This window comes from Asticcacaulis solisilvae, assembly GCF_017875235.1.
Classification (GTDB): Bacteria; Pseudomonadota; Alphaproteobacteria; order Caulobacterales; family Caulobacteraceae; genus Asticcacaulis; species Asticcacaulis solisilvae_A.
In genome coordinates this window covers 111,750-166,631 of sequence record NZ_JAGGMI010000001.1, presented here as the reverse complement: position 1 = coordinate 166,631, position 54,882 = coordinate 111,750, and the positions used below count along the sequence as shown (strand labels likewise).

Below are 54,882 nucleotides of genomic sequence, written 5' to 3'. Positions count from 1 at the left end.
CGAGGCCAAGGAGGGCGACCTCGTCGTCTGCCTCGGCGCCGGCGATATCACGCAATGGGCCTATGCCCTGCCGGGGCAGCTGGAAGCGATGAAATGAGTGTAACCGGCGGCTGTCAGTGCGGAGCTGTGCGCTATGAACTGGCGGTCCCGCCATCGGGCACGCACTTCTGCCATTGCCGCATGTGCCAGCGCGCCGTCGGCAATGTCTTTGCCGGGCTGACGGGCGTCTACAAAAACCAGCTGACATGGACGAAGGGCCAGCCGGTCTTTTACCAAAGCTCTTCGGTCGCCAAGCGCGCCTTCTGCCGCGATTGCGGGACGCCGCTGTACTTCGGCTACGACAAAGGCGAATGGAACTGCGTGACGATCGGCTCGCTCGATCATCCTGAGGACCTAAAGCTGGAGCAGCATTACGGTGTTGAATCGAAGCTGCCGTGGTTGCAGCTTTGCGACGGAATGCCCGAAGAGACGAGCGATCCCGAGTCGGACGAACGCGCGAAGGGCCTTGTCAGTTACCAAGCGGAGACGAAATGAGTTTGATCAAGACCTGGGTTGATGAGCTGCCGCCGGTGCGTGGCCGCATCATGCGCGACGCGGCGCTGGCTCCCTTTACCTGGTTTCGCGTGGGTGGTCCGGCCGATGTCGTCTTCATTCCGGAAGACATTTCCGATTTATGTGAATTCTTGAAGGCGCTCGATCCGGGCATTCCCGTTATTGCCATTGGGGTTGGCTCGAATCTGCTGGTGCGCGATCGCGGCATCGAAGGCGTGGTCATCCGCCTGGGCAAAGCCTTCGCCGATATCGAGGCGCGCGACAATGCCCAGGTCTATGCCGGGGCGGCGGCGCTCGACGCCCAAGTCGCCAAGGTGGCCGCTCAAGCCGGGATCGCGGGACTGGAATTCTATCGCGGTGTGCCGGGCACGATCGGCGGCGCCATCGTCATGAATGCCGGTTGCTATGGTGCCGAGACCAAGGACGTGCTGGTCGAAGCCTATGCCGTCACGCGCTTCGGCGAACGCGTCATCCTGTCGAATGCCGACATGGGCTATTCCTACCGCCACTCCGACCCCGACAACCTGATCTATGTCGGTGCGCTTTATCAGGGCAAGCCGGACGATGTCGCGGCGGTTACCGAGCGCATGGAAGCGATCACCGCCCGCCGCGAACAGACCCAGCCGATCCGCGAAAAGACCGGCGGCTCGACCTTCAAGAACCCTGAAGGCAAGTCGGCCTGGCAGTGTGTCGACGAAGCAGGTTGGCGCGGGCGTATGTTCGGCGGCGCCAAGTTCTCAGAGCTGCATTCCAACTTCATGATCAATGCCAATGACGCTTCGGCGGCCGATCTGGAAGGGCTTGGTGAGGCGGTGCGCGCCGATGTGAAAACCAAGCTCGGCATCGACCTGCACTGGGAAATCAAGCGGATCGGCAAGACCGCGCACTAACACGAGGCGGCCATGAAGATTGGATTCCTGGGACTTGGAAATATGGGCGCGGCGATTGCGCCGAACCTTATCAAAGCCGGACACGATGTTTCCGTCTGGAACCGTTCGCCGGACAAGGCCGCAGCCTTGGTGGCCAAGGGCGCGACACATGCCTTGACGCCCGGTGAAGCCAGCAAGGCAGAGGTGGTCTTCACCATGCTGGCCGACGATGCGGCGGTCGAAGGGGTAGCGGACGACATTCTCGCCAATCTAACCGATGGCGGCATCCATATCTCGTTGAGCACCATCAGCGTCGCTCTCGCCGAAAAGCTGACGCAGGCACACGCCGACAAAGGCCAGCACTTTGTTTCGGCGCCGGTCTTTGGCCGGCCGGCCGCTGCGGCCGACGCCAAGCTATTTATCGCAGCCGCCGGCGAAACTGAGGCCATGGACCGCGTCATGCCCTTGCTTAACGCGATCGGCCAGAAGGTCGAGGTCTTCGGCGACACGCCGTCGGCCGCCAACCTGGTCAAGCTGGCCGGCAACTTCCTGATCATTTCGGTGACCGAGTCGCTTGGCGAAGCCATGGCGCTGGTGGCCAAGGGCGGCGCGAACAACACGAAGTTCCTCGATTTCCTGACATCAACCCTGTTCGGCTCGCTGATCTACAAGAACTATGGCGCGCTGATCGCCTCGCAGACGTTTGAGCCGGCTGGGTTTGCGGCGGTGCTCGGCGCCAAGGACATGCGCCTGGTCGGTGCGGCGGCCGATGGTCTGACCGTGCCGATGCCGCTGGCCGACCTGCTGCGCGACCGGCTGGCGCGGCTGGTGGCGGAGGGCAATGGTCACCTCGACCTGACGGCCTTGTCGGCGCTGGCATTCAAGGACGCTGGTCTGAAATGAGCTTGCGCGACCTTGCCGCCGAAAGAGGGCCGTTGATCATGGGCGTGGTCAATGTCACGCCCGACAGCTTCTTCGACGGCGGCAGGTGGTTCGGTTTTCAGGCCGCGCTCGACCATGCCCGGCAACTGATTGCCGACGGGGCGGATGTGCTCGATATCGGCGGGGAATCGACCCGTCCCGGCGCCCAGCCCGTGACCCTCGGCGAAGAGATCGACCGCGTCGTGCCGCTGATCCAGGCCATCGCCGAAGAATGGGATGGACCAATCAGCATCGATTCCCTGAAACCCGAAGTGGCGGAAGAGGCTTTCAAAGCAGGGGCTTGCGTGTGGAACGACGTCACCGCCCTGACGCACAGTTCCGAATCGCTGGAAACGGCGGCGCGCCTGGGCGGGGACGTCGTCCTGATGCACATGCGCGGCGAGCCACGCACCATGCAGTCCAATCCGTGGTACGAGGATGTGGTCGCCGAGATCGAATCCTATCTGCTGGAGCGCGCCGACGTCGCGATCCGCGCCGGTGTTGCGCGCGAGCGTATCTGGATCGATCCGGGTATCGGTTTCGGCAAGACGCTCGATCACAACCTGGCGCTGATCGCCGCGACGAAGCGGCTGGCCAGCCACGGCTTCCCACTGCTGATGGCGGCGTCGCGCAAGCGCTTTATCGCGGCACTGGAGGAGCGGGAAGGGGCCGTGGCCTCGGATGCCGATCATCGCCTGGGCGCGACGATTGCCGTGCACCTCCACGCCATTGCCAACGGTGCGCAAATGGTTCGCGTCCACGATGTCGCGGAGATGAAACAGGCGCTGAGGGTTTGGCGGGCATTGTCCTGACTTCGCCCTCCCCATTTATGGGGAGGGGGGACCGCCGTTAGGCGGTGGGCGGGGCTTTCCTGCTGGACGAACAGGCGCTGGAGTTTGTTATTTCTTTCGCCACCCCGCCCACCATCGCAAGCGATGGTCCCCCCTCCCCGCAGAGCAGGGAGGGCGAAGTTTCCGACGTCAGCTTCTTAATTCTGCCGGTAGATATCAAACGCGCCAAGAAAATCCGGGTTGTGCACCACCGTGCCGCAAGACAGCTGATAGCGGCCGCGTTCGATCAGGTTGAAAGCAGCGGGCACCAGTGGCAGGAACAGCTCTTCGCCTGACTTCTTGCCGACCAGAGACAGGACGAAGCCTTCGGAGCGATTGGCGCGCACAAGGCGCCCTGCAAGGATTTCAAACGACAGCATCTGGTCATTGGCGTCGATCTGGTTCAGCCGCACCAGGATCAGCGTGCCGCGCATGGCCCGGAGAATCGGATGGTTTTTATCCGCAAAGGCTTCGGGAACCAGCTCGTTCCAGCGGGCATGGGGGTCGGATTTCTTGCTCATGCGGCAGCGTCTCCGCCGACATAGGCAAAGCGCGGCACTTCGCCGTCTTCGGTCGCAACCGTCTCTGCAAACATACCGAGCGGCCTGACCCACAGCCGCGCCGCGCCTTCGGCCTGCCCGACCGGCGCGTACAGAACCAGCACCTCTTCGCTTTCGGAATGGGTCACCGTGCCAAAGACCTCGTACAGCTTGTCCTTATAGTGCCGGTACAGGCCGCGCGGTATGGCGCTTTGGTAAAATGAGGTTGCCAGCGCCATGGCTGCCTCCTAAATGGACGGGAGGGGAGTTTGCGCCACTATGCGCCGATTTGGGCAGCCGTGACAACGTCCCCTTGAGGATCTTCATGCACAGAGTTCTGATTATCGCCGGCTCGGATTCGGGCGGCGGCGCGGGCATCCAGGCCGACATCAAGACCGTCACCATGCTGGGCGGCTATGCCATGACGGCCATCACCGCGCTGACGGTGCAGAACACGCTGGGGGTCACGGACGTCATGGGCGTGCCTGCATCCTTTATCACCGCCCAGGCGCAGGCGTGCCTCAGCGATATCGGCGCTGACGCCATAAAGACCGGCATGCTGGCCGACGTCGGAACCATGGAGGCGGTGTCGGAAATCCTGCTGGCCAGCAGTGCCTTCAAGGTCGTGGACCCGGTCATGGTGGCTAAGGGCGGTCATGCCCTGATGCGGGAAGGTGCCATCGATGCGCTGAAGGCGCTCATGCTGCCACACGCCGACCTGCTGACGCCCAATGCTCCGGAAGCCGCGGCGCTGACGGGCACGGACGTTGCTGATGAGGACGGCATGCGCCGCGCCGGCGAGATGATCCTGCGCATGGGTGCCAAGGCCGTGCTGATCAAGGGCGGGCACCTGCGCGGGCCGGAGGTCGTCGATATTCTGTTCACGCGCGAAGAAGAGCACCGCTTCGTATCGCAGCGCATCGATACCGTCCATACGCACGGTACAGGTTGTACCCTGGCCAGCGCCTGCGCGACGCTGAACCAGCAGGGCCGGACGCTCAGGGAAACGATCGAGATGGCGCGGGACTATCTCTATGGCGCCATCGCCATGGCCCCGCACCTTGGCGAAGGACACGGGCCGCTGCGGCACAACTGGCTGCTGTAGGGCGCATCTGTCCGAAGCTTTAGATCGGTATGATTTAAGTGGAAACATCATGCCGATCTAAGTTATTGTTTTGTCGCGATATTTAAGGCGAAAACCGCTTACACTTTTCGCCATATCGCTCTAGCTTCGGCAAGGCGCCTGTGCACACCCCATAAAGCAAAAGCGCGGAACCGGAGTTCCGCGCCTTGTTAAGGATTGATGGTGAAGCGATTAGCCCCGGCGATTGTCGCGGTCGGCACGCTCGTAGCGAACTTCAGCGGACAGTTGGTCGAGGCGGGCGTTCAGGGTCGCCTTTTCGCGGCTGTCGATGCCACGGCCGGTCCGCATGTAGCCACGCGCCAGGTCGATAACGCCTTCAAGGCGCGTGTTGAGACGCTTGGCTTCGCGGTAGCTGATGCGATTGGCGCGGCGGCCGTTCTCAATGCGGTCCTGAATATTGTCGATACGGGCTTCGATCTGGCGGTCGGTACGATGATCATAGGTGTGGCGCGTCTGCGCGGTGGCCGACATGCCTGTCAGGGTGGCGCCAACGGCGGCGACGGCGATCAGCGACTTGAGTGTGGTCTTCGTGAACATGGTCTTTCTCCTTAGGTTCAGGTCTCGCTGTCATCAGCGATGATGACAGTTAAACACAGGTCCCCTGAGCCGATCCTGAGGCCGTGGTTCATGCTCGGGTCATGGTCACGGCGAGATTGCGGCAGAATGATTTCATCACGGAAAGCCATAAGAAAACAATTGTTTGGCCCTATTTGGCCATAAGAAAAGGGCGCGGCCCGTTTCCGGATCGCGCCCTTTGAAGGGGTATTTAGATATTACCAGCGACGGTTGTCGCGGTCATTGCGCTCATAGCGGACTTCACGCGACAGGCGGTCGAGACGATCGCTCAGCGAAGCCACTTCGCGGGGCGTCAGGCCACGGCCGGTGCGCTCAGCGCGGCGGCGTTCCGACGCAATACTGTCCAGGCGGCTCAGCAGGCGATCGGCTTCACGGCGGCTCAGGTCGCCGCTGCGGCGGCCCATGCGGATGCGGTCATAAAGGTTGTCGATCCGGCTATCCAGGCGGTATTCGGCGCGGTCGTCGCGGCGGTTGTGGTCCCAGCGGTCGTTGCTAACGTGGACGACAACGGCGCCGCGGGTGTCGGCGGCGGCGATGGAGGGAACCGCAACGCCAGTCGCGGCGGCGGTCAGGGCGGCAAGCGCAATCAGGGTCTTTTTCATGGTCGGTCTCCTTAGGTCAAGTTCCCGGTCATCGGGGAGATGGGTTTCGCTGGTCTCTCAGCGATGAGGTCATTTAACCACCCCGCACCTGAGCCCAAGCTGAACGGTGCGGTTCATTTTCGGTTCATTTCAGTGGCGAAATTTTTGGCCGATTGTTAAGGAGCGGCCACCATTTGCCGCATGAAAAATGCCTTGCCGCCTGGGCTCCTGTGGCGCATAGGGCAGGGGATTTTGTTCCCGACCGGAGGCTTTCCATGCCGCATCCCGCCAGCCCGTCCAGTTCCAAGCCGCCGCGCGCGCCGGAGCGTCCGTGGTTCTCGTCGGGTCCGACGTCGAAGCGCCCGGGCTGGAGCCCGCAAGCGTTATCAAACGCGCCGGTCGGTCGCTCGAACCGCTCGAAGGCGACGGTGGGCCGTCTGAACCAGGCGATCGAACTGACGCGCTCGATCCTTCAGATCCCGGACGATTACCAGGTCTTCATGACGCCGGGCTCGGATACCGGGGCGTTCGAGGCCGCCATGTGGAATCTTCTGGGGCCGCGCAAGGTCCAGTTGCTCAGCTTCGAGAGCTTCGGCCAGCTGTGGGCCGATGACGCCGTCCAGCACCTGAAACTGGACGCCGAGGTGCTGTCGGCGCCGTACGGCCAGCTGCCGGACCTGACGCGGATCAGCGCGGAAGCCGACATCGTCTTTCCGTGGAACGGCACGACCTCGGGCGTGCGCGTGCCGGATGCGACCTTTATCCCGGATGATCACCAGGGCCTGGTGCTGTGCGACGCCACCTCGGCGGCCTTCTGCATGGAACTGCCATGGCAAAAGCTCGACGTCGCCACCTTCTCGTTCCAGAAGGCGCTGGGCGGTGAGGCCGGAATCGGCGTACTGGTCATGTCGCCCAAGGCGGTCGATCGGCTGAACACTTTCGACAGCGGCCGGCCGATCCCCAAGGTGCTGCGCCTGAAGGCCAAGGGCGCAGCCGACATGAAGATCCTGGGTGGCGACGCCATCAACACCTTCTCCTTCCTGGTCATCGAGGACTATCTCGACGCCCTGCGCTGGGCGGTCAACGAGGGCGGTCTCGAGGCGCTCATCCACCGCTGCGACCGCAGTGCCGCCGCGCTTACGCGCTGGGTCGAGGCGACGCCGTGGATCGACTTCGTCGCCGAAAAGTCCGAGACGCGTTCGACGACCTCGGTGTGCCTGAAGTTTGTAGCGCCCGAGATCGTCGCGCGCCCGGTCGAGGACCAGGCGAAACTGGCGGCCAGGATCGGGGCGCTGCTCGAAGCCGAGGGCGTGGCCTATGACGTGGTCGGCTATCGCAACGCCCCGCCGGGCCTGCGCGTGTGGTGCGGCTGCACGGTCGAGGTCGATGACATCGAGGCCCTGACGCCGTGGCTGGAATGGGCCTATGCCGAGGCGCTGGCGGCGCTTAACCCTGAGAACGCCGCGGCCGCGACCTGAGCCCAAGGCCGTCACGGGTATTAAGGCTCAACAGGACGATATTGGCGGCGCCGGACAGCAGTTCGGCCGCCTGGACGATTGCGAATTGCGCGTCGAATGCGCCTGCCTGCGCCTTCCACCACAAAAAGATCGCCGAAGGCACGAGGATCAGCAGACCGTTGCCGGCCGCCACCGCCATGCGTCGTTTCTTCACGCCAATCAGGCTGTGCCGCCATTGGCCGCCCAGCGCCATGCCTGAGCCACCCGTCACCACCAGGCAGACAATAAGTGCCGGCAGGGCATAAAGGATGGCGGTTTTCACCGCGCGGATCAGATCATGGTCGCCGGACACTTCCGACGCCGCCGAAGACAGCCAGAAAACCAGCAACAGGGTCAGGGCCAGGCCACCGGCCATGGCGTGGATAAACCGTTTCATGCGACTCTCCATTTTGAATAGCATGCTATTCAATTGCTATTGACGCTCATGAGTTTCGACAAATCGCAATCGGCGGGCTTCCTCGCCAACCAGATGGCGCGGCTGTTCGCGCGGTCGCTGCAGACGCGTATCGCGCCCCTGGGGCTGGCGCCGGCGCAGTTCATGACGCTGCTGGCGCTGTGGGAGGCGGACGGACTTACGCAGAAGCAATTGGTCGAGCGGCTGGACGTCGAGCAGGCGACCATGGCCAACACCCTGGCGCGCATGGAACGCGATGGGCTGATCGTGCGCCGGACCCATGCCGCGGACGCACGCGCCCAGTGTATCTACCTAACGCCCAGGGCGATCGGCATGCGCGGCGACGCGACGCAAGCCGCATCGATGGTCAATGCAATCGCCATGAAAGGCTTGTCGCCTCAGGAAGCCCAGCAATTTCTAAAGCTTATGACCCGTGTTATCGGCGCGCTGAAGGCCGGAGACGACGAAGACTAATTTGTTTCAGCTTGATGACACTTAAGGGGTTACAAGCCGCGATTCCTGCTCTATAGGGTGCCACCGTTTGTGGTCCGCGCCGTTTGCGCCAGTGACCGAGTACGGAGAATTCTCTTGGCAAATGTGACCGTGATCGGCGCCCAATGGGGCGACGAAGGCAAGGGCAAGCTTGTTGACTGGCTGTCCAATCGCGCCGATGTCGTCGTGCGTTTTCAGGGCGGTCATAATGCCGGTCATACCCTGGTCGTCGATGGCAAGGTCTATAAGCTGAGCCTGCTGCCGTCGGGCGTCGTCCAGGGCAAGCTGTCGATCGTCGGCAACGGCGTCGTCATCGATCCGTGGGCGCTGTTCGACGAAATCGCCCGCGTCGAGGCGCAAGGCCTGAAGATCACGCCTGATCTGTTGGTCATCGCCGACAATGCCTGCCTGATCCTGCCGATCCATTCCGAACTGGACATCGCGCGTGAAAACGCCGCGGGCGCCAGCAAGATCGGCACGACCGGCCGCGGCATCGGGCCGGCCTATGAAGACAAGGTCGGCCGCCGCGCCATCCGCGTCGCCGACCTGGAAGATCTCGATGCGCTGGAAGCCAAGATCGACCGCCTGCTGACGCACCACAACGCCCTGCGTAAGGGCCTGGGCCTGCCGGACGTCGATGTGGCCGCCCTGGTCGCCAAGCTGAAAGAGATGGCGCCGCGTCTGCTGCCCTTCATCAAGCCGGTCTGGTATGTTCTCGACAAGGCCAGATCGGAAGGCAAGCGCATCCTGTTCGAAGGCGCGCAAGGCGCGCTGCTCGACATCGACCACGGCACCTATCCGTTCGTCACCTCGTCCAACACGGTCGCCGGACAAGCCGCCGCCGGTTCGGGCATGGGGCCAAAGAGCGTCGGCTACGTGCTGGGCATCCTCAAGGCCTATACGACGCGCGTCGGTTCCGGGCCGTTCCCGACCGAGCTGTTCGACGAGGTCGGCCAGGGCATCGCCACGCGCGGCCACGAGTTCGGCACCGTCACCGGCCGCGCCCGCCGCGTCGGCTGGCTGGACGCTGTTCTGGCGCGCCAGTCGATCGCCATCAACGGCATCGACGGTATCGCCCTGACCAAGCTCGACATCCTGGATGGCATCGAGACGATCAAGGTCTGCGTCGGTTACAAGGTCGGCGACAAGGTGCTGGACTATCTGCCCGCGGGCTTCAAGGCGCAGCAGGGCATCGAGCCGGTCTACGAGGAAATGGAAGGCTGGAGCGAGAGCACGCAGGGCGCGCGCTCGTGGAAGGACCTGCCAGGCAACGCTGTGAAATACGTCCGCCGCATCGAAGAACTAATCGGCGCGCCCGTGGCCTTGTTGTCGACGTCACCTGAGCGAGACGACACCATTCTCATGCGAGACCCATTCCAGGACTAACGGTTGAGTGGTGGCGTCCGGAAAGCAAAGACTTGCGAGACGACACCATTCTCATGCGAGACCCATTTCAGGACTAATGGTTGAGTGGTGGCGTCCGGAAAGCAAAGACTTGCGAGACGACACCATTCTCATGCGAGACCCATTCCAGGACTGAGGTAGCGGCTAACCTGGCGTGCGTTGCGATGGGAAACCTTTGCGGCGCACGGGTTTGGCGAAGGGGGAAGCCGCCATTAACCACGCCTGATCACGCTATTTTTATCAAACCCTGCCATGCTGGACGAAATTTAACGAGCCCGGCTTTCAGAGTTGCCATGATTAATCTTGATCCCCGCTTACAAGCCAAGCTGCGCAACAGCCTGAGGCGTGTCCTGATTATTGAGGGAAATCCGGCCTATGCCCGCATGCTGGCGGACATGTTGCGGGTGCTTGGCGCCGACAATATCGTCGTGGAAACCGATGATCGCCGTGCGCTCGGCCTGTGCCACAACCTGGACCCGCAACTGATCCTGACCGAATACCGCGCCCAGAACATCGACGGCATCGACTTCTGCAAATCCCTGCGCCGCAGCGACCTGGCCTGCAAGACCGTGCCGGTGATCATGCTCAAGGCCAACCTGACGCCGGCCGAACTGGGTGAGGCCAAGAATGCCGGGATCCACGAAATGCTGGCCAAGCCGTTCGCCTGGCAGGATCTGACCAAGCGTCTGCAGAACGTCCTGTTCAAGCCGCGCGAATGGATCGCGGTGGAAACCTATACCGGCCCCGACCGCCGCAGCTTCAATGCCGGCGAGTACAAGGGCAAGAAGAAGCGCAAGAACGAAGGCGACCAGCGCATCGCCGTCGAGGAGGCCGTGCGCCTGCTCAAGGCCTCGCTCGAAGGCTTCGAGAGCGACGCACAGGGAACCATGCAGACCATCATGACCCAAATGTCGGTCATTGTTCCGGCGTGCAAGGTGATCAAGGACCCGCGTTTCCTCAATGCCGTCTCAGCCGTCATCCAGGATATACGCGCCAAGGCAGTATCAAAGGACTCGCTGAGCCCACGTGTCGCGGAAATGATGGCCTGCCTGGGGTTAGCGGGCGCAATGTCTGAACCGGAAGCTGTGAGCAGCGGCCAGGCGGCGTAGGCGACGTGGCGGTATGAAAAAAGCCGGCCTCGTTTTCAAGGCCGACTTTATTATCTTGAGTGAAAGCGCCGTCAGGCCGGGGTCATGGCCGCGTTGGCATTGACCATTGCCTTTTGCAGCTTCTCAAAGGCGCGGACCTCGATCTGGCGGACGCGTTCGCGCGACACGCCGAAACGTTCGGCCAGATCTTCCAGGGTCGTCGGATTGTCCTTCAGGCGGCGCTCGGTCAGGATTTCGCGTTCACGGGCGTTCAGTTCACCCATGGCCGCCTGCAGCAATTCCATGCGGATATCGTGCTCTTCGGCGTCGGCCAGCACGGTTTCCTGCGACAGCTGCTTGTCATCGACCAGCCAGTCCTGCCATTCCGATTCGCCTTCCGAGGCGCGCAGGGGCGCGTTCAGCGACGAGTCGGGGGACGACATGCGACGGTTCATGTTGACGACGTCCTGTTCGGACACGCCCAGCTTGGTGGCGATCTGCTCGACCTGGTCGTGGCGCAGGTCGCCTTCTTCCAGGGCCGAGATTTCGGACTTCACCTTGCGCAGGTTGAAGAACAGCTTCTTCTGCGCGGCGGTCGTGCCCATCTTGACCAGCGACCACGAGCGCAGGACATATTCCTGGATCGAAGCCTTGATCCACCACATGGCGTAGGTGGCCAGGCGGAAGCCGCGGTCCGGATCGAACTTCTTGACCGCCTGCATCAGGCCGACATTGCCTTCGGAGATGACTTCGCCGACCGGCAGGCCATAGCCACGATAACCCATGGCGATCTTGGCGACCAGGCGCAGGTGCGACGTCACCAGCCTGTGCGCCGCCTTGGGGTCCTGGTGTTCCTGCCAGCGCTTGGCCAGCATGAACTCCTCGTCCTTGGCCAGCATCGGGAACTTGCGGATTTCCGACAGGTAGCGGTTCAGGCCGCCGTCCGGCGACAGGGCCGGCATGGTGGCGGACGAAAGGTTGCTTACAGCCAAAGACGTGCTCATCTGCGTTTCGCTTTCTTGTCGGGATTCCGTTTCACCCTGCCCGGGGTGATCGGAAAAAGGAGACGTGTCGGTCATGAGCAGGTGCCTTCGACTGCGAGGGGGAGCACAGGAGGCGACCATGCTCATGGCCGGCAACAGCACTCGATGTGGGTACGCAATTTAAAAATAAAAGAGGGGTAAACGACGATTTCACGCGATTTCGCAATTTTTTTTGCGAAGTCGCATGAAAATGCGGTCCCTCCGTAAGGGCGCTTATTGTGCCTGTTACGCATCAAGCCTTGCAACAGATGCAGGATCACAGTTGAGTGAGTGCGGCGCACAATAATGTCGACGGGCGCGTCGGGCTTAGGCATTGCCCGTTTATACTTTTTGTTCGCCGCGATATCTTACCAAAAACCGCCGCACACTTTGGCATATCGCCCTAGAAATCCGTCCGCAGTATGTCGACCAGGGTCTGCATGTCTTCGGGCAATACAGCCTTGAATTTCAGCTTTTCGCCGGTAATGGGGTGAACGAAGCCCAGCACGGCGGCATGCAGGGCCTGGCGGTCGAAGCCGATGTCGGTGAGCAGGGCCTGGATGTCGCGGGCGGGCGCGCCCGACCCGTAGACAGGGTCGCCCAGGCACGGGCAACCGATATGCGCCATGTGGACGCGAATCTGGTGGGTGCGGCCGGTTTCCAGCCGGCACTTGATGAGCGACGCCACCGGCTTCCCGTGGCCGTAGATTTCCTGGACTTCGTAATGCGTGATCGCTTCGCGGCCGCCGCCGCCACGCAGGACGGCCATCTTCTTGCGGTCGCTGTTCGACCGGCCGATGCGCGTCGTGACCGTGTCCTCGACCTTGCGCGGCGTGCCACGGACAACGGTGCGGTATTCGCGGTCGATATCGTGCTTGGCGAACAGGACCGACAGCCCGCGGTGGGCCGCGTCTGACTTGGCGGCGACCAGAACGCCCGACGTGTCCTTGTCGAGGCGGTGGACAATGCCGGGCCGCAGGACGCCGCCTATGCCGGACAGGGTGTCGCCGCAGTGATGGAGCAGGGCATTGACCAGCGTGCCGTCGGGAATGCCTGCGCCGGGATGGACCGCCATGCCGGCGGCCTTGTTTACGACGACGAGGTGCTCGTCCTCGTACATGATGTCGAGCGGGATATCCTGCGCCTGGGGCACGGCGTCGATGGGGGCAGGGACGAACAGGCTATAGAGACCCGCCTTGGCCTTGTGCTTGCCATCGGCGACGACCGCGTCGCCAAAGGTCAGCCGGCCTTCGGCGATCAGGGCCTGGAGCCGCGCGCGCGACAGTTCAGGAAAATGTGTGGTCAGGACGCGGTCAAGCCGATCGCCGGCCTCATCGGCCGGAATTTCCGCTGTCAGCCAGTCGCCGCTGTCTTCGACGTCGATGTCGTCTTCGGGTTCGTTCATCGCGGTCTGATAAGCATAAAAGCGATGAAAGCCAAGCTATTGCTCAGAAATTAGGCCAGCGGTAACTAACCCAACGCGCGTAAATCCTGCGTCCTGCAAAATTTTGAGGACAGTTTGAAACCTGTCGTAGGGAACGTCTGAGCTGGATTGGATCAGGATACGCATGTCTTCGGGCTTTCGCTCGCCCATTGCCGACCTAAGGTCCGCAACAAGTGCTTCGGGTGTTGTGAGCCTGTCGCCTATCCTCATTCGACCATCAGGCAGCATTTCAACGAGCCGCGTATCGCCTTGAGTGCCTTCCAACTGTTTGTCGGCGGGTATAGCGAGGGAATTGCAGCCTGACAGGAGCAGAGCGGCGGCAATGACCGTCAGGCTGCGCAGGAGCATTACTCGATGTCCTCATTAATCAGGGCGACACGGGTATAGCCCGAAGCTTTAAGCGAATTAAGGACGCTGAGGAAGTCCTGATACTCGATATCGGCCCCGCCGCGCACAAGTACGCGTTCACTGTGCGGGTCCTGTGAGCGCAGGGCGGCGCGCAGATCGGCGTCCATCCGGGCGAGGGATGTCTTCTGACCGGCGATATAGAGATCGTCCGGTCCCATGACGGAGATGAAGACCGGATCCTTGCCGGCCTGGCCGCCTTCCGCGCGCGGCATGTCGATCTTGATCGCGGTCGTGGCTGTCGGGATCGACACCATGAAAATGATCAACAGCACCAGCATGATGTCGACGAACGGCGTGACGTTGATGTCCGAGTTTTGAGTGACGGTGTAGCGGCCGGGGCCGCCTCCGCCCGTGAGCCTTGCGCCCATGAGATGTTTCCTTTCCTGACAAAGGCACAGACGGAAAAGTTTCGGCGCTTTTTCATCTGTGTGACTGCCGCGTCGGGTGCGGCAAGGGACAGCATGACACCGTTATGCGCCTTGTGCAACTCAGCACATCAGATCTATTGACATATGTGTCAAAAGTGATATCACTTTGATATATTTGGAGGGCAAAATGACCGAGGAAGGCAAGCCGTTGAGCGCTTTGGTGGCGCAGGGCTGGGAGATCGTCAACTATTCCAGCTCAAGCGATACGAGCGGATACATCACGCAGAACATCCTGCTCCGCCGGCAGAAACAGCACCGCATATTGAGCATCCGCCCCAAGATGATGGGGCAGGGCCATGTGGTGAAGGAAATGGACGTTTAAAATGGGAGAGGCGACTGTGAACGAGCAAACCATCAACCGGACCCAGGAGGTCGGAAATGTGGGGAGCGGCGGCGGAATATGGCTGCTGATGCCGCTGATTACGATCGCCGCGGCCATTGCCGGCCCTCTGCTGCTGGGCAAGCCAGGTGTCCTGGTCATCATCCTCATGGCGATTCTGACCGTACTGATCCTGTGCGGCTTCTACACCATCCAGCCGAACCAGGCGGTCGCCATCATCCTGTTCGGCAACTACAAAGGGACCGACCGGACGACGGGTTTGCGCTGGGTGCCGTTCTGGTACGGGCGCAAAAAGGTATCCCTGCGCGTCCGGAATGTCACCAGCGAGGCCCTGAAGGTCAACGACCAGCGCGGCAACCCGATCGAAATCGCCGCCAATGTCGTCTGGCGCGTCCAGGATACGGCGCGCGCCCTGTTCGACGTCGATGACTATACGGCCTTCGTCAATATCCAGATTGAGACGGCCTTGCGCGAAACGGCACGGCAGTATGCCTATGATCACGGCGAGGAGGGCGAACCCACCCTGCGTGATGACGCCGAGATCGTCGGCGAGCGCCTTAAACGCGATTTGCAGGCCCGCATCGACGTCGCGGGCATAGCCATCGACGAAACGCACCTGATGCACCTGGCCTATGCACCGGAAATCGCCGGCTCGATGCTGAAGCGCCAGCAGGCCGAAGCCGTCATCGCCGCGCGCCAGAAGATCGTCGCCGGCGCCGTCGGTATGGTCGAACAGGCGCTGGAGCAGTTGTCGACGCGCGGTGTCGTCGACCTCGACGAAGAGCGCAAGGCCGCCATGGTGTCGAACCTGCTGGTCGTCCTGTGCGCCGACCGCGAGGCCCAGCCGGTCGTCAATACCGGCACGCTGTACGGCTGATGGCGTCGCCCGGCAAGAAGTCCTTCCTGCTCCGGGTGCCGCCCGAACTGATGGAGGCGGTCGAACGTCTGGCCGCCTCCGAACTGCGCTCAACCAATTCGCAGCTTGAGGTGCTGATCCGCGAGGCCATGGCGAAACGCGGCATCAAGGTCGATATCGCCAGGCGGAGGCGCGCAGATGCGGAGGACTGAACCGTTAACGCGGTGATCACGAAATTATCACGTATTTGTGATAATGCCGTGAAAATGCCGTGATCTCGGCGCGACATGGCGCGGCAGGCCGATTGGGTCTGCCTCGTTAAATGGGAGAGAGACCATGTCGCGTCGTTATTCCGCTTTCATTGCCCTGGCTGCACTTTGCGTATCCATAAACCTGGCCGCCTGTTCGCCAAAAGCGGCCGAGGACGTCACCTCACACGAAGAGGCCGCACCGGCGGTCGAGGCTGTCACCGACACGGCCGGGCGCCAAACCCGCGTCGATCCGGCCAGCCTGCCGCAACTGGCCTATGATTACAGTTTCGACCTGAGTGCGCCCGACAAGCAACTGAACGGCATGGTCGAGGGCCATCAGGAAGCCTGCACGGTCGCCGGTCCGGGGACCTGTCAGATACTGTCGCTCGATACCGAAAGCGGCCGATCTGGCGAAGCCGAGCGCCACACCTTGGTGCTGCGGGCGACGCCGCAATGGATCGGCCTGTTTCGCAAAACCCTGGCCAACGAGTTGAAGGCCATCGGCGGCAAGATCGAGCACCAGTCGATCGCGACCGAGGACCTCAGCCTGTCGATCATCGACCGGGAGGCGCATATCAACAACCAGGTGGCGCTGCGCGATAATCTCCAGGCGACGCTGCGCACGCACAAGGGCAAGATGTCGGAGGTCGTCGATCTGAAGCAGGAGCTGGCCTCGATCCAGTCCGATATCGACGCCGCCCGCACTGCGGTCGCCACCATGAAGAAGCGCGTGGCCATGTCCAGACTGACCTTGACCTATACGACCGCAACGGCCGCGTCGTCGCGCGGCACCTGGGCGCCTTTCACGGCGGCGGTCAGCGGCATCGGCCCAAACTTCGTCTCCGTGCTGACCATCATGGTGACCGTATTCAGCTATCTGGCGCCGCTTGGACTGGTGATCGTGCCGCTCGTCTGGTGGCTCCGCCGCCAGCGCAAGCAGGCCAGGGCGCAGGCCGTCGAGCGATCCGCAGGATAGATCATTCGTGATCGATTTCGATTGAAATTGACCTTTTGGGAATGGCGGCTATTGAATAGGCCGCCATTGTCATGAAGGTCCACCCATGTTTCTTCCTCCGCGCCGTACCATTCTGTTGGGCGGCCTGGCCTTGCCGGTCCTGGCCGGCTGCGCCCATCCTGCGTCGTCCGGCCTAAGGCTGAAAACGGTGCGGGCAGCGGCGCCTTTCGACATGCCGTCAATCGCCGTGCCGGACTTTTCCAGTAGCCGCCGCTTCCTGATTACTGATTACGGCGCGGTCCTGGGCGACCAGGCAAGAATCAGCGCAGCGATCGCCGCCGCCATCGATGCCGCCCACGCCGCCGGATCGGGCATGGTCGTGGTGCCTGAAGGCGTCTGGCCGACCGGCAAGATTCACTTGAAGAGCAACGTCAACCTGCACCTGGCCAAGGGCGCGACCCTGCTGTTTTCCGACAATCCCGCCGACTACCTGCCGGCGGTGCGGACCAGCTGGGAAGGCATCGAGTGCCTCAACTATTCGCCGCTCGTCTACGCTTTTGACTGCGAGAACATCGCGATTACCGGGCCGGGAAAGCTCAAGGCGAAGCTCGACGTCTGGCGGGTGTGGTATCAGCGGCCCAAGCCGCACATGGACGCGCTGGTGGCGCTTTATCACATGGCTTATCGCGACGTGCCGGTGTCTGAGCGCAACATGGCGGTCGGCGAAAACCATCTGCGCCCGCATTTCGTTCAGTTCAACCGCTGCCGCAATGTGCTGGTCGAGGACATCAGCATCGAGGACAGCCCGTTCTGGGTGCTGCATCCGTTTCTCTGCCACGATGTCGTCATCCGCCGCGTGAAGATTCGCGCGCACGGTCACAATAATGACGGCGTCGATCCGGAGATGAGCCAGAACGTGCTGATCGAAGACTGCCATTTCGATCAGGGCGATGACGCCGTCTCGGTCAAGTCGGGCCGGGACATGGACGCCTGGCGTCTGAATACGCCGGCCAGGAATATCATTGTGCGCGACTGCCGGATCAGGAACGGTCATCAGCTGATGGCGATCGGCAGCGAGCTGTCGGGTGGCGTCGAAAACGTCCTGGTCAACAACTGCCATTTCATCGGGACCGGCAAGGGCGAGGATGGCTGGGCGGTGCCCATCAACAACCTGCTCTACATCAAGACCAACGAAAGGCGCGGCGGCTTTGTCCGCAATATTCATATGTCGAATGTCAGTGCGACGAAGATCGCCGGCAGCGTGGTCAGCGTCGAGACCGACGTGCTGTATCAGTGGCGGACCCTGACGCCAACCTATGTGCGCAAGCTGACGCCGATTCGCGGGTTGAACCTATCCAACATAGAGGTCCGGGAGGCGAGGCATATCGCCTATATCAAGGCCGAGGCGGAGATGCCGGTGCAGGACGTCCTGCTCAACACAGTCAAGGTCCACGCCTTGGCAGAGGCGCCCGTGGTAACCGAAAACGTCACGGGTTTCGTCCTCAACGCATAACGAAAAACCCCGGTGGCGCACCACCGGGGTTTTGAATTCCGTATTCCGGAAAACCTTAGTCGAGGTCTTCGTTGATCAGACCGACCTTGGTGAAGCCGTTTTGCTGAAGCGTGTTCAGGACCGAAACGAAGTCGCCGTATTCGATGTCCTTGTCGCCACGGATCAGGACGCGCTCTTCGTAGGGGGTCGGCGACTGCAGGGCGGCCAGGACGGCGTCCGGCAGCTGGTCGAGCGTCACCTTGGTCGGGCCGACATAGATGTCTTCCTTGCCCATAACCGAGATAAAGATCGGATCCTTCTTCTTTTCAGCCGTGGGCGGCGCCTTCGCCGGCGGCAGGTCGAGCTTGATCGACACGGTCGCGGTCGGGATGGACACCATGAAGATGATGAGAAGCACGAGCATGACGTCGACGAACGGCGTCACGTTGATGTCCGAATTCTGCGTAACGGTATAACGACCGCCACCACCACCGCCGAGCTTTGCGCCCATATGTCAACTCCCTCTGAGACGCCCAAGGCCTGCGTCGGGTGCAGGCGGCGTTAAGAAATTATGCCATCGGCCATGAGGACACGCAACAAATCGCATCCTTACAAAACCGTTAGGAACGATTTAGGCCAAATCCCCGCTGCTTGTAAAGGCTAAAGCCGTTGAAAAGCAGCCATAAGGGAGAGAGATTAAGATATTTCAAAAAGCCGTCATGAAACGACACCGCGCGGCAGGCGAATTGCCGGCCGCGCGGTCGCGTCTAACGGGTGCGGGCCCGGTAAACCTTAAGGCCTACTTCTGCGCCAGTTTGAGGAATCGGTCCTGAAGCGCCGCATCGGTCTTGAAGACGCCGGTGAAGCGGGTGGTGATCGTCGTCACGTGCTTGTGGTGGACGCCGCGCGTGGTCATGCACTGGTGTTCGGCGTCGATCAGGACGGCGACGCCCAGTGGCGCCAGCGAGGTTTCGATGGCGTCGGCGATCTGCTTGGTCATCGTTTCCTGAGTCTGCAGGCGCTTGGCGAAGATTTCGACGACGCGGGCGATCTTGGAGATGCCGACCACCTTGTCGGTCGGCATGTAGGCGACATAGGCCTTGCCGAGGAAGGGCGCCATATGATGTTCGCAGTGTGATTCCACGTCGATCTCACGCAGCAGGACCATGTCGTCATAGCCCTGGACGTCCTCGAAGGTGCGCGACAGTTCCTTGGCCGGATCGGCCGTATAGCCCTGGAACCATTCGTCATAGGCTTCGACGACCCGCTTGGGCGTATCCTTGAGGCCTTCGCGCTCCGGATTGTCGCCGGCCCAGGCCAGGAGCGTGCGCACGGCGGCCATCGCTTCTTCCTTGCTGGGACGGTTGGTGAAGGTGGTGATGCTCTTCGGACGCGAGCTGTTGAGCAGATTTTCCGCCGAGACCGGATCGAGGCTGTCCATATTCAATATCTAATCCCCAGAGGGCCGAGTGGCGCCGGAACGACGGTTCCGGAAATGACGCGTGGCATCCCTCATGTACTCACAATCATGCCCCAGGCCTGCGCCGGAAGCTGACAGCATCTGCATACGCATAAGCCGCGAATTGGATTATCGCGCGCAAACATAAACGTGGTGCAAAGACCTGACGGCGTCTATATGGGACGATACCCGGTCATTACAACCAAATTTCCAGATGAAACTGCATATTCACGACACACTGACGCGCGAAAAGGTCGAATTCACTCCGCGGGACCCGTCACGGATTACCCTGTACGTCTGTGGTCCGACCGTCTATTCCTACGCCCATATCGGCAATGCCCGTCCGGTCGTCGTGTTCGACGTGCTGTTCCGCCTGCTGCGCCAGCTCTATGGCCAGGACCATGTCGTCTATGCGCGCAACATCACTGACGTCGACGACAAGATCAACAAGGCGGCGATGGAGCAGGGCGTGGAGATCGACGTCATAACCAACCGCTTCGCCGACATATATAATGAGGACATGGCGACGCTGGGCGCGCTCAGACCGACGCTGGAACCGCGCGTCACGCACAATATGGACGCCATCGTCAAACAGATCGCCGATATCGTCGCCAACGGCCACGCTTATGCCGAGCAGGGCCACGTCCTGTTCGACGTCGACTCGTTCAAGGGCTATGGCGCCCTGTCCAAGCGCTCGGTCGACGACATGATCGCCGGCGCGCGCGTCGAGGTCGCGCCCTACAAGCGCAATGCCCATGACTTCGTGCTCTGGAAGCCTTCGAAGCCGGGTGAACCGGTGTGGGAGAGCCCGTGGGGGCCAGGCCGTCCTGGCTGGCATATCGAATGCTCGGCTATGATCGAGGCCAATCTGGGCCTGCCGATCGATATTCATGGCGGCGGCCACGACCTGATCTTCCCGCACCACGAAAACGAGATCGCGCAAGGCCTGTGCGCCCAGCATAGCCATGGCCATGAGGCGCAGTACGCCCGTTACTGGATGCACAACGGCTTCCTGACCATGGATGCCGAGAAGATGTCCAAGAGCCTGGGCAATGTGAAGCTGGTCCATGAACTGATCAAGGAAGTGCCCGGCGAGGTCATCCGCCTGGCCCTGCTGTCGGCGCATTATCGTGGCCCGCTCGACTGGACCGGCGAACTGATTGCCCAGACGCGCGCACGGCTCGATGGACTCTATGGCACCCTGCGCAAGGTCAAGGACCTGCCGATAGTGGATGCCAATGTATCGCCGGCCGTGCTCGAAGCCTTGTGCGACGACCTGAACACGCCGCGCGCCCTGGCCGAGCTGTCGAGCCTGGCGCGCGATATCGAAACTGCCGGCGACGACGCTACCCGCACGGCAGCCAAGGCAGCCCTGCTGGCGGCTGGCCGGGTGCTGGGCCTGCTGCAAGGCGACGCCGATGCCTGGTTCAAGGCCGGCGCTGACGACGACCTGACGGCCCAGGTCGAAGGCCTGCTCAATGAGCGCACCGCGGCGCGCGCCGCCAAGAACTGGCCCGAGGCCGACCGCATCCGAAAGGCGCTGGACGAACTGGGCGTCGAGGTGATGGACAGTCCGTCCGGTCCGACATGGAAACTGAAGGTGGGGGCTTAAAGCATGAGCTACAAAGTCGAATTCCGTATCGGCGTCGCAGCACCTGTCGACGACGTCTACGACGTCATCGCCGAGATCGAAAAGTGGCCGGAATGGAGCCCAATCCATAAGAAGGCCTCGGGACGTTTAAGCTTCGGCGCGCCGATTGCCTTTGAAGAGTATTACGAAGGACTGGGCACCTGGGAGATCACCGGCGCCCTGGCCGACTGGCAGCCCTTGTCGCACATCCACATTGCTGTCCCGAAGAAGTTCTATGAAGGCCGGCTGATCCGCTACTTTGAGATGGACGCCCTGTCCGACAGCGGTTCGTCCTTCTCGGTCGGCGCCCTGTTCGACGGCTTTCTGTCGGAACGCGAAGGCCGCCGCTACAGCAAGTTCCTGAAAGTCGGCTTCGAGCGTTTCGCCGAGGCGGTGAAGGCGCGCGCCGAGCAGGCCTATGCCGATGCGCCGGTCAAGCGCCGCGCCCACCTGCCGCCGCCCGAGCCCAAGAAGCCCAACCTCGGACCCCCGCCGCGCGCCGTCGAAATGCCGCACATGTGGGGCCGCAAAAAGCAGAAGTAACCAGGCTGCGCTTTGGGTTTCGTGCCCCTATGTATATGTGATGATCGACGAACTCTATTCCCGCGAAATCCTGCGCCGGACGACGCAGCTCCAGCACCTCGGCCGCCTGCGGGCACCGCAGGGTGCCGCCGACCGCGTCGCCAAGCTGTGCGGATCGACGGTCCATGTCGAGGTCCGCTTGGACGGCGACACGGTCGGCGATTTCGCCATGGAGGTCGAGGCCTGCGCGCTGGGCCAGGCGGCGGCGGCCATCCTGTCCCAGCATGTCATTGGCGCGCCGGTCGCGGACGTATTCGCGGCGCGCGACGCCCTTCGCGCCCTGCTGAAAGGCGAGGCGGCGGCCTTCCCGGAGCGCTTCGCCGACCTGCATATCCTCAGCGGCGTAAAGGACTATCCGGCGCGCCACGCCTCGACCCTGCTGGCGCTGGAAGCCACCTGCGAGGCGATTTGCCGCGCCGCGCCGCGATTTGCCGCCTGACCCCGGCGCGCGAATACGGGCGTCGGAATCAGGTGCGGCGATTTGGTCACGCCCGGGACAGAAATGACTCCGAAACCGCAAGTGACTTGCCAAACAGTTGAATCTGCGATTTATGCTGCATGTGCGAAATAGAGCCATGCTTGACGTCTGCCGGCGTTTCATGATTTGAGACGCGATGGCCGCTTTGTACGAAATGTGTGTGCGCGGGGCTTTACGGGCCTACAAGCTGACCCTTTCGCCCTATATCGGCCAGGCATGCCGTTTTCGGCCTACCTGTTCGGAATACATGGCTGAGGCGCTTATCGAACACGGCCCGCTGTCGGGGTCATGGATGGGCGTAAAGCGAATCTGCCGGTGCCGCCCTGGAGGCGGTTTCGGCTACGACCCAGTCCCGCCGAAAGACGCGGGACATACGGGCTGAAAACGCCGCCGCGTCGTCAGCCATCACTGCCTGAGCGATGAAGCCTGCGGTAAGGGCTACAGGTCGCCAATGAAAGAATAGACTATGTCGGCTGCTGGTATGATCGACCTGACCTTTCCCGATGGCGCGGTGCGTGCCTTTGAAATGGGAACAACCGGTCGGGCAGTGGCCGAAAGTCTGTCGAAGTCATTGGCGAAGAAGGCTGTCCTGATCAAGCTCGACGGCGAACTGCTCGATCTCGACCGGCCGCTGGAAACGGGTGGAAAACTCGAAATCCTGACGCGCGAGGCGCCCGAGGCGCTGGAGATCATCCGTCACGACGCCGCGCACATCCTGGCCGAGGCCGTACAGGAACTGTTCCCCGGCACCCAGGTCACCATCGGTCCGGCGATAGAGGACGGCTTTTATTACGACTTCGCGCGCGAAGAGCCGTTCAGCCTCGACGACCTGCCGAAAATCGAAGCCAAGATGCGCGAGATCGTCGATCGCGACGAAAAGATCGTGCGCGAGGTCTGGGACCGCGACGCGGCCATCAGGCACTTCGAAGAGATCGGCGAGGCCTACAAGGCCGAGATCATCCGTGACCTGCCGGGCACCGAAACCATCACCATCTATCGTCACGGCGACAAATGGAAGGACCTGTGCCGCGGGCCGCACCTGCCGTCGTCGAAGTTCACCGGCAAGGCCTTCAAGCTGACCAAGCTGGCCGGCGCATATTGGCGCGGCGACCATCGCAACGCCCAGCTTCAGCGCATCTACGGCACCGCCTGGACGACCGACGCCGAACTGGAAGCCTATGTCACGCGCCTGGAAGAGGCGGAAAAGCGCGACCACCGCAAGCTGGGCCGCCTGATGGACCTGTTCCACATGCAGGAAGAGGGCCGGGGCATGGTCTTCTGGCATCCCAAAGGCTGGCAGCTGTGGCGCACGCTCGAAGCCTATATGCGCCGCCGCCTCGATGCCGCAGGTTATGTCGAGGTCAAGACGCCGCAGGTGCTCGACCGCTCCTTCTGGGAAAAATCTGGTCACTGGGACAAGTACCGCCCCAACATGTTCGTCTGCGAGACGGTCGAGGGCGAAACCCTGTCGCTGAAGCCGATGAACTGCCCGGGGCATGTGCAGATCTTCAATGTCGGCCTGCGCTCCTATCGCGAACTGCCGATCCGCATGGCCGAGTTCGGCGCCTGCCACCGCTATGAGCCGTCGGGTTCGCTGCACGGCCTGATGCGCGTGCGCGGCTTCACCCAGGACGACGCCCACATCTTCTGCCGCGAGGACCAGATCGTCGACGAGACGGCCCGGTTCGTCCGCCTGACCAAGACCATCCATGGCGATCTCGGCATGGAGACGGCGCGCATCAACCTGGCGACGCGCCCCGAGACGCGCGCCGGAAGCGATGACTTCTGGGACAAGGCCGAGGGCATGCTGGCCGAGGCTGCCAAGCAGGCCGGCGTCGAGCCTGTCATTGCAGAGGGGGATGGGGCCTTCTACGCGCCGAAGCTGGACTTCATCGTCAAGGACGCCATCGGCCGCGAATGGACCTGCGGCACGCTGCAGCTCGACTACGTCCTGCCGGAACGGCTCGACGCGGAATATGTCGCCGAGGACGGTTCGCGGCAGCGTCCTGTCATGCTTCACCGCGCCATCCTGGGATCGTTCGAACGCTTCATCGGCATTATGATCGAAAACTATGGCGGAAAATTCCCGCTATGGCTGTCGCCTGTGCAGGTCGTCGTCGCGCCAATCACGTCGGACGCCAACGATTATGCCGAAAAGGTCGCAGCGGAATTCCGCGCGCGCGGCTTAAGAGTCGAAACCGATTTGCGTAATGAAAAAATCAACTATAAGGTGCGAGAGCATTCGGTTAAGAAGGTTCCGGTGATCGCGGTCGTCGGCCGAAAGGAAGCCGAGACCGGTGAAGTGGCGCTGCGATTCCTGGGGGGGGAGGGGCAAACCACATTGAATCTTTATGAGGCAGCGGAGCGTTTACACAACGACGCCCTGCCGCCGGATCTGCGTACCGACACGGATGTGTCACAGTATTCGCGTACCGAGGAGTTTGTTACCTTAGAACCGATGGCATAGGGGGGAGCCTTGTCATGAATCACAATCTGCCGTCTTCGATTACCGAACTGCTTGCCTCGCGTAAGTTGGCCTCGGGAGAAGCGCGCGCATTCATGTCGCATCTCGACATGACGCTTTATGACAATCCCGCCGGCGGGGTGACGGTCATCATGATCGTCTATCACACGGGCCAGATCCTGTTCGAAAGCATCGAGGCGGTCCTGAAGGACCCGCGCGTCGAGCAATTCATCATCATTGACAACGGTTCACCCGTCGCGATGGCGGAGCGCCTAAAGGCCTTAAGCGAGACCTACGACCATATCCTGCTCGTCCAGGGGCAGGGCAATATCGGGTTCGCCAAGGCCGCCAATCTGGGCGCGCATCTGGCCAACCAGCCCTGGCTGGTCTTCCTTAACCCGGACGCACAGCTCCGGCCGGGCTGCATCGACAAGCTGATCGAGGCCGCTACAGGGCAGGCTTCCCCGTGCATCGTCGGCGCGCGGCTTCTCAACCCGGATCTGACGGAACAGCGTGGTGCGCGGCGCGGCGAAGTGACGCCGGTCACGACGCTGATCAGCCTGCTGCATCTCAGCAGGGTCTTCAAGAGCCTGCGTAAGTACGAGATACATCTGGAGGATGAGGTTCTTCCAGACGCACCGATTTCGGTTCCGACCATATCGGGTGCCTGTTTCATCACGTCGCGCAATGATTTTGCCCGTTTGAAGGGCTTCGACGCCCGCTTCTTCCTGCACGTCGAAGACGTCGATCTATGCTGGCGGGCGCGCCAGATGGGCGGGGCTGTGCTTTTCCATCCCAAGGCTGAGGTCGTACACGAAGGGCAGACCTCGCGCGCCGAGCCGGTCTTCGTCGAATGGAACAAAGGCGTCGGCCTCGTTTATTATTTCCGCAAGCGTGCGGACACGCTGTGGCGCAAGCTCTACGTTCTGGCGCTCAGCCCCTTCATTCTCGGCGTCTCGGTTGCGCGTGCCTCGATGCGGCCGCGTCTGCGTGACGACGACGAAGTCCCGGCCGAATAGCCCAGCCATATTTATCTTTATCGACTTTGAACCGCTTCAGGGCGTCTCGGGGGCGTTTCTGTAGAGGGTTAGAACTTCGTCATCGCCATTATAGTTATGGCCGCTGACCTGGCTCACCTTCAGCGGCGTAACGCCGGCGGCCTGGGCGGCGGCCTGAAAGGCCTGTTCCTGGCGCGACTCCACAAACACGGGCCGCCCGTCGATCAGGGCCTGGACGGCGCAGGGGGCGTCTTCGTTGCACAGCTTCGTTCTTGTACCCATGGCGAAAACGAAGCTCGGCTCGGCGAACCCGAGCGTGGCCACGGGGCCGGGGGCCTTGCCCTGGCGAGGATCAAGCTGCGCCGTACGCAGGGCGGTTTCCAACTGACGCGACATCCAGAGCGGCGTCAGGGCCGAAGCCAGGCTGAACAGGCCCAGGTGCGTGATGACCCCGGCGGCCAGCAGGAAGCCGAAGCCGTAGCGCTGGTGCCCGCGCCACAAGAGCCAGCCCGCGAAGGGGGCCAGGACCAGCGCGCCGGTCGCGGTCAGCAGGGCCAGCAGGAAGGTGGGGCCGCCGCCCCATTCGCTATGAGCGTAAAAGACGATGGCGGTAAAGATGACGCCGCCCAATATGCCGCATGCGCCATTGACGATCCGCGCCCAGCGCTTCAGGGGCACGTCCAGAGAGACGGCGCACAGCCAGGCCAGGGCCGCGAACACGGGCAAGGGATAGTGCGGCAGCTTGGTCGGCATCAGTTCGAAAATCAGGAAGCTGGGTACGAACCAGGCGATGGCGAAACGAACGGCCGGTTCCTTCCAGCGCTGGATCGCCGTCTGGATGGCGCCGCCGAACAGCCAGCTGGCCGGGAACATGGTCGCGCTCAGCAGGAAGAGGTGGTAGCCGGGCAGGCCGAAATGGCCTTCGGAGCCGCTATCGAGCTTGTCCTTGAGGTCGCCGCCGATCGAGGACGTCCAGAAGGCGCCGTCGGTGGTGACGGTAATGGCGATGGCCCATGGCCCGCAGATCAGCGCGACCATGATCAGGCCCGACAGCCAGCCGAGGTGTTTCGCCCAGCCGATGCGGCGGTCCATCGCCCACAGGGCCAGGATGGCGGTGCCGAACACCATGGCGGGCACGGGGCCCTTGACCAGGATGGCGGCCGCCAGGGACAGCCACATGATGAATTTCAGCTTAAGGACCTTAGGCTTGGGCGCGCCCGCCGGCAGGTCGCGGGTCCTGAGGTAGATCTGGCTAAGGGCAGCCATCATCAGCACGATCAGCCCGCACATCATCGCGTCGGTTTTGGCGAAGAAGGCTTCGGTCGCCAGCATGAAGGTCACGCCGAACAGGAGCCCGGCCTTGGTGCCGATGCGCGTGCCGAACGCCCGCGAAGCGCCCCAGGCGCAGGCAAAGGCGGCCAGGGCCGCGCCCAGCAGGGACGGGAACCGGTAGGGTGCGATGTCGCGTGCGGCGACCGAAGAGGTCAGCTTGACGCTTAAGGCCTGCAGCCAGTGGATACCGACCGGCTTTTTGTGCCGGGGTGTCTCCTGGTAGTTGATGTTGATATAGTCGCCGGTCTCAAGCATCTGCGACGTCGCCTGGGCGAAGCGCGACTCATCGCGGTCGAGCGGCGGCATCAGGAAGACCAGCGGCATGGCGCAGACCAGGGTTAGCAAGGCGGCCAGAAGCGGCCCGCGCATGCCGCCCGAGACGAGATTCACGATCTGGGGCGGAAGGAGCCGTGTCATGCCATCAACCTGGAACCAAGGGTAAAGCCGTGCCTAGTGTCCTGATTCTGAAATTCGCACGTTTTTGATATCAGCCTCCGGCGAATTTCAGAATCGAACGGACACTAGCTACTTATTGGATTTCTAGTGTCGTTTTGATTTCGAAGTTCGCTCTGAGCTTCATATCAAAATCAAACGAACTTCGAAATCACGACACTAGCCGTAAAACTTCAACGGACCCGGGCACTTATCCGCGCCTCAGATAGACGGCCGACAGTTTACGGGCGCGGCCGAAACGGCTATGAGGTCGGGCTTGCCTTCCTCATCCGAGACCCGAACCATGTCCCCCACCGTCTCCGTCGTCGTGCCCGTCTATAACGAAGAAGGGGCCGCCGTACAAGTCGCGAGCGAGATTGAATCGGTTTTTTCAAAGACTTACGGAGAGGGTGGCTTTGAGATCATCATGGTCGATGACCGTTCGACCGACGCGTCTTACGCGCGATTGAGCGAGGCCAAACAGCGTATCCCGGCCTTGCGCGTGCTGCGCCACGAACACAATTCCGGCAAGAGCGCCGCCATCCGCAGCGGCGTCATGGCCGCGCGCGCAGGGATCATCGTCACGGTGGATGGCGACGGGCAGAACCCGCCGGCCGATGCCGCGCGCCTGGCGATGATCCTGCGCGATGCCCCGCCGCACGTCGGCCTGGTCGCCGGCCAGCGCCGCGCCCGCCAGGATACAGCCTCGAAAAAGTGGGCGTCGCGCTGGGCCAACGGTATCCGCAAGAGCCTGCTCAACGACAATTGCGACGACACAGCGTGCGGTTTGAAAGCCATCCGGCGCGATGTCTTTTTGCGGTTGCCCTTCTTCGATCAGTTGCACCGCTACCTGCCGGCCCTGGTCAATCGCGAAGGCTTCACGACCCTTTTGGAACCCGTCGATGATCGCGCGCGTACAACAGGTCAATCGAAATATACCAATATCGGACGATTGGCCGTAGCGCTAACCGACCTTCCGGGTGTAATGTGGTTAAACCGCCGTTTACGCAAGCCTGGCAAGGTCAGCGAAGCGGAGTGATTTTTTCCGGCCCAATCGGGGGCGGCCGGACAGGATGGGGAGGATTTCGTTTGCCAGTATTCCACGACCCCAAGACTTCGATCGGCGTCGAAACCGCTATCGGACTTATGGACGACCAGCCCCGCAAGCCCGTACAAAGGAATGTCAGCTTGGTTACTGCCTTCCCGCTCTTAGCCCTGCCGTGGTTCGTCTATAATATCCTCGCCATCATCTCATGGGTGGGCGGGTCGGACGCCAATGCGGCCTATAACGCCATGACCCAGGTCATCGTCACCCTGCCCATGCCGTCGCCCGGCACGCAATGGGTGATCCAGGTGGGTGATGTCATCCTCCTGGGCGCCCTGATCTGCCTGTTCTTCGAACTCCTGAAATCGACCAAGTCGGACAAGGTCGCCATCATCAACCACTCGCTGTCGATGATGCTGTTCATCGTGGCCCTGGTGGAGTTCCTGCTGCTGCGGCCGTTCTCGACCTCGACCTTCTTCCTGCTGACGGCCATGATCCTGATGGATGTTCTGGCCGGCTTCATCGTCACCGCCATCTCGGCGCGCAAGGACATCGATTTCGGCGCCTGAGTTACTTCGATACACGTCAAAGCCCGGTGCAGTCCCTGCGCCGGGCTTTTTCTTTGTTGAAACTGATAGAGCGATACGGTGAAAAGTGTAAGCGGTTTTCGCCTTAAACATCGCGACAAAACAAGAACTTAGATCGGTATGATGTTTCCACTTAAAGTCATACCGATCTAGCCGAAGACGGCGAAGATCAGTGTGACAACCAGGGTGTCGAAGGCGCGCATGGCGAAACGCGATGCGGTGAAACGGTTGTAATTGGTTTTCGACACGACGGCACTCCGGGCAACAGGTGCGCGAAGCTGTGCAAGAGGCATGCCGTGGTTAAGAACGTCCCGATGGCTAATTTATAACCATCTGGTTTTCCAATGGAAAAGGCAAGGTCAGGGTTAACGCGCGGCTCAGATTTCCGTCTTTGTCACCCGGCCGGGGCGGGGGCGGCGATCATTGGGGCCGGAATATTCCGACTTCAGGTAGGTCGATTTTGCCCGCTCTAGCGTTTCCGGCCCGCCGCGTAAGCCCCGCTTTTCCCCGCCGCCCAGCATTTGAGCTTCGAAGGTCGGGTCGGAGGATGCCGCGGCTGTGCGGACTTTGCGGGTACGCACCCGGTCGCCGGTCTGGTCGATGACCGGACCGGCGGGAACGGGAAGGGAAGAGTCGGAATCGCTCATGCCTTAAGGATACACTCACAAAGCTAAAAGATCGGTTTGTTTTAGCTCTTTTTTGCCAGGGCGTCGATCTGGGCCTTCATGGCTTCCATCTGTTCGCGCAGTTCGCGCACCGTGTCGGTCTCACGCGGCGCCGCGGCCTGGGGCGCCACAGGTTCGCCCTCCGGCGGGGCGCCCGCGCCGCCGGCATTGGCGAACGAGAATGGCGAGAACATGCGCATGGCGCGGTCGAACATGGCCAGGTTCTGTGATACCTGCTCGTCGAAATAGCCGATGCCCGGCGCGCCGCCGAAGGCTTGCTGGAATTGCGAACGGAAGCGCTCCTGCTGCTTGGCGAAACCGTCGAGCGACATTTCAAGATAGGTCGGCAGGAGGTTCTGCATCGAGTCGCCGTAGAAGCTGATCAACTGGCGCAGGAACTGGATCGGCAGCAGGTTCTGGCCGCGGCTTTCCTCTTCGAAGATGATCTGGGCCAGGACGGAACGCGTGATATCGTCGCCGGTCTTGGCGTCGAACACGACGAAATCGACGTTCTGACGCACCATGTCCGACAGGTTGTCGAGCGTGACGTATGAACTGGTGGCGGTATTGTACAGACGCCGGTTCGCGTACTTCTTGATGATGACCCGGTCGCCTTCGCCGCGTTTGCTGCGCGTTTTCGTTTCGCTCACTGTCGCACTCCTGTTTTTATGGCCGCAAATCGTTGTCAGGCCTTATGTTGGCGGAGGTTAAACCCTTTTTTGCTCATGCGTAAAGAGGTTAGTTGCGGTGCAAAATAGCTTTTGGAATTCAAAGGTTTGTGAATTGACGCCCACGCCCTTGGCCCATAAGGGATGCTGCACGGCTTTTTGCGCAGCAATTCGTGGTGCGGTTCCGTGCATGCGGTAAGCCTCAAGAATCCCGTTATCACGCAACCGCACACAATGTGTAATCAGTGTTCAGGAACGGGTGGCGGCCCAGCCTTGATTTCGCCCGTCAGTTGCAGTAACTGCCTGTGAAATCAGCGTTAATTCTCCCCACAAGCGCACCCCAAGGAGAGCTTATGTCCCTCAATGAAGTCGTCATCGTTTCCGCCGCCCGCACCCCCGTGGGGTCTTTCCTCGGTGCTTTGGGCACCCTCCCGGGCCATGAGCTGGGCGCCATCGCCATCAAGGCGGCGGTCGAACGGGCAGGTTTGCAGCCCGCCGACGTCAATGAAGTGATTCTCGGCCAGGTGCTTCAGGCGGGCCAAGGCCAGGGGCCGGCGCGCCAGGCCTCGATCAAGGCCGGCATTCCTTCGGACAGCCCCGCCTGGTCGATCAACCAGATCTGCGGTTCGGGCCTGCGCGCCGTCGCACTTGGCGCTCAGCAAGTCGCTCTCGGTGAATCGGCGATCGTCGTTGCCGGCGGCCAGGAAAGCATGTCGATGGCCATGCACGCGACCTATATCCGCACCGGCCAGAAGATGGGCGATATGAGCCTGGTCGACACCATGATCCGCGACGGTCTGTGGGACGCCTTCAACAACTATCACATGGGCCAGACGGCCGAGAACATCGCCGCCAAGTGGAACATCAGCCGCCAGGAGCAGGACGAGTTCGCCGTCGCGTCGCAGAACAAGGCCGAGGCGGCCCAGAAGGCTGGCAAGTTCGACGGTGAAATCGCCGCCGTCACCATCAAGGGCCGCAAGGGCGACACCGTCGTCGACAAGGACGAATATATCCGCCACGGCGCGACCTACGAAGCCCTGGCCGGCCTCAAGCCCGCCTTCATCAAGGAAGGCACCGTCACCGCCGGCAACGCCTCGGGCCTCAATGACGGCGCGGCTGCGGTAGTGCTGATGTCGCGCGCCGAAGCCGACCGCCGCGGCCTGAAACCGCTGGCGAAGATTGTCGCCTCGGGCATTTCGGGCGTCGATCCGGCCATCATGGGCACCGGCCCGATCCGCGCGACGCAGAACGCCTTGAAGAAGGCCGGCTGGAGCGTTGGTGATCTTGACCTGATCGAAGCCAACGAAGCTTTTGCCGCCCAGGCTATCAGTGTCAACCGCGAACTCGGCTGGGATACGAATAAGGTCAATGTCAACGGCGGCGCCATCGCCATTGGCCACCCGATCGGCGCGTCGGGCGCGCGCGTCCTGACGACCCTGCTGCACGAAATGCAGCGTTCGGGCGCCAAGAAGGGCCTCGCAACGCTTTGCATTGGCGGCGGTATGGGCGTGGCATTGGCCGTGGAAGCGATTTAATAAACATCTCAAAGAGGGAAGACAAACATGGGTCGAGTAGCACTGGTCACTGGCGGCACGCGCGGTATCGGTAAGGCCATCGTAAAGCGTCTGCGTGATGCGGGCCTGACGGTCGCCGCCGGTTACGCCGGCAACGAAGAAAATGCCCGCAAGGTCGCGGACGAGCTGGGCGTCATGATCGTCAAGGGCAGCGTCGACAAGTTCGAGGACTGCGCCCGTGCCGTCCAGGAAGTCGAAGCGGCGCTTGGCCCCATCGAAGTCCTGGTCAACAATGCCGGCATCACCCGTGACGGCTTCTTCCACAAGATGTCGAAGGAGCAGTGGCAGGAAGTCATCCACACCAATATGGACAGCGTCTTCAACATGACGCGCCAGGTGATCGAAGGCATGCGTGAGCGCAACTACGGCCGCATCATCAACATCTCGTCGATCAATGGTCAGAAGGGCCAGGCCGGCCAGACCAACTATTCCGCCGCCAAGGCCGGCATGATCGGCTTCACCAAGGCGCTGGCCATGGAATCGGCCGCCAAGGGCATCACGGTCAACTGCGTGGCGCCGGGCTACACCTCGACCGAAATGGTCTCGGCTATCAACCCGGCAGTGCTGGAAAAGATCGTCGCCGGCATTCCCGTCGGCCGCCTGGGCACGCCCGAGGAAGTCGCCGAAATCTGCGCCTTCCTGGCGTCGGACATGGCGTCGTTCATTACCGGAGCAACCATAGCCGTCAATGGCGGCCAACACATGCTCTAGGCCACACTGCCGGTCTGCAAATAGCCGTCGTTTTGCGCGCCCTTGCTCATGTACTTAAGTACACTTCGCTTCGGGTGCTCAAACGCCAGCCATTTTCGACTCGGCATTGCGGCCTAGCCGTGCCGTACGCTGCTGGTCTGCAAACCGCAGTCGCCTTCCGCCGCCTTGCTCGTGTACTCAAGGACACGTCGCTGCGGGTGCTCATGTGATCACGGTTTCGACTTAGCATCGCGGGCTAGAGGGCCGGTGGATGTAGGAAGTAAGTGGAAAATCACTATCCAATATAGAGGGTGTGGCGGTTTCGCCACGCCCTTTTTATTACCGCTGAATCGCCGCAATTGTTGCGGCCAGGCGCGGATTGCCGTCTTAAATCTGCCCAAGTCGGCCCATAACTATCGGCGTTAATGAAAAGCAAGGTTGCACATTCCCTGACGCGTGTTGTCGGCGCCGTTTTCATCGTTCTTTCCCTTGGCGCAGGCGTGGCCGAGGCGCAGGGCATGAAATCGCTTCGTGACAAGATGTTCGGCAGCCCGTCATCGAACGGCAGGACCGGAAGTGCGCCCAAGGTCACCCACTATATCTCCGAAGAAGGCGCCAGCTTCGTCCTTGACAGCAGCCGGCCAACGCCGCTGCTGCGCTTCGACGGCGACGCCGAGGTCTGGGCGCTGACACCCACGCCTGGCACCAAGGGCGACATCATCTATAAGAATGATCTCGGCGAGCCGATGCTGAAGGCTACGCGCTGGGGCGGCATGGTGCTCTATTCAGACGACCGGCCGATGGGCGACCCCGCCGCCGCCTCGGGCAAGGCCGAAGCCTTCCGCCCTGCCATGATGACACCGGTCCTGCTGTGGCAGAGCCTGGCCAAGGCCAGTCGCCGTGCCTCCCAGGCCGTGGAACGCCTGATTCCCTTCGACGCCCAGGGCGCCACACCCGAATCGGCGGCCCTCTATGCCGACGCTTTCGACGTTACCTCCAACGCCATCGTCCGCGTCGCCCAGAACAGCCGCAGCGGCCGCAAGCTGGCCAATATCCGCGAAGTCCACTTCGTCGAAGGCCGTCCCCCCAGCGTTCGTGTCGAAAAGGGCATTCTGGTCATGAAGCTCGATTCCAGCCGCGGCGCCTGGGGCGGTCGCGTCTCGTCCAAGCGTATCTCCAATGTGCTGACGGCGTCCTATTCGATCGCCGACGACCGGCGCTAACGGAAATTATCTTTAAGCGCTCTAAGCTCGGCAAACTTCGCCGCCTGCGCTTCGAAACCATTTTCCTGCAACGGATAGTACAGAAACGGGTTGGTCGCCTTTTCCTCGGCAAGGGTCGTCGGCACGGTGTATTCGCCACGTTCCCTTTGCCTCCGAACCTTCTCGGCACGTGCGGTCAGCGCCCCAGCGCTGCCCAGGCTTTCGGCGAACTTCAGATTGGCCAGGGTGTATTCATGTGCGCTCCACAGGACGGTGTCGTCCGGCAGTTCGCATAGTCGCAACAGGCTGGCCCAGAAGGCCTGCGGCGTGCCTTCGAACATGCGGCCGCAACCCAGCGGAAACAGGGCGTCGCTGACAAAGGCATTGCCGCCGGCGCGGTCGATATAGGCGATGATCCCCAGGGTGTGGCCGGACAGGTCGATGACATCGAGCCGCGTCTCGCCCAACTGATAGACATCGCCGGGCTTCAGCACATGGTCGAGCGGCCAGCGTTTGCGCACCTCCTCCGGTCCGAAGATCGGACAGCCGAAGCGCGCCTGGACCTCGGCGTTGCCGCCGCCGTGATCGGGGTGCCAGTGCGTGTTGAGAATGACGTCGATGTTGACACCCATGGATTCGGCCTGGGCGACAATCCTGCCGGCCTCAGGTGTATCTATACAGGCGACCACGCCGGAAGCCTCATCCTTGACCAGAAACCCATAATTGTCGGTCAGGCACGGAAAGATTGTAATTTTTAAGCCCATTTTGCAAATTGTCCTGATAAACTGCCGGCAACTGACTATATCCTATCCGACCCGTCCGGCACCGTCTCCGGATAATGTCGGCAAAAAGGACAACCGTTGCGCCGTACTGTCGAGGACCTGAACAGCTTCTACGCCACGCCCGAAGGCCAGATGGTGCGCGAACTGGTCGGCCTGCGCCTGCGCGACCAGTGGAGCGACGTGCGCGGCCTCGACGTCCTCAGCATCGGTTATGGCACGCCCTATCTCGTCCATTTTAATGAGGCGCGCCGCGTCATCCAGGCCATGCCGGCGCAGCAGGGCGCCGAGATCTGGCCGTCAGGCCTCAAGGTTCGCTCGGCCCTGGTCGATGAGGAGGCGCTGCCTTTCCCCAGCGCGCTGTTCGACCGAATTCTGATGGTCCATGCGCTCGAAGAATCGCAGTCGCCGCAGAACCTGCTGCTGGAGGCGTCGCGGTTGTTGTCGCCGAACGGCAAGCTGATCCTGGTCGTGGCGGCGCGGGGCGGCCTGTGGGCGCACGTCGAAAAGACGCCCTTCGGCTATGGCCTGCCCTACAGCCGCGGCCAGCTTGAAAACGCCGTACGCCAGGCCGAGCTCGAGCCCATGGCGTGGTCACACGCGCTTTATGTGCCGCCAGTGCGTTCGCTGCTCCGCTGGGCCAAGACCATCGAAAAAATCGTGCCGCACATCTGGCCGCTGACCGGCGGACTGATCCTGATGGAGGCCGGCCGGCGGCCGTTCGTCGCCACGACGGTCAAGGCGCCCAAGCCGCTAATACCGGAATTGCGCGATGTTCTGGCACCGGTGGGTGCGCCCGCGCCGGCGGGGCGTGAGCTGGAAGAAGTTTAAGCTTTACCCTCCGGCAGACTCTCCGCCATATGGCGGCATGATGAAACAACTCATTCTCATGCGCCACGCCAAGGCAGAAAACAAAGCCCCGTCCGGAGAGGATTACGACCGTTCGCTGGAAATGCGCGGTCGCGAGGAAGCCCTGACGGTCGCCCGTGCTTTTCAGGGCGACGGTATAAAGCCGGACCTGGCCCTCGTATCGTCGGCGGCGCGCACCACCCAGACCTTTCGCCAGGTCGAAAGCATCCTCGGCGATATCAAGGTCCAGTTCCTGGACGAACTCTATAATGCCGAGGTCGGTGTCATCCGCCGCATTATCGAGGCGCACGAGGACGCAGCAGAGTGCCTGCTGGTCATCGGCCATAATCCCGGCATCCAGTACCTGTCCGTCGACTATATGATCGGCAGCGGCGCGTCGATGAGCGCGCTCGATAAGGTCAAGAACGGCTTCTCGACGGCGACGGCGGTGATCTTCGAAGTCGATGTCGCCGGGCGGCCGGTCTATGACGGCATCCATCAGCCGGGCAAGTAATTCGGTGAAGAGCCGTGCGCAGAACGACCGCGCGGCGAGTGAAGGTAGAAGACTATGTATTATGGTTTGGCGACGCGGGCACTGCATGTGCTGTCCCCGGAAGACGCGCACACGGCGACAATTGAACTGCTGAAGCTGGGCCTTGGGCCGGTCTCAAGCCTCGACACGCCGGAACTGGCGGTATCCGTGCCATACGACGGTGGCGTCCTGAAATTCCGCAATTGCGTGGGCCTGGCGGCCGGGTTCGACAAGAATGCCGAGGTGCCGCTGGCCATGCTGCGTTCCGGCTTCGGCTTTGCCGAATGCGGCACCGTCACGCCGCTTCCGCAGGACGGTAACCCGAAGCCGCGCCTGTTCCGCCTCAGCGAAGACCAGGCGGTGATCAACCGCATGGGCTTCAACAACAAGGGGCTGGACGTTTTTGCCGACAATCTGGCGCACGCCTTGCCGCGCCGGCGCGATGGCGTCATCGGGCTGAACATCGGCGCCAACAAGGACGCTGCCGATCGCATGGCGGACTATCTGACGGGCCTGAAACAACTGTGGGGGCAGGGCGACTATTTCACGATCAATATCTCGTCGCCTAATACGCCGGGCCTGCGCGCTCTGCAGGGCAAGTCCTATCTCGATGACCTGCTGGGCCAGATCGCTGCGACGCGCGCGGCGCTTAAGGCTGCGACCGGCACCAATATGCCGGTGTTCCTGAAGATCGCGCCGGACCTGACCGAGGCCGAAATCACCGACACGGTCGAGGAAACGCTGAAGCACGGCCTGGACGGCCTGATCGTGTCGAACACGACCCTGTCGCGCGACGGGCTGACATCGCGCTTTCGCGAGGAGGCCGGCGGTATGTCCGGCGCGCCCCTGTTCGATTTATCGACCCAGGCGCTGCGCTTTGCGCGCGCGGCCAGCGGCGGCAGACTGGTGCTGATCGGCGCTGGTGGTATCGATTCCGGCGCCAAGGCCTATGCCAAGATCCGCGCCGGCGCTTCGCTGGTCCAGTTCTATTCGGCGATGGTCTACAAAGGGCCTGGGCTGGCCGACGCAGTGCGCCGCGATCTGGTGGCGCGGCTGCGCGCCGACGGTTTCCGCTCGATTTCCGAAGCGGTCGGTGTCGGCTGATCCGGTCGATTTTTACTACGAAAGACACGAACAAAAGCGCCCCTTTTCGAAGCGCGCTTTTTTTCACGAACATTTTTGAATGCGGTATTTTAACACCTCTGGCCATTTTCTGATGTGAGGTATTATTTCACCTCTTTGTGCGTGGCGCCACGGACCTGCCCGCGGGGTTCGTCGTCGAATTCTTTTTGCACGGCGTATCCGGCTACGTCTGCTTCCAGATCGCGATGAATCGGCTCATAAATTCTATAATTATTACAAATATTTATATGGTTAATTGAATCTTGCCAAAATCGTTCTGAAAACGTTTGGCTTAAAGCAAAACGGCGCGCTCATCCCGTCGGTGAGGCGCGCCGCAAATTGTTGAGAAAGCAGCGAATCTTGTGACTCGCGATTCATCCCGCTTAAAGCTGCAAATTAAAAGGGGCTGTAACGGTCCATCAGGGTCTGGGCGACAGGCGCCTTGACCATGTTCGACTGGTCGCCGCGGCCACCGTAGGAGATGCGCGCTTCGGCCAGTTGCGTGTGCTTCAAAGTGTTCTCCGAACTGACGTCTTCGGGACGGGCGATACCCGAAACCGTCAGGACGCGAACCTCACGATTGGTGCGGACTTCCTGGGTGCCCTGGACGATCAGGTTGCCGTTCGGCAGCACGCCGGTGACGACGGCGGCGATGGTGACGAAGATCTTTTCGGCGCGCTTGACCGAGCCCGAGCCGGACGAGGTCGAAGAGCCCGAGGCACCCAGTGCATTAGCCGGGTCGTACTGCGACGGGAAAATCTTGCCGAGCGACGATTCGAAGCCGAACACGTTGGGCGTGGCAGCCTGGTACGAATTGGTGCGCGAGCCATTGGTCGCGTTGCTGGTCTGGGCGCTGTCGTCGATTTCGACATTGATGGTCAGAATATCGCCGACGCCGCGGGCGCGCTGGTCGTTGAAGAAGGTGCGGGCGCCAACGCGCCACAGCGAATTGGCCGAGGCGGGCGTGGTGTTCGGTGTGGCGGTGACCATCTGCTGCTGCGGGACGATGGCGGCCGGATAGCCCATCGGCGTCAGGGACGGCCCGTTGACGGTTTCGCGGATCGAGCCGCAGGCCGACAATGAGGCGGCGGCGAGGGCGAGGCAGGCCAGGGAACGGAAGGGGGCTTTGATACGCATGATGGTTTACCTGAGCGAGAGCAATTGACGGGAGCGGAACTGATCGGCGGCCGGTCCGGCCAGCGCTTCGCCGGGGCCGGTGATGACCGCGTCGATCATCTTCTTGGAAGTCGGGTTCTGAAGCTGGACGGCGTCACCGATGGCGGCGTCCTTCGTGGCAATGCCCGTGACGGTCAGCGCCATGCCCCTCGACCCCCAGGTCACCTTGACCGGTTCCGAGCGCTTGACGACGGCGACCTTGCGGACTTGCGCGACGGGCGTGGCCTGGGCCATGGGCTGCACCGGGACGGCAACCTGCTGGGCCGGGGCGGCGGGGGCTGAGCCACTGAACGGATCGGTGCCGTCGACGCCTTCGGTGACGATGATGCGGCGCTGGCCGCGCGGATTGTCCCAGTACATGCCATTGCGGCTGGCCAGCATCTGCACGGTGGCCGCATCCAGGACAGCATTGCCGCCGTTGCGGTAGCCGATGACGACGCGCGCGCCGGCGCCGGCATTGTCGAAGACGTCGCCGATGGTGACACGGCCATCGCTGTCGGTGGGCGAAGCCTTGAGCACCAGCGTATTGGCGAACGCCATCGACGGTAGCAGTAAGGCCGCAAGCGCAAACATTCCGAAGGCCCTGGCCTTCGGCAAGCGCGACTGCGCGCCGCGCACGTTTGCGCGAAAAGCCTGTGTGGCGACTGAACGCAAAGATGTAGCGCGTTTCATCTACTTAGCCTCGCGCCAGTTGGCTGGTCGTCTGCAGCATGGTGTCGGCCGTGGTGATGACCTTGGAGTTCATCTCATAGGCGCGCTGGGCGACGATCAGGGCGGTGATTTCCGACACGGCGTCGACGTTCGAGGCTTCGATGTAGTTCTGGAGCAGGGTGCCGTAGCCGACCTCGCCCGGATTGGCGATGTTGGCCGGACCGGACGAGCCGCTTTCCAGGAAGTAGTTGTCGCCGATGGCGTCGAGGCCGGCTTCGTTGACGAAGGTCGCCAGCTGCAGTTGGCCGACGACGGTCGGGGCCGCGGCGCCGTCCTGGGTGATCTGGACCTGGCCGGACTTGGAAATCGAAATGCCCGTGGCGTCGGCCGGGATAGTGATCGACGGCTGGACCTCGTAGCCATCGACGGTCACCAGGCGGCCCTGGTCATCGCGGGCGAAGTTGCCGGCTCGAGTATAGGCTGTTTCGCCCGACGGCATCAGGATCTGGAAGTAGCCCTTGCCTTCGATGGCGATATCGTACGGGTTGCTGGTCAGGGTGGGGGTGCCCTGGCCCATGATGCGGTAGACACTGCCGGTCTTGACGCCGGCGCCGATCTGGATGCCAGTCGGCACGACGGTGCCGGCGTCCGACGACTGCGCGCCCATGCGTTCGATGTTTTCGTAAAGCAGGTCCTGGAATTCGGCGCGCTGCTTCTTGAAGCCGATCGTGTTCATGTTGGCGATGTTGTTCGAGATGACCTCGACGTTCATCTGCTGGGCGGCCATGCCGGTGGTGGCGGTACGTAACGCTCTCATGGCTTACTCCTTAGGCGACCTTGCCGAGACGCTCGACGGCGGTCCGGTTCAGTTCGTTTTGCTTCTCGATGATCGACGCGACGCTCGAATAGGCGCGGTTGATCTCGACGAGTTTGGTGATTTCGGTCATCGGATTGACATTGGACGATTCCAGCATGCCCTGCTGGACGCGGGCGTCGGTGGCCGGAACCACGGCGCCGGTGCGAAGGGTATAGGTGCCGTCGCCTTCCTTGCGCAGATTCGACAGGCTGTCCGGTCGGACGACCTGGAGTTTGCCGACACGAAGCGGTTGGCCCTGGACCATCTGGGTCAGGATGCCGTCAGCCGAGATGGTGACTTCGCCATTCTTGGGATCGATGGTGATCGGGCCGCCGTCGCCCTGGACCTGATAGCCCGACTGGGTTTGCAGCGTGCCGTCAGGACCGGGCATGAAGGACCCGTCGCGCGTATAGGCCGTGCCGCGCGGGGTCTGGATGGTGAAGAAGGCGCCATCGCCGGCGATCGCCACGTCGAAGCTGCCGCCCGTCTGGGTCAGGGTGCCCTGGCGGAAGTCGCGGCCAAGCCCGTTGTCATAGGCAAAATTGGCCGGGGTCTTGATCGGGTCGTTCTTGGCCGGCTCACCGTATTCGTTGGTGATCAGCAGCTGTTCGAACTTGAAGCCGGTCGTGTTCATATTGGCTAGGTTGTTGGCCGATACGTCCAGTTCCCGGCGAAGGGTGATCTGGCGCGACAAGGCGATGTAGCTGGCATTGTCCATGTGGGCGGCCTGACGAAAGGGCAAAGGGGTGGTCGTTAACCATACGGGTGCAATCGCCGTGCCAGTTCGCCTGCTTTTTCCACTCCCTTGTAAAATAAGGGAAACTGGCAAAGCCGTGCCAGGAGTGAGAGCGTCACGCACGGCAAAAAATGCCGCCTTAACAAGTAATCATTAACCATGTTTGCGGAATATGGCCTTCGAAGGCGGCAGGCAGGGTCTCTCCCGCGTTAAGGTTTGTTCAATTTTTGCGCTTAAGGTTTTGGCCTTCAAGATGCGCAGCAGTCGTCGGGTGATCGGTTTTGGCCAAGACCAAGGACAAGAAGAAGGAGGCTGAAGCGCCTCCGGTGGATGGTGGCGGCGAGGGCGGCGACGGTGACGCGCCCAAGAAAAAAGGCCTGCCCATCATGCTCATCGCCATTGCCGGCGGCGCGGTCGTGCTGCTGGGCGGGGGCGGCGCCGCGGCCTACTTCCTGTTCCTGAAGCCCAAGCCCGCCGCCGAGGCGCACGGCGCCGCCGATGCGCACGGCAAGGCGGATGCCCACGGCGAGGGCAAGAAGGACGCGCACGGCAAGGAAAAGAAAAAGGACGGCCATGGCGGAGGCGGCGGTCACGGCGGCGGCGGCGAAAAGGTCGATCCCAAGACCCAGCCGGTCGTGGCAGAAGGTCCCGATGGCGTGACCTACTTCACCCTGCCGGACGTGGTCGCCAATATCGAAAGCCCCGATGGCCGGGCGTCCTACCTCAAGATGAAGCTGACCTTCGAAGTGGGCGACGAGGAAACCGTCGAACTGCTGAAGGAAAGCATGCCGCGCATCAATGACATCCTGCAGGGCTTCATGGGCGAACTGCGTCCCGAAGACCTGTCGTCGTCGGCCGGTGACTATCAGTTGCGCCTGGAAATCCTGCGCCGCATCAACCTGATCCTCTCGCCGCACAAGATCAATGCGGTCCTGATCGAAGAAAAACTGATCACTTAAGACTGGTGTTTGTAAAATGAGTGGAGAAGTCGATCAGGAAGCCATGATGGCTCAGTGGGAAGCGGAACTTGCCGCTGAAGCTGAAGCCGCGACGGGTGGGGGAGGACAGGACGGCGGCGATCTGGCGGCCGAATGGGAGGCCATGGTCGGCGGCGGGACCATGGGCGAGCGCTTCAACATGCCCCACGGGGCCGAGCGCATCCTCAACCAGGACGAAATCGACAGCCTCTTGGGCTTCGACCTGTCGGAAGACGATTACAATGAGCGCTCGGGCATCCGTGCGATCATCAACTCGGCCATGGTGTCCTATGAACGCCTGCCGATGCTGGAAATCGTCTTCGACCGCCTGGTGCGCCTGATGACGACTAGCTTGCGTAACTTCACCTCGGACAACGTCGAAGTCTCGCTCGACAACATTTCGTCGATCCGTTTCGGCGACTATCTGAACTCGATCCCGCTGCCGGCCATCCTGGCGGTGTTCCGCGCCGAAGAGCTGGACAACTACGGCCTGCTGACGGTCGACTCCAACCTGATCTATTCGATCGTCGACGTGCTTTTGGGCGGCCGTCGCGGCACGGCCGCGCTGCGCATCGAAGGCCGTCCCTATACGACCATCGAACGCGTGCTGGTCCAGCGGATGGTCGAGGTCGTGCTCAATGACGCCAAGGCGGCGTTCGAGCCGCTGACCCCGGTCAATTTCAACCTCGACCGCCTGGAAACCAATCCGCGCTTCGCCGCCATTGCCCGTCCCGCCAATGCGGCTATCCTGGTCAAGCTGCGCATCGACATGGAAGACCGTGGCGGCCGCGTCGAACTGCTGCTGCCCTACGCGACGCTGGAACCGATCCGCAAGATGCTGCTGCAGCAGTTCATGGGCGAGAAGTTCGGCCGCGACAACATCTGGGAAAGCCACCTGGCGACCGAACTGTGGACGACGCAGATGGAAGTGCGCGCCGTACTCGACGAACAGCAGATGCCTTTGTCTCAGGTCTTGAATTTCAAGGTCGGAGAGACGATCGTGTTGAATGCAAACGCTGATTCTCCCGTACAGTTGCGCTGCGGCTCGATTCCGCTGACAACGGGCCGCATGGGACGAAAGGGCCATTCGATCGCCGTGCGCGTCGAACAGCCCCTGGCGTCGACAACCAAACGCCGCCTGGCCCAGATGCGCAAGAAGTAGCGCCAAAAGACAAACAAGGGGACGATGAACCTTACAGGCCTGATCATGGACGCGGTCCTCGTCGCGCTGCTGCTGGCAGCGCTGGCGTTCGGTATGCGCCTGAACACGCGCCTGAAGACCCTGCGTGCCGGTCAGGAAGAGTTCGCCCGCGCCGTTGCCGAACTGGATAGTGCAGCCATTCGCGCCTATCAGTCATTGAAAGAACTGCGTTCGGACGCCGACGACAGCCAGGAGCTGCTGCACGGCCGCATCGTGGCGGCGCGCGATATCCTGCAAAAACTGGAAGCCCAGGTCGGCCGCGCCGAACGGGCCGCCCGCGAGATCGACGGCCAGATGGGATCGCTGACCGCCCTGCAAGGCCGCGCCGAGCAGACCGCCAAGCGGCTGGAAAGCGCGCCTAGACAAGTGGCGCCGGCCCCGCCAGCACGGCCGGTCTTGCGCGAAGTCTCTGCCGAACCCGTGCGCGAACCGGCCAGAGAAGCTCCGCGCCGCCAGCCGAAACTGGAAGAAGACGCCGATTACAATCCCGCCTGGTCGGCCTCGCCAAAGACGCCGAATGTGGCGCGTGGCCAAAAGACTCCTGAAGGCAAGCCGGACAAGCGCGATCCGTTCGAACGCGATGTCATCAGTTTCCGTTCGCCAGCCGCTTCGACGTTCCCGGACCGGGCCGGCCAGCGCAAGAGCCTTCTGCCGGACCTGCCCGACGAGGACGAAGCCGAGATGCTCGACAAGGTCCAGATGTCCGAACTGGTCGTCGCCAATCTGAACGAAATGATCCGCACCCTGACCCTGCCGCCCCGGCGGGTTTTGTCGGTTGAGGACGATCTGTTCGGCGATGACAAATAGGTAATAGGCATTAACCTCCGTTAACGCGATATTTAGCAAAAGGCCGCAAACAGGGTGTGCGTTTCGCTCCAGACACCCGAGTAGAGTATGGCCAATCTTCCCCGCATTCTCCCGATCGTGTGCGTCGCCGTGGGCGGCGTGCTGGCCATGAAGGCCATCACCAGCCTGGAACTGGTGCCGAACGCCTTCCAGGCCGCAGAAGCTTTCGCCGCCGAACAGAAAAAGCCGGCGGAAAAACCCAAGGCCGAGGCCAAGGCAAAGCCCAAGGCCGCGGCGGGTGAGGCGGAGAATATCGATGATCCGACCGAAAGCTATGCCACGGATTCGATCCTGAAGGCCGCCGATGCCGGTTCGGTCGCCAAGGATGCGGCGGCCGCTGCTCCGGCCGCGCCGATCTGCGCCACCTCTGTGAAAGACCTGGCGGCCCAGGCGGGCATCTCGCCGAACGAACTCAATATCCTGCAAAGCCTTGGTACGCGCCGGGCAGAACTGGACCAGCGCGAGGCGCAGCTCAATTCGCGCGGCCAGTTGATCGACGCCGCCGACAGCAAGCTCGATGCTCGCATTACCCAGCTGCAAAGCCTCAAGAGCCAGATCCAGGGCCTGATCGACCAGGCCAACAAGACCTCGAGCGAAGACACCGTCCGCATGGTCAAGGTCTATGAGTCGATGAAGCCCAAGGACGCCGCCGCGGTTCTCACCGCCATGAGCGATCCGGTGCGCCTGCCGATCGTCGCCGGCATGAAGGACCGCTCACTGGCCGCCATCCTCGGCGCCATGTCGCCGGACGCCGCGCGCGACCTGACGGAAAAGCTCTCGCAGCGCATGAAGGCCGCCGACAGCCTTCAGGACAAGCTGAACAAGGCGACCGCCAGCGGTGGTGTCACCAAGGGCGCGGAAGCTGCGCCGGCGGCCACGACGCCTGTCAAAAAAGGGTAATAAGAAACCTCCAACTTGCCGGACTTGTGAATTGAGCGCCCAGGTCGCACGTGGTCTATGTGCGTTGCGATTGTCTATGGGCGTATCTCAACCAACAGGGAGGTAGTCATGGCGTATCAGTTCACGGCGCGTGAAGAGTTTCTCGTCAATTCGCAGACCGAAAGCTCTCAGAGCTATGGCGATGTCACAGCGTTGAATACCGGCGGCTTTGTTTCGGTCTGGGTGGACTGGAGCAATAATCCGGACGGCACATATGCCAATATCCGGGCGCAGGTTTTCGATGCATCGGGCGCGAAGACGGGTAGTGAATTCCTCGTCAACACCACGACCGCAAACAGCCAGACCGAACCGCGCGTAACCGGTCTCAGCAATGGCAACTTCGTCGTTACCTGGCAAGACGCCTTAGACCCGTACGGACAAGACCTGGATATCAGGGCGCAGATATTCACGCCTTCCGGGGCGAAGGTCGGGGGCGAGTTCCTGGTCAATTCCATTACCTACGAAGCGCAGGCAGACCCAAGTATCACGGCGCTGGCCGGTGGTGGTTTCGTCGTCACCTGGCAGGACCTGAGCGAAACGCAGTTTGAAGAGTTCAATTGGGTCATAAAGGCGCAGGTGTTCTCAGCTGACGGCGCGAAGGTCGGTGATGAGTTCAAGGTCAATACCTGGCAAACAACTTTTGAGATCGATCCTGACGTCACCGCCCTGGAAAACGGTGGCTTCGTCATAACGTGGAGCGACGACAGCGGGCCTGCGGAAGAGTATGGCGACATCCAGGCGCGGATATTTTCTGCAACCGGCGTACCGGCCGGCAATCAATTCCGCCTCAATACCTCGGTATATGAAACACAAGCTTCGCCCAGCATTGCCGGTTTGGCCGGTGGCGGCTTCGTCGCGGTCTGGGGAGATTGGGGCGTGGAAACAGGCGGGGTGTATGGGCCCGGTATCGTGGCGGAAATTTTTAGTGCGGACGGGGCAAAGGTTGGCGCGCCGATCCTCGTAGGCGCAGACTTTCCCGGTTATCAGGGCTGGCCGGATGTCGCCGCGCTGGAAAACGGCGGTTTTGTCGTCACCTGGCAGGACTCAAGCGGGCAGTTCGGTGATGCCGACGACTGGGCCATTCATGCAAAGGTTTTCGATGCAGACGGTAACCCGGTCGGCGACGAGTTCCTGGTCAATGAGCAGACGGTCGGCGCGCAAGTGTCTACGACTGTCTCGGGTCTCAAGGGAGGGGGCTTCGTCGTCGAGTGGACCGATTTCGGCGGGACCTTGGGCGACAGCAGCGGTTCCTCCATCAAAGCGCGGATATTTGCGCCCGACCCGACCGAAGACGCCGACTTTCTGACAGGCACGCCGGGCGCCGACGAGATCCATGCGCTGGGCGGCAACGACACGGTCGATGGCGCGGGTGGCCACGATATCCTGCGGGGCGGAGATGGCGCGGACAGTCTCTTTGGCGGGCTGCTCAATGACCTGCTGGTTGGCGACGGCGGCAACGACTCGCTTTATGGCGGCGCCGATATCGATACGCTGCGTGGCGAAGACGGCGATGACCTTCTCTCGGGCGGCGCCGGCGGCGATTCCCTGAACGGCGGGGTAGGCAACGATACGTTGCTCGGCGGAGAACGCTGGGATTCGCTGGTCGGTGGACAGGGCAATGACTGGCTGGATGGCGGTATCGACAACGACCAGATGTTTGGCCTGGCCGGGGATGACACCTATGTGGTCGATCATATCGGTGACCGGGTCTATGAAGTGCCCGACGAAGGCAATGATACTGTCCGGTCGTCGATCGACTTCGCCCTCACGCCGAATGTCGAGACCCTGATCCTGACCGGTACGGCGGATCTCAGCGGCACGGGCAATGGCTTGAGCAACAGCCTGAACGGCAACAGCGGCAACAATGTTCTGTCGGGCGGGCTCGGCAATGACAGCCTCTATGGCTGGGACGGCAATGACGCGCTTGACGGCGGCAACGACCACGACCGGCTGTCGGGCGGCAATGGCGCCGACACCCTGACCGGCGGCCATGGCCAGGATGTCCTGGGCGGCGGCGCGGGCGCGGATGCCTTCGTCTTCTCATCGGTTTCGGTCAACGGCCACGACCACGTCGTTGATTTCCAGCACGGGACCGACCGTCTGGTCTTTTCGGGCGCGGATTATGGCTTTGCCAGCGGCCATGTCCTGACGGCTTCGGAGTTCACCGAAGGCTCAGCCGCCGTGGGTTCAAGCGCGCAGTTCGTCTGGAACGCCGCCGGACAGCGCCTCTATTGGGACGCGGATGGCGATGGCGCCGGAGCAGCGTTCGAGCTTGCCCTCATCAGCAACGGCGCCGTCGTGACGAAGGACGACCTGATCTTCACATAGTCTGGCGGGCGGCGGTGTGGAACAGCCATGCCGACAGCAGCCAGACGGCAATGAAGGCGGCATCCAGCGGTACAGTGAAATAGCCGGATAATACGGCGGTCGCCGAGACCAGGCCTTGCGCCACCGCCATGACGACGAGCGCGATGGCCATGCCCTGTGGCTTGAGCCGTGCAAGGACGGCCCCCGCTGCGCCTATGGCCAGGACGCCCGCGTACATCAGGTTGGTGGGGTTGTCCTCTGAGCCGATAATGCCCACGGCCAGGTTCATCCAGATGAGGACGAAGCCCGCCACCAGTGCAAGAGCGAAGCCCAGCCGGTAGAAGACGCTGCGCGACATCCGCGTCGCCAGTTCCAGCAGGCCGCATACGCTCAGCAGCATGGCTCCGAACACAGCAAAGTCGAACGCGTCCCAGACGACTTCGTTCGTGAACCGCATGGCGATCAGCGGTGTCAACCAAAGTCCGGCGGCCGCCGCCCACACCGCGATCTTCCAGCGGTCGCGTCCGCCGGGTCTTACGTTTTCCATCATGATTGCCTCCAGCAAATAGAGGCCCATCTCTATCCCGTCTGCCGGTGAGCGCCATGAGCAGGGGGTGAGCATTTGCTGAACATCGCAACAGATGCTGTTTTGCTACCTGGCGCGCAGTCTCTTCAGCACCCGAAGGTGCTGCAGCAAGGCGGGACTTGCGTTCTCCAGGACATTCACAACGGTCTTTCTCAACGCCATGCCTGGCGTATGACGGGCATTTGTGAAAACCAGCTCGCGGTAGGCCTCCAGGGCGCCGGAGAGCGATAGGGGGGGCCTCCGCTTTGCCGTTCCGCAAACAAGGTGTTTCCGACCAGCTCTCCAGTGTTGATGAAGTCTTCCTTGCGCAGCCATTCCAGCAGGAGAAAGGTGAGACGCATCTTGGCGTCCACGCGGTAATTAAATCCAGCCGCTTTCGAGAGGCGGACAAGGTCGACATTATCGTCGATTATGATTTTCGCGCCCGCCGGTATGCGTTTTTCCAGAAGCAGTATGTCGCGATCGATGCGCCCGTCGGCATCCAGCATGAGGACCGAAATATCCTCCGAAGGCGGTATGACGTGAAGACCTTCGGCCAGTGTCGCCGGAATGATCTGAACCAGGTGATCAACATCGAAAGCCGCCAGGTTGTCCCGCACCGTGTCGACGCGCTTCTGGACGCCACGAAGGGCGCGCCGTGGCCCTCCCAGCATCGGATCGAAGGTGTAGACCCGGCCGACGCGGCCGCCATCGCGCAAGCCCAGCGCAAGGGCCGCGGTGCCGGCGCCAAGGCCAGTACCGACTTCGACAATGGTGCCCCCGGCCAATGCGGCCTGGTAGATTTTTTCGTAGACCGCCGGCGCCAGCATGCCGTCGCAGCGCCGAACAATAGCCTTGAAGATTTCGTTCACAAACAGGCCCCCGCCATGTTCTCTCCCACATAACGCGTGTATGAGAACAGGAACCTGATACCTCAGACATTCCCGGGACGGCAAGAGATTCTAAAATCAGCGGGATTGCGCGTGCCTTCGACCCGGCGAATTCGCTGAATTGAAACAATAAGCATTGAATTTATTTAGGAAATATTTCGCCTTTTGTTAACCTCCATTAAACGCCGATTAGGCATGTTTGCGGGTGATGAGTCACGCCCGTAAATCCTCTTCGGACTGTATAGCTCCCGAAACCGGGGGGCTGGAGGCTGCACGCCGCAAACTGAAAGCTTCGCCGGCTCAGGCCCCGATGTCGCTGGGCAAGGCCCTTGGGGCGACCGCGGCCCTGGTCGCGGCCGCCAGCTTCGGCCTTGCCGGCTTCGCCATTGGCGACCCGCTCAATCTCAATATCGCCCCGCGCACCGAAATCGATATTCGCACCGGCCGCAATGCCCAGTCGGGCCGTATCGAAATCTACGGCAGCGTCGGCTCAAGGGCGTCGGTCCGCCGTCAGGGCGGGCAGATCGTCATCCGCCTGCCGGGCAGCGTCAAGCCGGACCTTGGCGACATGCGCGCCAACCCGCCGATCGGCATTGCGGGTGTCGATGTCAAAAGCGATGCCCGCGCCACCGAACTGTGGCTAAAGGTCGTCGACGGTTATGAGACGCGCTTTGGCCGGGCCGACGGCGCCGTCTTCGTGCAGATCGATCCGGATAAGGCCAAGCAGGACCTGGCGAAGCAGGCGAAGACCGGCTCGGTCAGCGTCAGCCTGCAGGACATCCTTGCCGCCGATGCCAAGAAGCTCGAAAAGCCCGCCGCCGAGGCCGCCAAGCCCGCGCCGCAGGTTCTGGTCGAAGTCGCCAGCAATGAAGGCGGGCGCGACATCGCCTTCGCTTTCCCGGGGCCGGTCGCCTCGGCCGTTTTCCGGCGCGGCGAGTCGGTCTGGATCGTCTTCGACGGCGAGGCCGACCTGCGCCTGCCGGCCGAACTGAAGGACGGCGCTGTCGTCCAGGACGTGCAATGGACGCGCAATGACGGCTTCACCGCCATGCGGCTCAAGGCGCCGTCGACCGGCAGCCTGTCGGTCAACAGCGACGGCATGACCTGGCGCGTGCGGCTGGGCGGCAAGGCGCTGGACAACAAGGCGTCGCAGGGGGCGATCATCCGCGACGATTCGACCGGTGTGCCCAGCCTCAATGTCAACATGGCCGGCGTCACGCGCGTCGCCTGGATCCGCGACCCCAGCGTCGGCGACCGCATGGCCGTGATTACCGCGCGCGGCCCCGTGAAAAACATGGCGGTTACGCGCCAGACCCTGGAAGCGACCCTGCCGTCGACGGCACAAGGCGTGGTCGTCGAGCGCATGACGCCCGACGTCAAGGTGAAGGTCGACGGCGACCTGATCGAAATCTCCCGGCCCGACGGCCTGACCCTGTCGCCGCTCGATCCCAATGCCAAGCCCGACGATTCCCGGCTGGAATACAAGAACGCTCTGTTCGCCAGCCTGATGAACCCCGACTGGTCGGCGAAGCCCGAGGAGGGCTTCCTGCCGCGTTACAGCGCGCTCCAGGTCCTGGCCGCCGACGAGGCGCAACTGGGCGCCGCCGGCCCGAACACAGCACGCCTGGCCCTCGCGCGTTTTCTGGTCGGCCAGGGCATGCACTACGAAGCCCAGGGCGTGCTCAACATGCTGACGCGCCAGAACCCGCGCTCGCTCGACGATCCGCAGGTGCGAGGCCTGCGCGTCGCCGCCAAGATGCTGACCGGCCGCTATGCTGACGCCAAGGGCGATCTCAGTTCCCCGCAACTGTCGGCCGATCCGGCGGCGCGGCTATGGGAAGGCTACGCCGAATACAAGGCCGGCAACTTCGCCGACGCCGTCAAGGACTTCCAGGCGGGCCTGAAGGCCATGGACCAGTTCCCGGTCGAATGGCGGATGAAGTTCGGCGCCGCCTATGCCGACGCGTCGATGCGCCAGAAGGACCTCAAGACGGCCGACAAGATGATCGTCTACGCCGTCAATCAAGACGGCACGCCCTTGCAGAAGCTTGCCGCCTACGCGATTTATGGCCAGATCATCGAAGCGTCGGGCGACAAGCGTCGCGCGCTCAACGTCTTCGAAGCCGTGTCGCGCGCCTCGGACGACGCCATCGCCGCCCCGGCCATGATGAATGCCGCGCGCCTCAAATACGAGTTGGGCAAGGCCCGGGCCGACGAAACCCTCAAGACGCTCGACTCCCTTCGTTTCCGCTGGCGCGGCGATGGCACCGAGCTTCAGGTCATCGGCAGCATGGGCCAGATCTACCTGAGCCAGGGTCGTTACCGCGATGCACTCCAGGTCCTGCGCACCGCCGGCAAGCAGTTCGGTAATGATCCGCAGGCTGTGCAGATCCAGGACACGCTCAACCAGTCCTTCCGCAACCTCTTCCTGGGCGGGATGGCCGACGGCCTGCAGCCGGTCGAGGCGCTGGGCCTGTTCAACGATTTCCGCGAACTGACCCCCGTGGGCACCGACGGCGACCAGATGGTGCGCAAGATCGTGCGCCGGCTGGTCGATGTCGATCTGCTGACCCAGGCGGCGGACCTGTTGCAATATCAGATTGATAATCGCCTTGACGGCGTGGCCAAATCGGCCGTCGCCGCTGACCTGGCCGCCATTCATTTGATGAACCGGGCGCCGGAAAAGGCGCTGCAGGCCTTGTGGAAGACGCGAACGACGCTCCTGCCCAAGACGATCGCGACCGAACGCCGGGTGCTGGAAGCGCGCGCCCTGCTGCAACTGGGCAAGCCCGAAGAAGCGCTGGAGGTGCTTGGCAAGGACGCCTCGCCCGATGCCGACGACGTCCGCGCCGATATCTACTGGGCCCAGCAGGATTGGTTGAGGGCTGCTGCCATTCTCGAACGCCGCTTAGGCGACCGCTACAAGAAGGACGCGGCCTTGAGCCTCAGCGACGAGGGCCGGGTGATCCGCGCCGGCGTCGCCTATAGCCTCCTGAAAGACCAGAAGGGCCTGACCCGCATGTCGGACCGCTGGCTGAAATTCGCCGCTACGGCGTCGTCGCCCGACGCCCTGCGCGTGGCCCTGGCGCCGCTCGACGGCGGCGACCTGACCGGCCGCGACTTCGCCGCCGCCGCCGCCGCGACCGACAGTTTCGCCGGCTGGGTGGCCGGCATGAAGAAGCGCTTCCGCGAGAAGGGCACGCCGGCGCCCGCCGCACCGGCTGCGGCAAAAGCGTAATCACATCTTTGTTATCTCTGTCCGGTTTCGCTTCAAGCGAGCCGCGCGCCCATGTATTATATATTTGTTCCCAAGAGATACAGCGGGAACGTTGAATAGAAAGACACTGATCGTTTAGTTGAAATGAGCATAGCCGCAAGAGAATGCGCGGCGTCCTAGTCGAAATCTCGGCTCCAGCCCATATTTGCTTTATACGCGATCAAGCCCCCGGAAATCTGACCTCAAGACCCTCTCGTTAAGAGAGCGCGCATCTTCCTGCGTTATCTTCCATCCCAACGCAAAGAAGGAGCGGACCGCAAACGGTCCGCATGAGGGACATCCATGAACAATAATCTGAAAGTGCCGTTCCGCTTTCCGGCCAGGATCGGCGGCATCTCCGCCATAGTCGGCGTGTTGCTTATAGCCGGCGTCAGCCTGATGTCGTGCGGCCAGACCATCCAGCCCGGCAATGTCGGCGTGAAGATCCGCACCCTGGGCCCCAATGCCGGCGTCGATCCGGCACCGCTGCCGTCCGGCTGGCACCTGAACCTGGTCGGCGAGCGCATCGCCGAATTCCCGGTAATCCAGCGCACCTATACCTATACGCGCGAGCAGGACGAGCGCGGGCCGGAGAACGAGGAGATCAACTTCTCGGACAACAACGCCTTGCCGATGACGGCCGACGTGCAACTGGTCATGCGCATCGACCGTACCAAGGCGCCGGCGCTGTACACCCGCTATCGCCTGACCTTCGACCAGCTGTTCGAGGGGCCAATCCGCAATGACGTGCGCTCGGCCATCGCGGCGGAGACCGAACTGGTCAGCGTCGAATACCTCTATCGCGGCGGCCGCCAGCAGGTGATCCAGAAGGCCCTGGCCCGCGTCAACCGCAAATGGGAGCCGCAGGGCGTCAATATCAGCCAGCTCGACTGGATCGGCACCATCCGCTACCCGCAGGTCATCCTCGACTCGATCCAGGCCAAGACCAAGGCGGACGCCGATGCCGCCGCGGCGCAAGCCCAGATCGCGGTCGCCAAGGCCCAGGCCGATGCCAAGATCGAAGAGGCGCGCGGCCAGGCCGAGGCCAACCGCCTTCTGGCGCAGTCGATCGCTTCGAGCCCGCAGGTCGTGCAGCTGCGCGCCATCGAAAAGTGGGACGGCAAACTGCCGACCACGACGGGCGGGGCGGTGCCCTTTATCGATGTCTCAGGCCGCTGATAGAATGGTGCGAGAATAAGGAAGCCGTGGCGGTCGCACGCCACGGCTTTTGCATGCCGGTGGACATATCGCTAAGGCCTTCGCAGGATCCCTTCGACCACGGCGCGGTAGATCAGGATGACGATGGCGATGAAGATCAGTTGCACGACGTCGCCGAGATACAGCAGCCGGGGATCGAAGGTGAAACCCTCTATCCCGCCGGGTGTTATCAATATCAGTAGGGTCACACCGATGGCGTAGGAAAAGCCGCCGACCGCCATCAGCCCGACAATGACCACCGTCACGGCCGTCGCGGTGCGCAGCTGTTCGACCTGTGATGGATTGACCGGATGGGGCCGGGCCTTGTTGCCCATGGGGTAAAAGATGACGCCTTGCTCGTTCTTGTCGAACAGGGGTTTCAGAAACGCATCCATGCCGTTACCCCCCTCCGATCGGTGGCCGGAAACTTTCGACCAGGGAACCCGCGACCAGGTGCCAGCCATCGACCAGCACGAAGAAGATCAGCTTGAACGGCAATGATACCACAACCGGCGGCAACATCATCATACCCATGCTCATCAGGACGCTGGCGACCACAAGGTCGATCACCAGGAAGGGAACGAAGAGATAGAAGCCGATCTGGAAGGCTTTTTTAAGTTCGGAAATCATGAAGGCCGGCGTGACCACGCGCACTGGCAGGTCCATCTGGTCCTTCGGCATCTCAATCTTGGACAGGCGGACGAACAGGCCGAGGTCCTTCTGGTCGACCTGGCCCAGCATGAAGCCCTTCAGCGGGATGCTGGACGCTTCGAAGGCCTGCGGCAATTCCATCTCCTGGTCCATCAGGGGCCGGATGCCTTCGTTGTAGGCGCGCTCATAGGTCGGCGCCATGACGATGGCCGACAGAAACAGGGCCAGCGAAATGATGACCGCGTTTGGCGGGCTCTGCTGCAGGCCGAGCGCGGTCCGCAGCAGCGACAGCACGACGACAATGCGGATGAACGAGGTCGACATGATGACGATCGACGGCGCCAGCGACAGCACCGTCATCAGCCCGATCATCTGGACGACTCGCGCCGACAGGCTGCCGCCGTTGCCGAGATTGACGTTCAGTTCCTGCGCGAAGACCTGATACGGAAAAATCATCATGGCGAACCCGACGACGAAGACCGCCAGGATGATCAGGTTCTGTTTCAGGTTACTTTTTTTGTGCTCAGGCGCCGCACGGGCTCGCTGCATTTGGTCATGCGCTAACGCTTCGCTGCTTGAGCGCGCTTGCAGCGACGGCCGGTCGGCCTTGCCGGAGCCTATCGGCTTCGGAGTGGACGCGGCTTTCTCAGAACAGGTCGTCATTGGCGTCCTGTCTCTTGAGGGGGCGAGGCGAGGGACGGGCGCGGGGCGCTTCGGCAATGGGCTCCGCAACGGGCGACTGTGAAGCCGGCCTGGTGCGCGGCTCGATCAGTTCGCGGCCGTCCCCGAGCAGCAGCAGTCTTTCCTCGTCATCGAGCCGGACCAGCACCAGCCGGCGGGCAGGGTCGAGCACCAGGGTCTCGACGACCTGAAGGCGCCGGCGGCCGCGCGGCGCCTGAAGACGCGCCATCAGCTGTGGGGCATACCGTCTCAGGACCCAGGCAAGCGACAGGATCAGGCCCAGCACAATGGCCAGGGCGAAGATCGCACGCAGTAATCCCATCCAGTCCATCACGCCACCGAACCTGTTTCCATTGCATAGTTAAGCCTCTTGGTTAACGGGCCGTTTACCGGCAAGCCTTTGTTAACCAAAAGGTGGGCATTATTTGCCCCATACAGGCGAATTGTCCCTTGTAGAGTGAGTCGGGCAATCGCAAAAAGGAAAGGGCCGGTCATGGCTTCGGGCATAAACTTCCTCGACGCGCTGCAGACCCGCATGGGCTGGCTGAGCGGGCGGCAGAAGCTGGTGGCGGAAAACGTCGCCAACGCCTCCACGCCCGGCTACAAGCCGCGCGACCTGGCCGCGCAGAACTTCGACACCCTGATGAAGGGGCAGGCGGAGGGGGGCGGGAAGCTCGGCATGGCGACGACCAATGCCGCGCACCTGCAGATCGAAGGCTTCAAGCCTAATTCAGCGCGCGAAGTGACGGCGCTCGACTCGGA

Annotated in this window: 61 protein-coding genes (2 of these 61 running past the window's edge); 37 read left to right on the top strand and 24 right to left on the bottom strand. The window is 62.1% G+C overall.

Features of this window, described 5'->3' with window-relative positions:
• The 5 genes in view from murC to folP are tightly spaced (at most 12 nt apart) and all read left to right on the top strand, a layout consistent with a single transcriptional unit that may run on beyond the window.
• Positions 1-97, top strand: partial view of a UDP-N-acetylmuramate--L-alanine ligase gene (gene murC / locus J2X24_RS00860; RefSeq protein WP_209715224.1) — the end only. The gene continues 1,331 nt to the left of window position 1, outside the view; 97 of the gene's 1,428 nt are visible here — the last part of the coding sequence; the start codon falls outside the window, past its left edge; it ends in the stop codon at positions 95-97.
• Positions 94-534 (top strand): GFA family protein, encoded by a 441-nt coding sequence (locus J2X24_RS00855; protein WP_209715221.1) that lies wholly within the window; start codon positions 94-96, stop codon positions 532-534. Before murC ends, J2X24_RS00855 begins: the two co-directional genes overlap by 4 nt.
• A complete protein-coding gene (murB, locus tag J2X24_RS00850) occupies positions 531-1,442 on the top strand; it encodes a UDP-N-acetylmuramate dehydrogenase (RefSeq protein ID WP_209715219.1) in 912 nt (303 codons plus the stop codon). The genes J2X24_RS00855 and murB overlap by 4 nt, the downstream gene beginning before the upstream one ends.
• Before the next feature lie 12 nt (positions 1,443-1,454).
• The gene (locus J2X24_RS00845) at positions 1,455-2,324 is read left to right on the top strand and encodes an NAD(P)-dependent oxidoreductase (protein WP_209715216.1); all 870 of its coding nucleotides are present in this window, start codon (positions 1,455-1,457) and stop codon (positions 2,322-2,324) included.
• Positions 2,321-3,154, top strand: coding sequence for a dihydropteroate synthase (folP, locus tag J2X24_RS00840; protein WP_209715213.1), 834 nt, complete (start codon positions 2,321-2,323; stop codon positions 3,152-3,154). Before J2X24_RS00845 ends, folP begins: the two co-directional genes overlap by 4 nt.
• A gap of 176 nt (positions 3,155-3,330) precedes the next feature.
• Here folP and J2X24_RS00835 read toward each other — a convergent pair whose 3' ends face one another.
• Positions 3,331-3,693, bottom strand: coding sequence for a hypothetical protein (locus J2X24_RS00835; protein WP_209715209.1), 363 nt, complete (start codon positions 3,691-3,693; stop codon positions 3,331-3,333).
• Positions 3,690-3,950 (bottom strand): DUF1653 domain-containing protein, encoded by a 261-nt coding sequence (locus tag J2X24_RS00830; RefSeq protein WP_209715206.1) that lies wholly within the window; start codon positions 3,948-3,950, stop codon positions 3,690-3,692. The genes J2X24_RS00835 and J2X24_RS00830 overlap by 4 nt, the downstream gene beginning before the upstream one ends.
• An 86-nt stretch (positions 3,951-4,036) precedes the next feature.
• Here J2X24_RS00830 and thiD point away from each other — a divergent pair, with 86 nt between their 5' ends.
• Positions 4,037-4,816, top strand: coding sequence for a bifunctional hydroxymethylpyrimidine kinase/phosphomethylpyrimidine kinase (gene thiD, locus J2X24_RS00825; RefSeq protein WP_209715204.1), 780 nt, complete (start codon positions 4,037-4,039; stop codon positions 4,814-4,816).
• Positions 4,817-5,026: 210 nt separating this feature from the next.
• Here the strand turns inward: thiD and J2X24_RS00820 are convergent, their stop codons facing one another.
• Both J2X24_RS00820 and J2X24_RS00815 read right to left on the bottom strand, forming a co-directional pair.
• Complete coding sequence (locus J2X24_RS00820; protein ID WP_209715200.1) at positions 5,027-5,392, bottom strand: hypothetical protein; 366 nt, start codon at positions 5,390-5,392, stop codon at positions 5,027-5,029.
• Positions 5,393-5,628: 236 nt separating this feature from the next.
• A complete protein-coding gene (locus J2X24_RS00815; protein ID WP_209715197.1) occupies positions 5,629-6,033 on the bottom strand; it encodes a hypothetical protein in 405 nt (134 codons plus the stop codon).
• Between the two features lie 254 nt (positions 6,034-6,287).
• Between J2X24_RS00815 and J2X24_RS00810 the strand changes: the two genes are divergently transcribed.
• Positions 6,288-7,490, top strand: coding sequence for a phosphoserine transaminase (locus J2X24_RS00810; protein ID WP_209715194.1), 1,203 nt, complete (start codon positions 6,288-6,290; stop codon positions 7,488-7,490).
• On the opposite strand, the gene J2X24_RS00805 is transcribed toward J2X24_RS00810, so the two are convergent.
• A complete protein-coding gene (locus tag J2X24_RS00805) occupies positions 7,459-7,905 on the bottom strand; it encodes a hypothetical protein (protein ID WP_209715191.1) in 447 nt (148 codons plus the stop codon). The two genes, J2X24_RS00810 and J2X24_RS00805, sit on opposite strands and share 32 nt — an antisense overlap.
• Positions 7,906-7,953: 48 nt before the next feature.
• Between J2X24_RS00805 and J2X24_RS00800 the strand changes: the two genes are divergently transcribed.
• The 3 genes from J2X24_RS00800 (at position 7,954) to J2X24_RS00790 (ending at position 10,928) form a co-directional block, all read left to right on the top strand.
• Entirely contained in the window at positions 7,954-8,397 is a 444-nt protein-coding gene (locus tag J2X24_RS00800; protein ID WP_209715188.1) for a MarR family winged helix-turn-helix transcriptional regulator, read from the top strand.
• Between the two features lie 114 nt (positions 8,398-8,511).
• Positions 8,512-9,801, top strand: a complete 1,290-nt coding sequence (locus J2X24_RS00795) for an adenylosuccinate synthase (protein WP_209715185.1) — start codon at positions 8,512-8,514, stop codon at positions 9,799-9,801.
• A 311-nt stretch (positions 9,802-10,112) separates the two neighbouring features.
• Positions 10,113-10,928, top strand: coding sequence for a response regulator (locus tag J2X24_RS00790; RefSeq protein WP_209715182.1), 816 nt, complete (start codon positions 10,113-10,115; stop codon positions 10,926-10,928).
• A gap of 71 nt (positions 10,929-10,999) precedes the next feature.
• Here J2X24_RS00790 and rpoH read toward each other — a convergent pair whose 3' ends face one another.
• The 4 genes from rpoH to J2X24_RS00770 form a co-directional block, all read right to left on the bottom strand.
• On the bottom strand, positions 11,000-11,869 hold the full coding sequence (rpoH, locus tag J2X24_RS00785; RefSeq protein ID WP_404977808.1) for an RNA polymerase sigma factor RpoH: 870 nt from the start codon (positions 11,867-11,869) through the stop codon (positions 11,000-11,002).
• 463 nt (positions 11,870-12,332) lie between these two features.
• On the bottom strand, positions 12,333-13,334 hold the full coding sequence (locus J2X24_RS00780) for an RluA family pseudouridine synthase (RefSeq protein ID WP_209715177.1): 1,002 nt from the start codon (positions 13,332-13,334) through the stop codon (positions 12,333-12,335).
• A 36-nt stretch (positions 13,335-13,370) separates the two neighbouring features.
• Positions 13,371-13,721 (bottom strand): ExbD/TolR family protein, encoded by a 351-nt coding sequence (locus J2X24_RS00775; protein WP_209715174.1) that lies wholly within the window; start codon positions 13,719-13,721, stop codon positions 13,371-13,373.
• A complete protein-coding gene (locus tag J2X24_RS00770; RefSeq protein ID WP_209715169.1) occupies positions 13,721-14,149 on the bottom strand; it encodes a biopolymer transporter ExbD in 429 nt (142 codons plus the stop codon). Before J2X24_RS00770 ends, J2X24_RS00775 begins: the two co-directional genes overlap by 1 nt.
• A gap of 187 nt (positions 14,150-14,336) precedes the next feature.
• Between J2X24_RS00770 and J2X24_RS00765 the strand changes: the two genes are divergently transcribed.
• From J2X24_RS00765 to J2X24_RS00745, 5 genes are all read left to right on the top strand, one after another.
• A complete protein-coding gene (locus tag J2X24_RS00765; protein ID WP_209715167.1) occupies positions 14,337-14,531 on the top strand; it encodes a hypothetical protein in 195 nt (64 codons plus the stop codon).
• Between the two features lie 16 nt (positions 14,532-14,547).
• On the top strand, positions 14,548-15,426 hold the full coding sequence (locus J2X24_RS00760) for an SPFH domain-containing protein (protein WP_310002344.1): 879 nt from the start codon (positions 14,548-14,550) through the stop codon (positions 15,424-15,426).
• Complete coding sequence (locus J2X24_RS00755; protein ID WP_209715161.1) at positions 15,426-15,617, top strand: type II toxin-antitoxin system antitoxin; 192 nt, start codon at positions 15,426-15,428, stop codon at positions 15,615-15,617. The genes J2X24_RS00760 and J2X24_RS00755 overlap by 1 nt, the downstream gene beginning before the upstream one ends.
• A 124-nt stretch (positions 15,618-15,741) precedes the next feature.
• Positions 15,742-16,632, top strand: coding sequence for a DUF4349 domain-containing protein (locus J2X24_RS00750; protein WP_209715158.1), 891 nt, complete (start codon positions 15,742-15,744; stop codon positions 16,630-16,632).
• Between the two features lie 85 nt (positions 16,633-16,717).
• Complete coding sequence (locus J2X24_RS00745) at positions 16,718-18,124, top strand: glycoside hydrolase family 28 protein (protein WP_209715155.1); 1,407 nt, start codon at positions 16,718-16,720, stop codon at positions 18,122-18,124.
• A gap of 55 nt (positions 18,125-18,179) precedes the next feature.
• On the opposite strand, the gene J2X24_RS00740 is transcribed toward J2X24_RS00745, so the two are convergent.
• Positions 18,180-18,614, bottom strand: coding sequence for an ExbD/TolR family protein (locus tag J2X24_RS00740; protein ID WP_209715152.1), 435 nt, complete (start codon positions 18,612-18,614; stop codon positions 18,180-18,182).
• Positions 18,615-18,902: 288 nt separating this feature from the next.
• Positions 18,903-19,544: a GTP cyclohydrolase I FolE gene (folE, locus tag J2X24_RS00735; protein ID WP_209715148.1), complete on the bottom strand. Its 642-nt coding sequence runs from the start codon at positions 19,542-19,544 to the stop codon at positions 18,903-18,905.
• Positions 19,545-19,776: 232 nt separating this feature from the next.
• Between folE and cysS the strand changes: the two genes are divergently transcribed.
• From cysS to J2X24_RS00705, 6 genes are all read left to right on the top strand, one after another.
• Positions 19,777-21,174 carry a cysteine--tRNA ligase gene (gene cysS / locus J2X24_RS00730; protein WP_209715145.1) on the top strand — a complete coding sequence of 466 codons (1,398 nt, stop codon included), beginning with the start codon at positions 19,777-19,779 and terminating at the stop codon, positions 21,172-21,174.
• A gap of 3 nt (positions 21,175-21,177) precedes the next feature.
• On the top strand, positions 21,178-21,735 hold the full coding sequence (locus J2X24_RS00725) for an SRPBCC family protein (protein WP_209715142.1): 558 nt from the start codon (positions 21,178-21,180) through the stop codon (positions 21,733-21,735).
• A gap of 40 nt (positions 21,736-21,775) precedes the next feature.
• Positions 21,776-22,213 (top strand): iron-sulfur cluster assembly scaffold protein, encoded by a 438-nt coding sequence (locus J2X24_RS00720; RefSeq protein WP_209715140.1) that lies wholly within the window; start codon positions 21,776-21,778, stop codon positions 22,211-22,213.
• A gap of 175 nt (positions 22,214-22,388) precedes the next feature.
• Complete coding sequence (yidD, locus tag J2X24_RS00715) at positions 22,389-22,634, top strand: membrane protein insertion efficiency factor YidD (RefSeq protein WP_209715137.1); 246 nt, start codon at positions 22,389-22,391, stop codon at positions 22,632-22,634.
• 99 nt (positions 22,635-22,733) lie between these two features.
• On the top strand, positions 22,734-24,719 hold the full coding sequence (gene thrS, locus J2X24_RS00710) for a threonine--tRNA ligase (RefSeq protein ID WP_209716381.1): 1,986 nt from the start codon (positions 22,734-22,736) through the stop codon (positions 24,717-24,719).
• 14 nt (positions 24,720-24,733) lie between these two features.
• Positions 24,734-25,735 (top strand): glycosyltransferase family 2 protein, encoded by a 1,002-nt coding sequence (locus J2X24_RS00705; RefSeq protein ID WP_209715134.1) that lies wholly within the window; start codon positions 24,734-24,736, stop codon positions 25,733-25,735.
• Between the two features lie 36 nt (positions 25,736-25,771).
• On the opposite strand, the gene J2X24_RS00700 is transcribed toward J2X24_RS00705, so the two are convergent.
• Positions 25,772-27,463 carry an ArnT family glycosyltransferase gene (locus J2X24_RS00700; protein ID WP_209715131.1) on the bottom strand — a complete coding sequence of 564 codons (1,692 nt, stop codon included), beginning with the start codon at positions 27,461-27,463 and terminating at the stop codon, positions 25,772-25,774.
• 319 nt (positions 27,464-27,782) lie between these two features.
• Between J2X24_RS00700 and J2X24_RS00695 the strand changes: the two genes are divergently transcribed.
• On the top strand, positions 27,783-28,517 hold the full coding sequence (locus J2X24_RS00695) for a glycosyltransferase family 2 protein (protein ID WP_209715128.1): 735 nt from the start codon (positions 27,783-27,785) through the stop codon (positions 28,515-28,517).
• Between the two features lie 107 nt (positions 28,518-28,624).
• Complete coding sequence (locus J2X24_RS00690) at positions 28,625-29,092, top strand: hypothetical protein (protein WP_209716378.1); 468 nt, start codon at positions 28,625-28,627, stop codon at positions 29,090-29,092.
• Positions 29,093-29,487: 395 nt separating this feature from the next.
• Here the strand turns inward: J2X24_RS00690 and J2X24_RS00685 are convergent, their stop codons facing one another.
• Entirely contained in the window at positions 29,488-29,757 is a 270-nt protein-coding gene (locus tag J2X24_RS00685) for a hypothetical protein (protein ID WP_209715125.1), read from the bottom strand.
• A gap of 41 nt (positions 29,758-29,798) precedes the next feature.
• Positions 29,799-30,425, bottom strand: coding sequence for a polyhydroxyalkanoate synthesis repressor PhaR (phaR, locus tag J2X24_RS00680; protein ID WP_209715122.1), 627 nt, complete (start codon positions 30,423-30,425; stop codon positions 29,799-29,801).
• Positions 30,426-30,796: 371 nt separating this feature from the next.
• Between phaR and J2X24_RS00675 the strand changes: the two genes are divergently transcribed.
• The 3 genes from J2X24_RS00675 (at position 30,797) to J2X24_RS00665 (ending at position 33,930) form a co-directional block, all read left to right on the top strand.
• Positions 30,797-31,978: an acetyl-CoA C-acetyltransferase gene (locus tag J2X24_RS00675; protein WP_209715119.1), complete on the top strand. Its 1,182-nt coding sequence runs from the start codon at positions 30,797-30,799 to the stop codon at positions 31,976-31,978.
• A gap of 27 nt (positions 31,979-32,005) precedes the next feature.
• The gene (gene phbB / locus J2X24_RS00670) at positions 32,006-32,728 is read left to right on the top strand and encodes an acetoacetyl-CoA reductase (protein WP_209715117.1); all 723 of its coding nucleotides are present in this window, start codon (positions 32,006-32,008) and stop codon (positions 32,726-32,728) included.
• Between the two features lie 497 nt (positions 32,729-33,225).
• On the top strand, positions 33,226-33,930 hold the full coding sequence (locus J2X24_RS00665) for a DUF4908 domain-containing protein (protein WP_245344342.1): 705 nt from the start codon (positions 33,226-33,228) through the stop codon (positions 33,928-33,930).
• Here J2X24_RS00665 and gloB read toward each other — a convergent pair.
• The gene (gene gloB / locus J2X24_RS00660) at positions 33,927-34,673 is read right to left on the bottom strand and encodes a hydroxyacylglutathione hydrolase (protein WP_209715111.1); all 747 of its coding nucleotides are present in this window, start codon (positions 34,671-34,673) and stop codon (positions 33,927-33,929) included. The two genes, J2X24_RS00665 and gloB, sit on opposite strands and share 4 nt — an antisense overlap.
• A 96-nt stretch (positions 34,674-34,769) precedes the next feature.
• On the opposite strand from gloB, the gene J2X24_RS00655 reads away from it, so the two are divergent.
• The 3 genes from J2X24_RS00655 to J2X24_RS00645 are packed head-to-tail and all read left to right on the top strand — an operon-like array spanning position 34,770 to position 37,173.
• On the top strand, positions 34,770-35,519 hold the full coding sequence (locus J2X24_RS00655; RefSeq protein ID WP_209715108.1) for a class I SAM-dependent methyltransferase: 750 nt from the start codon (positions 34,770-34,772) through the stop codon (positions 35,517-35,519).
• A gap of 40 nt (positions 35,520-35,559) precedes the next feature.
• On the top strand, positions 35,560-36,051 hold the full coding sequence (locus J2X24_RS00650) for a SixA phosphatase family protein (protein WP_209715105.1): 492 nt from the start codon (positions 35,560-35,562) through the stop codon (positions 36,049-36,051).
• A 54-nt stretch (positions 36,052-36,105) separates the two neighbouring features.
• Positions 36,106-37,173 carry a quinone-dependent dihydroorotate dehydrogenase gene (locus J2X24_RS00645; RefSeq protein WP_209715102.1) on the top strand — a complete coding sequence of 356 codons (1,068 nt, stop codon included), beginning with the start codon at positions 36,106-36,108 and terminating at the stop codon, positions 37,171-37,173.
• A 414-nt stretch (positions 37,174-37,587) separates the two neighbouring features.
• Here the strand turns inward: J2X24_RS00645 and flgH are convergent, their stop codons facing one another.
• The 4 genes from flgH to flgF form a co-directional block, all read right to left on the bottom strand.
• The gene (gene flgH / locus J2X24_RS00640; protein WP_209715099.1) at positions 37,588-38,328 is read right to left on the bottom strand and encodes a flagellar basal body L-ring protein FlgH; all 741 of its coding nucleotides are present in this window, start codon (positions 38,326-38,328) and stop codon (positions 37,588-37,590) included.
• A 6-nt stretch (positions 38,329-38,334) separates the two neighbouring features.
• On the bottom strand, positions 38,335-38,940 hold the full coding sequence (locus tag J2X24_RS00635; RefSeq protein WP_209715096.1) for a flagella basal body P-ring formation protein FlgA: 606 nt from the start codon (positions 38,938-38,940) through the stop codon (positions 38,335-38,337).
• Between the two features lie 103 nt (positions 38,941-39,043).
• Positions 39,044-39,835: a flagellar basal-body rod protein FlgG gene (flgG, locus tag J2X24_RS00630; RefSeq protein WP_209715093.1), complete on the bottom strand. Its 792-nt coding sequence runs from the start codon at positions 39,833-39,835 to the stop codon at positions 39,044-39,046.
• Between the two features lie 10 nt (positions 39,836-39,845).
• Complete coding sequence (gene flgF / locus J2X24_RS00625) at positions 39,846-40,592, bottom strand: flagellar basal-body rod protein FlgF (RefSeq protein ID WP_209715090.1); 747 nt, start codon at positions 40,590-40,592, stop codon at positions 39,846-39,848.
• A gap of 299 nt (positions 40,593-40,891) precedes the next feature.
• Between flgF and J2X24_RS00620 the strand changes: the two genes are divergently transcribed.
• From J2X24_RS00620 to J2X24_RS00600, 5 genes are all read left to right on the top strand, one after another.
• The gene (locus tag J2X24_RS00620) at positions 40,892-41,569 is read left to right on the top strand and encodes a flagellar basal body-associated FliL family protein (RefSeq protein WP_209715087.1); all 678 of its coding nucleotides are present in this window, start codon (positions 40,892-40,894) and stop codon (positions 41,567-41,569) included.
• 142 nt (positions 41,570-41,711) lie between these two features.
• Positions 41,712-42,749, top strand: a complete 1,038-nt coding sequence (gene fliM, locus J2X24_RS00615) for a flagellar motor switch protein FliM (RefSeq protein ID WP_404977807.1) — start codon at positions 41,712-41,714, stop codon at positions 42,747-42,749.
• Positions 42,750-42,773: 24 nt separating this feature from the next.
• Positions 42,774-43,595 carry a DUF6468 domain-containing protein gene (locus tag J2X24_RS00610; RefSeq protein ID WP_209715080.1) on the top strand — a complete coding sequence of 274 codons (822 nt, stop codon included), beginning with the start codon at positions 42,774-42,776 and terminating at the stop codon, positions 43,593-43,595.
• 87 nt (positions 43,596-43,682) lie between these two features.
• Positions 43,683-44,534, top strand: a complete 852-nt coding sequence (locus J2X24_RS00605) for a MotE family protein (protein ID WP_209715077.1) — start codon at positions 43,683-43,685, stop codon at positions 44,532-44,534.
• A gap of 108 nt (positions 44,535-44,642) precedes the next feature.
• Complete coding sequence (locus tag J2X24_RS00600) at positions 44,643-46,901, top strand: calcium-binding protein (protein ID WP_209715074.1); 2,259 nt, start codon at positions 44,643-44,645, stop codon at positions 46,899-46,901.
• Here the strand turns inward: J2X24_RS00600 and J2X24_RS00595 are convergent.
• Positions 46,894-47,430 (bottom strand): hypothetical protein, encoded by a 537-nt coding sequence (locus tag J2X24_RS00595; RefSeq protein WP_209715071.1) that lies wholly within the window; start codon positions 47,428-47,430, stop codon positions 46,894-46,896. The genes J2X24_RS00600 and J2X24_RS00595 overlap by 8 nt on opposite strands.
• A 188-nt stretch (positions 47,431-47,618) precedes the next feature.
• On the bottom strand, positions 47,619-48,317 hold the full coding sequence (locus J2X24_RS00590; RefSeq protein WP_209715069.1) for a class I SAM-dependent methyltransferase: 699 nt from the start codon (positions 48,315-48,317) through the stop codon (positions 47,619-47,621).
• 226 nt (positions 48,318-48,543) lie between these two features.
• Between J2X24_RS00590 and J2X24_RS00585 the strand changes: the two genes are divergently transcribed.
• Together J2X24_RS00585 and J2X24_RS00580 are read left to right on the top strand one after the other, a co-directional pair.
• Positions 48,544-51,573: a tetratricopeptide repeat protein gene (locus J2X24_RS00585; RefSeq protein WP_209715066.1), complete on the top strand. Its 3,030-nt coding sequence runs from the start codon at positions 48,544-48,546 to the stop codon at positions 51,571-51,573.
• 321 nt (positions 51,574-51,894) lie between these two features.
• A complete protein-coding gene (locus tag J2X24_RS00580) occupies positions 51,895-52,770 on the top strand; it encodes an SPFH domain-containing protein (protein ID WP_209715063.1) in 876 nt (291 codons plus the stop codon).
• Between the two features lie 71 nt (positions 52,771-52,841).
• Here the strand turns inward: J2X24_RS00580 and J2X24_RS00575 are convergent, their stop codons facing one another.
• The 3 genes from J2X24_RS00575 to J2X24_RS00565 all read right to left on the bottom strand — a co-directional run bounded on the left by J2X24_RS00575 (position 52,842) and on the right by J2X24_RS00565 (position 54,442).
• Complete coding sequence (locus tag J2X24_RS00575; RefSeq protein WP_209715060.1) at positions 52,842-53,183, bottom strand: hypothetical protein; 342 nt, start codon at positions 53,181-53,183, stop codon at positions 52,842-52,844.
• Positions 53,184-53,187: 4 nt separating this feature from the next.
• Positions 53,188-53,898, bottom strand: coding sequence for a flagellar type III secretion system pore protein FliP (gene fliP / locus J2X24_RS00570; protein ID WP_310002383.1), 711 nt, complete (start codon positions 53,896-53,898; stop codon positions 53,188-53,190).
• 187 nt (positions 53,899-54,085) lie between these two features.
• On the bottom strand, positions 54,086-54,442 hold the full coding sequence (locus tag J2X24_RS00565; RefSeq protein ID WP_310002323.1) for a flagellar biosynthetic protein FliO: 357 nt from the start codon (positions 54,440-54,442) through the stop codon (positions 54,086-54,088).
• Positions 54,443-54,613: 171 nt separating this feature from the next.
• Between J2X24_RS00565 and flgB the strand changes: the two genes are divergently transcribed.
• Positions 54,614-54,882: the 5' portion of a flagellar basal body rod protein FlgB gene (gene flgB, locus J2X24_RS00560; protein WP_209715052.1), read on the top strand. 145 nt of this gene lie beyond the right edge of the window; the window shows 269 of its 414 coding nt (coding positions 1-269); it begins with the start codon at positions 54,614-54,616; its stop codon lies off the right edge, out of view.

Coding starts and splice junctions, on each gene's coding strand:
- J2X24_RS00855 (WP_209715221.1), top strand. CDS start 94: ATGAGTGTAACCGGCGGCTGTCAGTGCGGAGCTGTGCGCTATGAACTG.
- murB (WP_209715219.1), top strand. CDS start 531: ATGAGTTTGATCAAGACCTGGGTTGATGAGCTGCCGCCGGTGCGTGGC.
- J2X24_RS00845 (WP_209715216.1), top strand. CDS start 1,455: ATGAAGATTGGATTCCTGGGACTTGGAAATATGGGCGCGGCGATTGCG.
- folP (WP_209715213.1), top strand. CDS start 2,321: ATGAGCTTGCGCGACCTTGCCGCCGAAAGAGGGCCGTTGATCATGGGC.
- J2X24_RS00835 (WP_209715209.1), bottom strand. CDS start 3,693: ATGAGCAAGAAATCCGACCCCCATGCCCGCTGGAACGAGCTGGTTCCC.
- J2X24_RS00830 (WP_209715206.1), bottom strand. CDS start 3,950: ATGGCGCTGGCAACCTCATTTTACCAAAGCGCCATACCGCGCGGCCTG.
- thiD (WP_209715204.1), top strand. CDS start 4,037: ATGCACAGAGTTCTGATTATCGCCGGCTCGGATTCGGGCGGCGGCGCG.
- J2X24_RS00820 (WP_209715200.1), bottom strand. CDS start 5,392: ATGTTCACGAAGACCACACTCAAGTCGCTGATCGCCGTCGCCGCCGTT.
- J2X24_RS00815 (WP_209715197.1), bottom strand. CDS start 6,033: ATGAAAAAGACCCTGATTGCGCTTGCCGCCCTGACCGCCGCCGCGACT.
- J2X24_RS00810 (WP_209715194.1), top strand. CDS start 6,288: ATGCCGCATCCCGCCAGCCCGTCCAGTTCCAAGCCGCCGCGCGCGCCG.
- J2X24_RS00805 (WP_209715191.1), bottom strand. CDS start 7,905: ATGAAACGGTTTATCCACGCCATGGCCGGTGGCCTGGCCCTGACCCTG.
- J2X24_RS00800 (WP_209715188.1), top strand. CDS start 7,954: ATGAGTTTCGACAAATCGCAATCGGCGGGCTTCCTCGCCAACCAGATG.
- J2X24_RS00790 (WP_209715182.1), top strand. CDS start 10,113: ATGATTAATCTTGATCCCCGCTTACAAGCCAAGCTGCGCAACAGCCTG.
- rpoH (WP_404977808.1), bottom strand. CDS start 11,869: ATGCCGGCCCTGTCGCCGGACGGCGGCCTGAACCGCTACCTGTCGGAA.
- J2X24_RS00780 (WP_209715177.1), bottom strand. CDS start 13,334: ATGAACGAACCCGAAGACGACATCGACGTCGAAGACAGCGGCGACTGG.
- J2X24_RS00775 (WP_209715174.1), bottom strand. CDS start 13,721: ATGCTCCTGCGCAGCCTGACGGTCATTGCCGCCGCTCTGCTCCTGTCA.
- J2X24_RS00770 (WP_209715169.1), bottom strand. CDS start 14,149: ATGGGCGCAAGGCTCACGGGCGGAGGCGGCCCCGGCCGCTACACCGTC.
- J2X24_RS00765 (WP_209715167.1), top strand. CDS start 14,337: ATGACCGAGGAAGGCAAGCCGTTGAGCGCTTTGGTGGCGCAGGGCTGG.
- J2X24_RS00755 (WP_209715161.1), top strand. CDS start 15,426: ATGGCGTCGCCCGGCAAGAAGTCCTTCCTGCTCCGGGTGCCGCCCGAA.
- J2X24_RS00750 (WP_209715158.1), top strand. CDS start 15,742: ATGTCGCGTCGTTATTCCGCTTTCATTGCCCTGGCTGCACTTTGCGTA.
- J2X24_RS00745 (WP_209715155.1), top strand. CDS start 16,718: ATGTTTCTTCCTCCGCGCCGTACCATTCTGTTGGGCGGCCTGGCCTTG.
- J2X24_RS00740 (WP_209715152.1), bottom strand. CDS start 18,614: ATGGGCGCAAAGCTCGGCGGTGGTGGTGGCGGTCGTTATACCGTTACG.
- folE (WP_209715148.1), bottom strand. CDS start 19,544: ATGGACAGCCTCGATCCGGTCTCGGCGGAAAATCTGCTCAACAGCTCG.
- cysS (WP_209715145.1), top strand. CDS start 19,777: ATGAAACTGCATATTCACGACACACTGACGCGCGAAAAGGTCGAATTC.
- J2X24_RS00725 (WP_209715142.1), top strand. CDS start 21,178: ATGAGCTACAAAGTCGAATTCCGTATCGGCGTCGCAGCACCTGTCGAC.
- J2X24_RS00720 (WP_209715140.1), top strand. CDS start 21,776: ATGATCGACGAACTCTATTCCCGCGAAATCCTGCGCCGGACGACGCAG.
- yidD (WP_209715137.1), top strand. CDS start 22,389: ATGGCCGCTTTGTACGAAATGTGTGTGCGCGGGGCTTTACGGGCCTAC.
- thrS (WP_209716381.1), top strand. CDS start 22,734: ATGATCGACCTGACCTTTCCCGATGGCGCGGTGCGTGCCTTTGAAATG.
- J2X24_RS00705 (WP_209715134.1), top strand. CDS start 24,734: ATGAATCACAATCTGCCGTCTTCGATTACCGAACTGCTTGCCTCGCGT.
- J2X24_RS00700 (WP_209715131.1), bottom strand. CDS start 27,463: ATGACACGGCTCCTTCCGCCCCAGATCGTGAATCTCGTCTCGGGCGGC.
- J2X24_RS00695 (WP_209715128.1), top strand. CDS start 27,783: ATGTCCCCCACCGTCTCCGTCGTCGTGCCCGTCTATAACGAAGAAGGG.
- J2X24_RS00690 (WP_209716378.1), top strand. CDS start 28,625: ATGGACGACCAGCCCCGCAAGCCCGTACAAAGGAATGTCAGCTTGGTT.
- J2X24_RS00685 (WP_209715125.1), bottom strand. CDS start 29,757: ATGAGCGATTCCGACTCTTCCCTTCCCGTTCCCGCCGGTCCGGTCATC.
- J2X24_RS00675 (WP_209715119.1), top strand. CDS start 30,797: ATGTCCCTCAATGAAGTCGTCATCGTTTCCGCCGCCCGCACCCCCGTG.
- phbB (WP_209715117.1), top strand. CDS start 32,006: ATGGGTCGAGTAGCACTGGTCACTGGCGGCACGCGCGGTATCGGTAAG.
- J2X24_RS00665 (WP_245344342.1), top strand. CDS start 33,226: ATGAAATCGCTTCGTGACAAGATGTTCGGCAGCCCGTCATCGAACGGC.
- gloB (WP_209715111.1), bottom strand. CDS start 34,673: ATGGGCTTAAAAATTACAATCTTTCCGTGCCTGACCGACAATTATGGG.
- J2X24_RS00650 (WP_209715105.1), top strand. CDS start 35,560: ATGAAACAACTCATTCTCATGCGCCACGCCAAGGCAGAAAACAAAGCC.
- J2X24_RS00645 (WP_209715102.1), top strand. CDS start 36,106: ATGTATTATGGTTTGGCGACGCGGGCACTGCATGTGCTGTCCCCGGAA.
- flgH (WP_209715099.1), bottom strand. CDS start 38,328: ATGCGTATCAAAGCCCCCTTCCGTTCCCTGGCCTGCCTCGCCCTCGCC.
- J2X24_RS00635 (WP_209715096.1), bottom strand. CDS start 38,940: ATGTTTGCGCTTGCGGCCTTACTGCTACCGTCGATGGCGTTCGCCAAT.
- flgG (WP_209715093.1), bottom strand. CDS start 39,835: ATGAGAGCGTTACGTACCGCCACCACCGGCATGGCCGCCCAGCAGATG.
- flgF (WP_209715090.1), bottom strand. CDS start 40,592: ATGGACAATGCCAGCTACATCGCCTTGTCGCGCCAGATCACCCTTCGC.
- fliM (WP_404977807.1), top strand. CDS start 41,712: ATGGTCGGCGGCGGGACCATGGGCGAGCGCTTCAACATGCCCCACGGG.
- J2X24_RS00610 (WP_209715080.1), top strand. CDS start 42,774: ATGAACCTTACAGGCCTGATCATGGACGCGGTCCTCGTCGCGCTGCTG.
- J2X24_RS00605 (WP_209715077.1), top strand. CDS start 43,683: ATGGCCAATCTTCCCCGCATTCTCCCGATCGTGTGCGTCGCCGTGGGC.
- J2X24_RS00600 (WP_209715074.1), top strand. CDS start 44,643: ATGGCGTATCAGTTCACGGCGCGTGAAGAGTTTCTCGTCAATTCGCAG.
- J2X24_RS00595 (WP_209715071.1), bottom strand. CDS start 47,430: ATGATGGAAAACGTAAGACCCGGCGGACGCGACCGCTGGAAGATCGCG.
- J2X24_RS00585 (WP_209715066.1), top strand. CDS start 48,544: ATGAGTCACGCCCGTAAATCCTCTTCGGACTGTATAGCTCCCGAAACC.
- J2X24_RS00580 (WP_209715063.1), top strand. CDS start 51,895: ATGAACAATAATCTGAAAGTGCCGTTCCGCTTTCCGGCCAGGATCGGC.
- J2X24_RS00575 (WP_209715060.1), bottom strand. CDS start 53,183: ATGGATGCGTTTCTGAAACCCCTGTTCGACAAGAACGAGCAAGGCGTC.
- fliP (WP_310002383.1), bottom strand. CDS start 53,898: ATGATGATTTTTCCGTATCAGGTCTTCGCGCAGGAACTGAACGTCAAT.
- J2X24_RS00565 (WP_310002323.1), bottom strand. CDS start 54,442: ATGGGATTACTGCGTGCGATCTTCGCCCTGGCCATTGTGCTGGGCCTG.